We start from the raw sequence: 42958 nt of genomic DNA on the forward strand, positions 1-42958 counted from the left end.
CCAGATTCAGCGCCAATGGCCGCCGTGTGGCAGTCTTCGGTGACGACCGCACAGCGCGTATCTATGATCAAGAGGCTGATGGTTCATGGGAACGAAAAGCCGTTATTGTTCATGAGGCCCCTGTCTATTCAGCTACCTTCAGTCTCGATGGTTGTTATTTGGTAACCAGCTCTTGGAGAAGGGCGGGAATCTATGGCCTGGAGGCCGATGGTAAATGGAAAATAAAAGCCAGCATTCCCGATCAGCAAGGCTTGCATTCACCGATCATTAGCTCCGACGGTCGCAATATGGCGATCATCGGCAACAATCAGACAGTGCGAATCTTCGGTCTGGAGGACGATGGATCGTGGGAACCAAAAGCCATCATTCGGCACAACAGTTTAGTCAGGTTTGCTAGCTTCAGCCCAGATGCCCGCCTTGTGGTGACTGTCAGTGGTGATCGCAATGTGAAAGTCCATGGCCAGGAGATAGATGGATCATGGCAACAACAAGCCACCTTACACCATTATCACTCGGCTGCATCAGCCTGCTTCAGCCCCGATAGTCGGTACGTGGTGACTCGTGACGATTGGGTTGCGAATATCTATTGTCAAAGGGACGATGGATTATGGGAGGAAAAAGGCATCATTTTCCATAATCGTTCGATTCGATCACTTACCTTCAGTTCTGATAGCCGTCATATGGTGACCACCTGTGCTGATAAAACGGCGGAAATCTATGGACTGAAAGCCGATGGATCATGGGAAAAAAAAGAGACCGTTTTCCATGGAGATGGGGTTAGATTGGCGACCTTTAGCTCTGATGGCTGCCATGTGCTGACCGCCAGTTGTGATGGTAAGGCGAAGATCTACGGCCTGAAGGACGATGGGTCATGGGAGAAGAAAGTGACCATTTCTCATAGTAGCTGGGTCAATTCAGCGACCTTCAGCACTGATGGGCGACATGTGGTGACTGCCAGTAAAGACGGCACGGCGAAAATCTGTGGTCAGATGCTCGACGGAACCTGGTTCGTAAAAGCGACCATTTCCCATGCTGGTCCCGTCAGATCAGCCATTTTCAGCGCCGATGGCGACTATGTGATGACCGTCGCTGACAATGATCATAGTAATAATTGTGGTCAAACCGTGAAAATCACCGAACTTTGGGTGGAAGATGAACCCCTGCGTGAGGACATATGTCGCCTCTTTTGATCTATGACACTCTGGCTTCCACGCTGTGCAAGGTGGTCCTTCGACCCTGAGCAACATTTATCCGTTCTGTTTATCACTTGTTGTGGAGAAAACACTGAAAATGCATGGCGGCATTTTTGTTAGTTATTCTTAACAACATGTTATGAACTTTCATCCTTAAACCGACTTCACATTACCGAATTAATTTTGAATTTTCTTTCTAATCGAGAACAAATAATCACTTCGAAGATTCCGAACATGAATAGAGTAAATAATAACGGCACCGTTGGCAGTCCAGCTCCCCTGAGACCTCATCAATCTATATCGGAGCGAGCACCAGAGGGGGTCAGTGAGGGCAGAAATATCACTGTATCTGACGAGAGTAAACCTTCACTACTCAATTTATCCGTTGACACACATTTGAAAATTATTGGCTGTTTGAGGCTTAGAGATATTGTCCGTTTAAAACAGGTATCTACCTACTTTCGAGAAGTGATTCAAGAAGATAATGCGCTGGCAAAAGCGTGGTACCGCCGTTTTCCTTCATCACACCAGTTTCTGCTTAACACAATCGTCACTTCAAAAAATGATGATCAGCTCCGTTGTTGGATGGAGCGGTTTATAAACGATAAAGATTTAATCGAATCACTCATACAACGCCGAAGCAGTCCTCATTTACCTGCTCTGCTTCATTTCACTAATACCGAACGAAAGTCAAAATTTTGGAGATTTAACTTAGCTACAAAAGCCACTATTTCACACGATAGGCCTGTCAACTCAGCCAGTTTCAGTGCTGATGCCAGCCACATGGTGACTGCCGGTCAAGACGGCGTGGCGAGAGTCTTTGGCCTGGAGGCCGATGGATCGTGGATACCAAAAGTCCTCAGTCATCAAAGCCATCTAAGATGTTCAGCCAGATTCAGCGCCAATGGCCGCCGTGTGGCAGTCTCCGGTTACGACCGCACAGTGCGTATCTATGGTCAAGAGGCCGATGGTTCATGGGAACGAAAAGCCGTTCTTGTTCATGAGGACGCTGTCTATTCAGCTACCTTCAGTCCCGATGGTTGTTATTTGGTAACCAGCTCTAGGAGTGGGGCAAGAATCTATGGCCTGGAGACCGATGGTAAATGGAAAATAAAAGCCAGCATTCCCGATCAGCAAGGCTTGTATTCAACGATCATTAGCTCCGACGGTCGCAATGTGGCGATCATCAGTAACGATCAGACAGCGCGAATCTACGGTCTGGAGGACGATGGATCGTGGGAACCAAAAGCCATCATTCGGCACAATAGTTTAGTCGTGTCAACTAGCTTTAGCCCCAATGGCCGCCTTGTGTTGACTGTCAGTGGCGATCGCAATGCGAAAGTCCATGGCCAGGATATAGACGGATCATGGCAAGAACAAGCCACCCTGTACCATGATCTTTCGTATTCATCAATCCACTTCAGCCCCTTTGGTCGCTTCAGCCCCGATAGCCGCCACCTGGTCACTGCCAGACATAATTTTGCAAAAATCTATAGTCTGAAGGACGATGGATGGGAAGAAAAAGCCACCATTCCTCGTAAAAGTTTTCTATCAGTTATCTTCAGCGCTGATAGCCGCCATGTGCTGACTGCCAGTGCTTATAAAACGGCGAAAATCTATGGCCTGAAGGCCGATGGGTCATGGGAGAAAAAGGATACTATTTTCCATGATGATACGATAATATCGGCGACTTTCAGTTCTGATAGCCGCTATTTGGTGACTTTCGGTGGCGATAAGGCGAAGATCTATGGCCTGAAGGGCGATGGATCGTGGCAGGAGAAAGTGACCATTTCTCATAAGGGGAGGGTCAATTCAGCGTCCATCAGCACTGATGGCCGACATGTGGTGACTGCCAGTAAAGACGGCACGGCAAAAATCTGTGGTCAGATGCTCGATGGATCCTGGTTCGTAAAAGCGACCATTTCACATGCTGGTCGCGTCAGATCAGCCACCTTCAGCGCCGATGGCGAGTATGTGATGACCGTCGCTGACAATGATTGGGACAATCGTGCTAGTCAAACCGTGAAAATCACCAAGCTTTCTATGGAAGATGACATTCTTGAGGATATATGTCGCCTCCTTTGATCTATGACTCTAGCAGCCTGTCGGACTTAAGACTGTCCTACTGCGGTTGCAATAAATTGGTCTAAAAATCCCTGTTTCTTCGTCAAATAGCTCGCTATTCTCCTCGGAAACAGAGATTTTTATCCTCAATTTCTTGCAATCCTCGCTACGGACGCTTAAGTCCGACAGGCTGCTAGGAGCCTGACCGAGAATAGGCTTATCTGTTATGATAAGCCTTAAACCAACTCTGATTATGCCAAATGTCACCACCACCAAAGTTTAAGGACAGTCCTGTTGAGTTTGATCAGCATCTGCTGTTCCCAACCAACGTTTTCGATTTGCTTCCCAAAGATCATGATTGTTTTATTTATGAAAGCATTTTTCAGAACATTAATACGTCTGAAGTCGAAAAAAAATATCACCACCTTGGTCAGCACGCATACCCTCCAAAGCTCATTGTCGCTATTCTGATCTACGCGTACAGCCATGGTGTTTTCAGTTCCCGTGAGATTGAGCGACGGTGTCGACAAGACTTGGCGTTCATGTATATCTCACAAATGAACTGCCCGAATTTCAGGGTTCTTGGTGACTTTCGTAAGGATAATCTGTCGTTTTTCCATGACTGCTTCAAACAGTCAGTCAAACTGGCCATTGAACTCAAAATGGCATCACTGGGTCATATCAGCCTGGACGGCTCCAAGTTCAAAGCCAACAGCTCAAAACACAAGGCCATGAGCTACGGGAGGCTCAAAGCGAAAGAGGCAGAACTCAGTGCCGAAGTGGATGAGCTGATCAAAAAAGCCAGTCAGTGTGATCAGGAAGAAGATGACGCCTACAAAGCAACCAATGGTTACAGCATTCCTGAAGACCTCCAGTTTAAAGAAGAGCGCCTGAAAAAAATCAAAGAGGCCAAGAAAGCACTTGAAGAACGTGAAAAAGCTTTAAATCCAGACAAACCAATAGACGACAAAAAGCAGATCAGTTTTGCAGATCACGATGCCCGCGTGATGAGCAAGAAGGGGTATTGTGAGTACAGCTACAATGCTCAAATTACAGTTGATTCCGATAACCAGATCATTGTTGGCCAGCATGTCAGCCAACACGCCAACGATGTACAGGAAGTGGAGCCGGCGCTGAGGGCATTATCAGGAGCCACTGATGGCGCGGCTGTAGATAAGTGGAGTATGGATAATGGTTACTTTTCAGGGTCAAACTTACATACAGTCGAGCGACATGAGATTGATGCCTATATCGCAACCGACAAGGCGGAGAAGCCTGCCGCTGACGACCTTGAAAGCTCTGACAGGAAGTTTGTCAAAGCGGATTTTGCGTATGATTCCGAAGCTGATGTATTTATCTGTCCGGCAGGGGAAAAGCTGGTAACGAACCCGGCCAGCAAAAGCAAAAGAAAAAGCTACCGGGCAAACAAGACGGTATGCAGGGAATGCCCTTATCGTCGGAATTGCAGTGATTCAAAGAAAGAGGCTGGCAGGGTTATCCGTACCGATAAGTTTGAAAAAGCACGTCAGGCTATGAATAAGAAAATGGAGACAGCCGGTGCGAAAGCCATATATGAGCGTCGTAAAGTTATTGCGGAGCCACCATTTGGACAGATAAAAGAATCTGGTTTCCGAGGGTTCAGTCTCCGCGGCAAAGAAAAAGTTTCAGCGGAATTTTCACTGGTATGCACTGCGCATAATATCAAAAAATTTGTAAAAGCGGCTTCCACGAGGTCAATCCGTCTCGAAGATTTGAAAGAGGCTAAAAAGGCAGCATAGAGGCTGTGAGAAGGCATAAATATGCAAAAATGAGCAAAATCCCACTAATAATTGGATATTTTTTGCTCATTTTAAGATTTGGGAAAACTTCTGTTGGTCTGGTTGCGCTATTCTCGGTCAGGCTCCTAGGTTTCCCGCGCTGTGCACGGTTATCCATACCTCTGTTCAGGGTAATTGAACAAAAAATGTCTTCAGTATGTGTCATCCAGTCTGTTAATCATTTGTTGTGGAGAAAGACAAGGAAAATCCATGGGCTGGTAGCATTTTTGTTAGTTGTTCTTAACAACATGTTATGAACTTTTATCCTTAAAACGACTCTACATTATCGCATTAATTTTGAATTTTCTTTCTAATCGAGAACAAATACTCACTTCGAAGATCCGAGCATGAATAGACTGGAAAATAACGGCACAGTCGGCGGTTCACCTCCACCAGAACCCTATCACTCTATATCGGCGCAAGCTCCAACGGGAGTCAGTGAGGGCAGAATTATCACTGTATCTGACGAGAGTAAACCTTCACTACTCAATTTGTCCGTCGACACTCATTTGAAAATTATTGGCTGTTTGGGGCTTAGAGATATTGTCCGTTTAAAACAGGTATCTACCTACTTTCGAGAAGTGATTCAAGAAGATAATGCGCTGGCAAAGGCCTGGTATCGCCGTTTTCCTTCACCACACCAGTTTCTGCTTAACACAACCATCACTTCAAAAGATGACGATCAGCTCCGTTGTTGGATGGAGCGGTTTATAAACGATAAAGATTTAATCGAATCACTCATACAACACCGAAGCAGTCCTCATTTACCTGCTCTGCTTCATTTCACTAAAACCGAACGAAAGTCTCAATCTAGAACCTTCAAATTAGCTACAAAAGCCACTATTTCACATGATAGCCGCGTCAACTCGGCCAGTTTCACCGCTGATGCCAGCCACGCGGTGACTGCCAGTCAGGATGGCACGGCGAGAATCTTTGGCCTGGAGGCCGATGGATCATGGAAACCAAAAGTCGTCATTAATCAGGAGGATACATCATATGATGCCAGCTTGAGCGCCGATGGCCGCCGTGTGGTTATTTTCGATTACGACGGCACAGCACAAATCTATGGTCAAATGGCCGATGGTTCATGGGAACGAGAAGTCATTACTGTTCATGAGGACGCTGTCCATTCAGCCGCCTTCAGTCCTGATGGTTGCTATTTGGTAACCAACAGTCAAGATGGCATGGCGATAGTCAGCGGTCTGGAAGATGATGGTAAATGGGTAAAAAAAACCATGATTCCCAATCAGAAATGCTTTCATTCAGCGACCTTTAGTGCCCAGGGTCGCTATATGGTGACCATCGGTCGCGATCGTACAGCGCAAATCTCCGGCCTGGAGGACGATGGCTCATGGCAACCAAAAGCCATCATTCGGCACAATTATTCAATCAGTTCGGCCAGCTTCAGCGCCGATAGCCGCCTTCTGGTGACTGTCAGTAACGATAGCAATGCCAAAGTCCATGGCCTGGAGATTGACGGATCATGGCAACTAAAAACCAGCATCCGCCACAGGAGGTCAGTCAAGTTAGCCAGCTTCAGCCCCGATGGCCGCCACCTGGTCACTGCTGACGATTTATTTGCGAAAATCTCTAGTCAGAATGACGATGGATTATGGGAAGAAAAAGGCATCATTTCCTATCATGGGATTCTATCACTCATCATCAGCACTGATAGCCGTCATGTGTTGACTGCCAGTGATGATGGTATGGCGAAGATCTATGGCCTGAAGGACGATGGAGCATGGCAGGAGAAAATGACCATTTCTCATAAGAGCATGGTCTATTCAGCGACCTTCAGCGCTGATGGTCGGCATGTGGCGACTGCCAGTGGTGACGGCACGGCGAAAATCTATGGCTTGAAGGACGACGGAACATGGCAGGAGAAAATGACCGTTTCTCATAAGAGCAGGGTCTATTCAGCGACCTTCAGCACTGATGGTCGACATGTGGTGACTGCCAGTGATGACGGCACGGCGAAAATCTGTGGTCAGATGCCCGATGGATCCTGGTTAGTAAAAGCGATCATTTCCCATCACGGTCAAGTCTTGTCAGCCAGCTTCAGCGCTGATGGCGACTATGTGATGACCGTCTCTGATAATGATCAGGATGTTGGTGGTCAAACTGTGAAAATCACCGAACTTAGGGTGGAAGATGAACCCCTGCGTGAGGGTATATGCCGCCTCTTTTGATCTATGACACTCTGGCTTCCACGCTGTGCACGGTGGTCCCTCGACCCTGAGCAACATCCATCCGTTCTGTTTATCATTTGTTGCGGAGAAAACACTGAAAATGCATGGCGGCATTTTTGTTAGTTGTTCTTAACAACATGTTATGAACTTTCATCCTTAACCCAACTCTACATTACCGCATTAATTTTGAATTTTCTTTCTAATCAAGAACAAATACTGACTTTGAGGATTCCGAACATGAATGGACTAGAAAATAACGGCACCACCGGTGGTTTACCTCCACCAGAACGCTATCAGTCTATATTGGCGCAAGCTCCGACGGGTGTCAGTGAGGGCAGAAATATCAGTGTATCTGACGAGAGTAAACCTTCACTACTCGATTTGTCCGTCGACAAGCATTTGAAAATTATTGGCTGTTTGAGGCTTAGAGATATTGCCCGTTTAAAACAGGTATCTACCCACTTTCGAGAAGTGATTCAAGAAGATAATGCGCTGGCAAAGGGGTGGTATCGCCGTTTTCCTTCATCACACCAGCTTCAGCTTAAGACAATCATCACTTCAAAAGATGACGATCAGCTCCGTTGTTGGATGGAGCGGTTTATAAACGATAAAGATTTAATCGAATCACTGATACAACACCGAAGCGATCCTCATTTTCCTGCTCTGCTTCATTTCACTAATACCGAACGAAAGTCTCAATCCAGAACCTTCAAATTAGCTACAAAAGCCACTATTTCACATGATAGCCGCGTCAACTCGGCCAGTTTCACCGCTGATGCCAGCCACGCGGTGACTGCCAGTCAGGATGGCACGGCGAGAATCTTTGGCTTGGAGGCCGATGGATCATGGAAACCAAAAGTCGTCATTAATCAGGAGGATACATCATATGATGCCAGCCTCAGCGCCGATGGCCGCCGTGTGGTTATTTTCGATTACGACGGCAGAGCGCAAATCTATGGTCAAAAGGCCGATGGTTCATGGGAGCGAGAAGCCATTATTGTTCATGAGGACGCTATTCATTCAGCCGCCTTCAGTCCTGATGGTTGCTATTTGGTAACCAACAGTCAAGATGACATGGCGATAGTCAGCGGTCTGGAAGCCGATGGTACATGGGTAAAAAAAACCATGATTCCCAATCAGAATTTCTTTCATCCAGCGACCTTTAGCGCCCAGGGTCGCCATATGGTGACCATCGGTGGCGATCGTAATCAGACAGCGCAAATCTCCGGCCTGGAGGACGATGGCTCATGGCAACCAAAAGCCATCATTCGGCACAATTATTCAATCAGGTCGGCCAGCTTCAGCGCCGATAGCCGCCTTGTGGTGACTGCCAGTAAAGATCAAAATGTGAAAGTCCATGGCCTGGAGATTGACGGATCATGGCAACCAAAAGCCAGCATCCGCCACAGGAGGTCAGACAAGTTAGCCAGCTTTAGCCCCGATAGCCGCCACCTGGTCACTGCTGTCGATAATTTTGCGAAAATCTCTAGTCAGAATGACGATGGGTTATGGGAAGAAAAAGGCACCATTTCCCATGTTCACTCGATTCTATCACTTATCATCAGCACTGATAGCGGCCATGTGTTGACTGCCGGTTATGATGGTATGGCGAAGATCTATGGCCTGAAGGACGATGGAACATGGCAGGAGAAAGTGACCATTTCTCATAAGAGCAGGGTCTATTCAGCGATCTTCAGCATTGATGGTCGGCATGTGGCGACTGCCAGTGATGACGGCACGGCGAAAATCTATGGCCTGAAGGACGATGGAACATGGCAGGAGAAAATGACCATTTCTCATAAGAGCAGGGTCTATTCAGCGACCTTCAGCACTGATGGTCGACATGTGGTGACTGCCAGTGATGACGGCACGGCGAAAATCTGTGGTCAGATGCCCGATGGATCCTGGTTAGTAAAAGCGATCATTTCCCATCACGGTCAAGTCTTGTCAGCCAGCTTCAGCGCTGATGGCGACTATGTGATGACCGTCTCTGATAATGATCAGGATGTTGGTGGTCAAACTGTGAAAATCACCGAACTTAGGGTGGAAGATGAACCCCTGCGTGAGGGTATATGCCGCCTCTTTTGATCCGTGGTTCTGGCGTCCAGGCTGTGCATGGGTATCCACTCTCCTGTTCAGGCCATCTGAATAAAGATGTTTTTTATTGGACTCCTCAACAAGGCCAGGTACAGGTCTTCGATTGATGATTGGCCTTGAATCAATAAATGACAAACCTGTTGGTAATGCCTGAACTCCCGAAAGGCACCCTGATGGAAATAGAATATGATGGTCATTATTTCACTGAGCGACAGTTTTGATATATCACTTTTGCGCTATTGGCATCGCAGACGAGTTGCTTATGCTGCCCGGTTGCAAAACTCAGGCAGAAATCATCGACATCACGGAATACACTGGTCATAGACACGAAGCCTTTGGTAGTTGTCTATGGTTTGGTATCTTGACGTTAGCCAAGATGTCTGGAGGTTTTCTGCGTTGAACTCACCTTAACTCATGGATATAAGAAAAAAGCATTTCTCAATTGACGCGTTTGCTATTTAACTGATGATTACGACTGGATTCAGGTATCCATATTATGAATTCACCCTACTCTGCAGATAACTATCAAAGGCCTGTCCTGAAGTCTCCCAACGGCTCAAGGAGAATTTTATTGCATTCTTGTTGTGCACCTTGCGCCTGCGAAATCATTAGTGCCATTAAAGCCTCTGGTTTTGAGCAGACGGTATATTTTTATAATCCTAACATTCATCCTCTGGAAGAATATGAGTTAAGGAAAAAAGAGAACAAGCGTTACTGTGAAAAAAATGACATCAACTTTATTGATGCCGACTATGATACTGAAAACTGGTTTGATCGTGTTAAGGGTTACGAGGACGAGCCGGAGCGTGGAGAAAGATGTTCAATATGCTTTTCGATGCGTTTTGAGAGAACAGCGTTGTATGCTTTTGAACATGGGTTTAATCTCATCTCCAGTACATTGGGTATTTCTCGCTGGAAGAACCTTGAGCAAATCAATCGCTGCGGCGTTGAAGCTGCCGGACGGTATCCGGACCTGACGTACTGGACTGTTAATTGGCGCAAACAGGGTGGCGCCTCAAGAATGATTGAAATTTCCAAAGATGAGCATTTCTATCAACAGGAGTATTGTGGCTGTGTCTATAGCCTGAGAGATACTAATCGATGGCGAATGAGTCGGGGTCGCCCTAGAATTAAACGACTTATCAAGTTTTATGGTGAACGCTGAATGGTGCCTTCACAAGCTGACGGCATTTGTTTGATACACTGAGGTCTGATGATGAATATATTTGATGAACTTCTGCATCGTCTGGGTAGTAAAACCAGAATCCGTTCTCTCTTCAAGGATATGGGTATGGATGAGATGGAGCGCATCATTAACCGGTTGAATGAGGTGCTGGAAGAAAAAAATCAGGAAAAAGAAGCCGCTGATATAAAAAGAAAACAAAAGCTTCAGAGCGTAGAAGAGATCAAGAAAGTTATGGAGGCCAAAGGCCTCTCGATGTCTGACCTGAATCTTTTGCAAGAGGTAGGCAAGGAAGGCAAGCGTAAGAGAAACGTCTCCAAACATAACTTTGAGTTTCAGACAAACTCCGGAGACACGGTGCGCTGGTTCGGTTCAACAACAGGGCGCCTGCCCAAAGATTTTCAGGACTATCTGGATCGTACCGGTAAAAAGCGGATTGAATGTGTTGTTGAAAGTGAGTAGTTGTTGATGATGGTAATAGTGTCTGCCAGCGGGTTTTATCAGGCTTGCAGATGAGTTATCAGAGAACGCATCCATAAAGACAGATCACTGATGTCGTCCAGAATCAGAAACAGCAGGGCGACATCCACAGGGTCTATTTCGCTTTCCGTCAGGCAGGTTTGTTCACGAATCTCGTGACAGACCTTACTGAGCTCATCGACATCACAGGCCAGACTTTTCCTGTAGCAACCTTGAGATTTGTTGTGCTGCTTTCTGAATCCGCCCTTGCTGAGTTCATCTAATTCGATGGCGGCCTGCTTTAATTGATACGCCGTCTTGCCAAAGTGCCCGGTCAGGTTATTCAGCGGAACAATCATTTCGGCTGGCAATCGAAGGGGGCGGTAGCTCAGTCGTTCTGAAAGTCGAAAGATCTGATGGGCGAGCTGGCTCTGTGCCTGCAGTGTATCTGCGATTACTTCCCTGGGTTGAGCTGTCAGCGATGGTTTTTGCAGCCGGGACAGCACTTCTTGCTCCATGGCTTCAAGCTGATGTGGGAGTTCTTTGATCCAGGGCTTGCTGGAAGGGGTCGGCGTGTTTTCATACACAAAACCTTGAAGTTGTCGGTTGAGGTGCAAAAGTGCATTCAACACGGCATTACGATGTCGTAACAAGGGTTTGAACGGTGAGCCTGAGAAGAGGCTGGCAAAGGTTTCAAGATCCATAAGGCCGTTTATCGGCCAGGAGTCTGACGAACTTAACTGTCCCTTCATCGGCCTCACTTTCATCAGCGTCTTCTTCTAGGTGTGATAGCCGGGCTATGAGGTTGTTGGCTTTTTAGGCCTTTGTCTCCAGTTAAGATTTCCACTGCTATGGCGTTGGTCCTGGCATAATAATCGGCGACATCTCTTATCGTTGTATCGCCAATACCTAACCCTTGAATAGCGAGATCTGGCCAAGTTTCGGCCAGTTGTATCAGCTTGTCTGCTCCCCATAGCTCCGTTTGATGGCCAAATGCTGCCCACGGGTCTGTATCGGTAGCCGCTTTGCGAATATATTTTGAAAGGCTTTTTGCTAATGAATATCTGTCACCTGATGCAAAAGCAATGTGATTTCCAGTTTCTATAATAGTGGCCAAAGGTAATACAAACGTACTGCCTGCTTGTAACTCTTCTGACACTTTTTGTTCTATGCGTTCAAAGTACCAACGATCACCTTCCGGGCCACAAGTATCTTTTCCTGGCACCTGCAACCAGCAACATAGTACAGATTTATCAAAGATAATGACTTTACTGCTCATTACTGACCTATACCTCCGGACAATTGCTCCTGACGAAGCGCCTGTTCAAGCTTTCCCTGGCTTGAAAGAGTGCCAACAGGACCTATAGCAAGCAGTTTGGGGAGTTTCGATAAATCTTCCAGAAGAGTCAGACGACTGTGCCCTGTCTCACTATCACGATGACTTATCGTGATAAAAGGCGTCATTTCCTGTCCCAGGCTATCCAATAGTGCTGGATTGTGTGTGGTCACCAGGATATCGATATGACGTTGTTCTCCAATAGACCTCAAAACGCTCAAAAGGACATTGGATCTTGAAGGATGAAGACCATTATCAATTTCTTCTACTACCAGAAGGCTGTGCTCGGGGCGGGTGAGTAAGGCAACCAGTATGGCCAAAAACCTCAATGTACCATCTGACATACCTCTGGCATCAACGGAAATCTTCTTGTCGCCCCACAACTCATCACAATATAACATGGCATCGGATTTGAAACGGCCAACAGTTTCAGAGTATATCCGACCAATATTCTTTTCTGGCAATAAACTGACATGCTTTGTCAATGTCTCTTCAATGTGCTGTTTTTGTTGTACATCAAGAGCCGCAATGATTCCGGCCATGTTGGCTGCATCGCTATCGAGATCTTTTGACAAGGGGGCATAATTCCTCATGTGAGATGGGATAGGGTCAAGAATAAAAATACTTGTTAGTGCCCCGATAACGGCTTCAACCCCCTCGGTAATATCTTTACTCAGATTTTGAGAGAATGCTTCCGGGTGTAGCTGACTCAAAATAGTGGATTGTCGTGCCGAGGGTCTGGGTTTACCTTGTTTTCTGTTGTAGAGACGGGCTGTAATAGCAGGTGCATCCAGTCCGCAATCATCAGTTTTGAATAAAAATATATCTGAGGAGATGGCTTGGGCTCCTGGTCTGTACTTCACTCGTCTCAAGCTTTCTGAGGCAATTTGTGGTAAGCCCTCAATATTGACTTCAAGCCTGTAAATATAATCAATGAGTTCATTGCTTCCAGAGGCTTTTACTTCCAAGGCAAACTGTTTTGTACCCGAACGACATACCCAGTCTATGCTGCCACGCAATCCCGGGAAATTACTGTCTCCCTGAAGAATAACATTCAAAGGCACGCTTGATGCACTGAGGTTCAGAAATAGTAAGGCGTCCATTACATTGGACTTACCACTGGCATTGGTGCCGATGAGAACTGTGAGAGGGTCTATGTAAAGGGTCGAGCTTTCGAAGCTTTTCCAGTCTTCTACTCGGATTTCTTTTATCATAAAGCTACCGTTTGCTTGATCTGCCGGGAGAAAGGCTTTCTTGTCTTTTTCTTTTGACACTACTCCAGATAGTAAGTGTTGGAACGTTTGGAATGAATGGTGGATTGAGGGTTGACCAAACTGGTCCAAAATAGACAACTCAGTTACAGAGCAGTTGCAGGTTATATTAAATCGTAATGTATTTGAACGTAAGAAGAACATGAGGAGGAAAAGTGGGCCCGACAGAGCATCGGGCCGGAAAGAACTCAGGATCTTACTTGATCTTGTATTCTTTATATTCAACGTGCTTGCGTACAACCGGGTCGTACTTTTTGAACACCAGCTTGTCTGGAGTGTTACGCTTGTTTTTGGTCGTGGTGTAGTAGTGACCTGTGCCAGCCGATGAAACCAGCTTGATTTTTTCACGAATACCTTTAGCCATGACTTATTGCTCCCGCTATCTTAAACTTTTTGACCGTTAGCACGCATTTCGGACAGAACGGTGTCGATACCTTTCTTGTCGATGATGCGCATGCCTTTAGCAGATATACGCAGGCGAACGAAACGCTTCTCGCTCTCTACCCAGAAACGCTTGTGGTGCAGGTTTGGCACGAAACGACGCTTGGTCTTGTTGTGCGCATGGGAAACGTTGTTTCCGGTAACCGGGCGCTTGCCGGTAACCTGACAAACTTTGGACATAGTAGTGGCCTCTCAAACCAAAAAAACCCAGCCATGAGGCCGGAGGATTCCGTTATTCTTTTTCGGGCAGGTCTGCCCAATGTTAAGAGTCAGAACTCTCAGCAGCTACCCATATACAAAGACCGCGCTTTATACCAAAGTCAAGGCTTTGGTGCAAGTTGGGCGCTGTAAGCGTTTCCGCCTGTTGGCTCGAAAGCCTTCTCCTTACTGGCTCCTGAAAAACTGAAAGAGTCAGTTCTTCAAGGGTCGCGGTCTGAATTATCCACGGATTTGAACAGAATCTGTAGTGGTAAAAATCGATATTTGTGGTGTCAGGGTATCTGATTATCACGTATTTGTGTTGCAGGAAGTCTATTGGATCTCTTCAGCATTATACCCATCGTTATACCCATCGCTTGCCAGATTCACATAAGGCCTTGCTCGGCCAGAGAAGCCGATACGCCTTTGCCAATAATAATGTGGTCCAGTAGCCTGATATCCACCAGGGCCAGTGCTTTCTTAAGGGCTTCGGTAATTCTTATATCAGCCTGGCTGGGCTGCGGATCACCTGATGGGTGATTGTGGCTGGCTATAACCGCCGCCGCGTTGAGTTCAAGGGCTCTTTTTACCACCTCTCTGGGGTAGACAGGCGCTGCATCGAGTGTGCCCTGAAAGAGGGTTTCCAAAGCCAGAACCCGGTGACGGGTGTCCAGAAACAGGCAGGCAAACTCTTCTCTCTGACAGCCCCTGAAATGGAGCTGAAGGTATTGACGGGTGGCATCCGGGCAGTTGATCGTGCTCTGCTCAGACATTTTTTCTGAGAGTACTCTCTGGCAGATTTCGAGAATGGCACTGAGTTCAGTCGCCTTCGCTTTCCCAAGTCCTTTTAAAGCTTGTAATTGCGCAGGTGTTGCACAAAGCAAACCATCTAACGACTGAAAGCGCTGAATCAGCTGGTTAGCAAGAGTCAGCACATGAGTGCCTTTGTAGCCAGTACGCAGCAGAATGGCCAGTAGCTCGGCATCACTCAATACGGCAGGCCCCCGGGAGATCAACTTTTCCCTGGGGCGCTCCTCTACCGGAAGTGCTTTAATGGCTGTGTCCTGAGGTTGATGAGTCATAAGGTCTGAAGTATCGACTGTTAAGTTGGTGTTATTTCAGACACAAGAAAACCCGAAAAATTCCCTGATTTATCTCGTTCCCACACTTGGACCCACAGGGCCTAAAAGTATGGGAACGAGCCATTTCCGTTACCGTATCTCTGAAACCAGAGGGCTTTGTGGTCATTGGCTCACTCGCCCGCAAGATCCCACTTGACGGGGACAGCCGCTGCCGGTCAGTTCTGCGGTTATGCATTCAGCGCCATAAAATAATTATTTTTTCAACTTTAAAGTTCCGTCACCTAATAAAATTCTACCGTTGTAGTACGGAAGAGCATGGTTTGCCCAAGAATAATTTTTTATGAAACTTTCACCTATGACCACATTCATTGAGTTCACATAATGTGCATGTACTTGGCTATTTATGCTTGCAAGATCAGATCTTGCTGAAACAGCTAACACTCTACTAAATGGGGAAAAAAGGAATGCAGAGGCAATATTGTTCTTATCTGGAAATCCGCCGTAACAAGAATAAAGATCAATAAATCTGCTTTTAGAATGGGAGTTGTAAAGGATTTCTTCAGCTTTAATAATCTGATTATTTACAGAAATTAAATCCCTATTACCATGAACGTTAATTTCAGTTATGGTTGCGTTAGATTCATTCACAGCTTTCCAAAAATCATCCGTACTATAAACAACATTGGGTAAATAACTTCCCAAAGAATATAAAGCATGTATATAGTAATTAATTGTATCATGGTAAGACTCAATTGATGATATTGCATTGATATGGTTATTCCAATAATAGTTGCTTTTTCGATATTCATGGTTCCGCTTAAAGTAATTCTTAAGCAGCGCTACGTTATCTAGATTTGTTACCAGGCTAGGATCGATACGGCTCACCCAAAAATCTGGTTTTATCGAGAAAAAAAATGAATTAGCAAAAGTGCACTCACTACAACTAATTAAATGATCATCTTCATATGGGAAATTGCCAATTAAGACTACACCTTTCATTTTTTGTATTGAATGTTGTAAGACTAATTCTTTATGGAATTCACTATATGAATAATATTTTTTATCTTTAAAAAGAAAATTAACATTCCAACCTTCTGATTCAAGGTCATTTTTGTAAACCTCTAGTTCTTTTTCAAGTAAAGATGCATAACTAGTATCAGAAATAACTAAAACCATATCATTTTGGGCTAATGCAGAGTTCATCGTAATAAAAGTGATGAACAAAAAAAACAAACTTTTCATAATCAAACTATCCATAGTAATTTCCATATAAATACTTAGAGCTTCTTATGTGGAATAAGTTTCTATGATTTGTTAGTCAAGAAAACAGTATTGAAAGAATGCATAACAAAAAATTCCAGCAGATATCTTCGGTGCCGCTGAATCGAGTCTGGTCAGTCTTCCGTGCAAGTGAGCAGGGTTATTAAATTTCTGTCCCCAAAAAGATCTGGGCTCATCCTTCATCCAGCCCAATTTCATGTAAAAAAACGGGTTCCCATTTACATGTTTATCTAAGAATTCCAGTAACACTCTGCCAGTGTACGTCTCTAAGCACATCGCTTTTAACTCAGTGCGAATGCAACATAATAACAGCATTGTCTCGGACTCGCTGACGCTCACCCGACACCACCTTTGGCGGCTCGACTTAATCAGGCAGCATACTCTCAATAAAACCAGCTGTTATTGTGTTTCCGTCTTTGGCTCAATCTGAGTCTCTGTTGGCTCATTTAGAAAATCCGTGAGCTCTTCAAGACCTTTTTCAAATTTCGAATGATCGTCTTCGCTTAACTCTGATAAACGCTGAAAAAACAAAGTAGATAATTTTTGGTATAATTCTCTGCTGATATCGTCTCTTGCTGGGTAATGTTCTTGTGATTTTACGAATGGAGCTGCAAAAACTAAAAATTTCGGACTTGCCGGACCCCTTTGTAGTGCAACAATCATTGATGCCTGAGACTCTGGTCTGGTAAGTGCCTGTGACAGAGGTTCTTGCTCAATACAAGTTTTATGATCTGCTGAACTTGCACCATGATGTACTCGTGCTCGCCGCCTACAAACCGGGCATAATAGATCCTGATGAGTTGATCGTAATGTATCTATACAATCCTTATGAAAATCATGTCCGCAGCAAAGGCTGGTACTTTGCTGACTACTGTTAATTTCATGCAGACAAATTGGACATACGTCAGCGTATCCTGTACTGATTGTTAAACTAAAGTTGAAAACTAAAAAAATAAACCAGCGCATAAACAGCTACACCATTTTGATTTGAATCAAGAGAACAAGCATTAAAAAATTTCTTAAGGAATGCATCTACTTCACAGTCTCTGAATTTATTATTAAGTGCTACTTTCAGATTTGTGCACTACTTATAGTGGCCAGTGTCATGTTCGTCCAGATCAAATTTCATAAATGCAGAATCTTATGCTACTTCGGATAGGGCATACCTTTAATGTTCTGGAATTGATTCTGTTGTCGCCCAAGGCTTCAGCTCCCAAACGTTTTTTTCCACTGGCAGCAAAGCATAAGCGGGTCATGGTTCTCATGGTTCTCATGGTTCTCATGGGTCCACTTGAGAAACTGACTGGTGCTGTCTACCTGGTCGTCGTTAGGCGACAGAGGGAAGATGGTCAGCTTGATCGCATAGTTCGATAACCAGGGAGTCACTTCCGGTAAAAAACATGTCTGCTTCAAACAGGCTTGAAAGTTACCGCTGGCGACTCAGCTTGGCCACAAGAACACAAAAATGATCAATGAAGTTTACGCAAAATGGATGCCTTCAAAGTCTAAAGATGAGTCCAGAAGAATCTGGCAGACAATGACTGATCAAGGTCATCTATCTAATGCCTGCCTTATAAATTAAAATAGCCCGAAAATAGACCCAAAGGTTTAAAGGAATTGAGAAATCCCCTTTATTTATCGAACATAGGCCTACTATGCAACGTTTAAGAAATAAACGGATCTTGCTCGGTGTAACAGGTGGCATTGCTGCCTATAAGAGTGCTGAGCTGATTCGCATGCTTCGCAAATGGGATGCGGATGTCCGGGTGGTCATGACCAAAGCTGCCTGTGAATTCATCACGCCTCTGACGCTTCAGGCCCTTTCCCTCAATCCGGTCCACCTGGATCTGCTGGATGCCAGGGCTGAAGCCGGAATGGGTCATATTGAACTGGCCCGCTGGGCTGACGTAGTGCTGGTGGCTCCGGCCACAGCCGACTTCATTGCCCGACTCACAAGCGGTCAGGCCGATGACCTGCTGACTACACTGTGTCTGGCAACCAGTGCGCCTATCTGTCTGGCACCTGCCATGAATCAGGGCATGTGGCGTGACCAGAGCACACAGCAGAATATAGAACTGTTAAAAGAGCGCAGCGTTAGCATCTTCGGGCCTGACGATGGCAGTCAGGCCTGTGGTGATATTGGTCCGGGCCGAATGCTGGACCCCGAACTGATTGCCCGGCATACCGCTGAAATGTTTGAACATGATGTATTGAGTGGCCTGAATGTTCTGATTACCGCCGGACCTACCCGGGAAGCTCTGGACCCGGTGCGGTTTATTTCCAACTACAGCTCTGGAAAAATGGCATACTCTCTGGCGGCCGCAGCCGTGGAAGCCGGTGCATCGGTCAAACTGGTCAGTGGCCCGGTTGCCCTGGAAACACCCGACCGGGTTGAGCGCATTGATGTCATCAGTGCCAGAGATATGCAACAGGTTGTTCTGGATAACATCGAAGGGGTTGATATCTTTATTGGCTGTGCAGCGGTCTGTGATTATCGTCCTGTTGAAATCGAGAAAGACAAGATCAAGAAGAACCCTGACGATCCTTCTGAAACGCTGGAGATCAGGTTGGTCAAGAATCCGGATATCGTTGCATCGGTGGCCGATCTGGAAGAACCTCCTTTTGTTATCGGGTTTGCGGCAGAAACCCGAAATGTTCTGGGTTATGCAATAGATAAACTGCGTCGCAAGAAACTGAACCTGATTGTTGCCAACGACGTGTCAGATGATGAAATAGGTTTCAGTAGTGACAATAATGAAGTGACCATTCTGGGTGAAGATTTTGAAGAGCCCATACCAAGAGCTTCCAAGACCGTTCTGTCCAGAAAGATTCTGAAAATTGTCGCGCGTCGTTTTGGTAAATGGGAAAGAGAATACAAAAACACGTCAGGTGACCAATGAAAGCACTGAAAACCCGAATTCTTGATACACGACTGGGTTCTGAATTCCCTTTGCCAGCCTATGCAACGGATGGCTCTGCAGGGATTGATCTCAGAGCTATGCTGGAAAAGCCGTTAACACTGGAGCCGGGGCAGACCGAGCTGCTGCCTACCGGTATGGCCATTCATATTGAAGACGCTGCTCTGGCTGCCATGATCCTGCCTCGTTCCGGGCTGGGACATAAGCACGGTATTGTTCTGGGTAATCTGGTGGGCTTGATTGACTCTGATTATCAGGGGCAGCTGATGGTTTCCTGTTGGAACCGGAGTCGTTCGACTTTCACCATCGAGCCCGGTGAGCGCATTGCTCAGCTGGTGCTAGTGCCGGTGGTTCAGGCCAAACTGGATATTGTTAACAGCTTTGATGAAACTGATCGCGGTGTCGGTGGCTTTGGTCATTCTGGAACTCGATAAATCAGTGTCGGCAATGCGAGCCAGTGCCTGAGCCGGAAGTGTCATAAAGAGTCGAACTTTTGCTCTGGTATTTTTTCGGCTGATTGTGTTTTGTGAGGAGTATTGATGGATAAAGCAACCCAACTGCCATTGCATGATCGGGCCCGGGTGCTCACAGAGGCTCTGCCTTATTTACAGCGTTTTGCAGGTAAAACCATAGTCATCAAGTACGGTGGCAACGCTATGGAGAGTGAAGAGCTTAAAAATGCCTTCGCCCAGGGTGTCGTCATGCTGAAAGCTGTGGGCATCAATCCTGTTGTTGTTCATGGGGGCGGCCCTCAAATTGGGTCCATGCTGAAACGCCTGAATCTGGAAACCCGCTTCGTGCAGGGAATGAGAGTGACAGACTCCAGTACCATGGATGTTGTCCAGATGGTGCTCGGTGGTTTGGTCAACAAGGAAATAGTCACGCTGATAAATAACAACGGTGGTCGTGCAGTGGGTGTCACAGGTAAGGATGGTCGCTTCATCCGGGCACGTCGTCTGCAAGTGACTCATAAGACACCGGAAATGTCTGCACCGGAAATCATAGATATTGGCCATGTGGGTGAAGTGGAGTCCATCGATACCGGTATTGTTGAGATGCTACAGAACTCGGACTTCATTCCTGTAGTTGCACCTATCGGTGGTGATGATTCGGGTCTGTCTTATAATATCAATGCCGATCTGGTAGCGGGTCATCTTGCAGAAGCTCTGAATGCGGAAAAGTTGTTATTGCTGACCAATACTCCGGGGCTACTCAGTAAAGAAGGTGAATTGTTGACCGGACTGGATTCCGTGCAAGTTGAGAAGCTGATTGCTGATGGCACGATTTATGGCGGTATGCTGCCAAAAATCCAGTGTGCCCTGAGTGCAGTCAGTAATGGGGTAAACCGGGCTCATATCATTGATGGAAGAGTTCCCCATGCCCTGCTACTGGAACTTCTGACCGATCAGGGTGTGGGTACCCTGATTACTGGCGGTCATGCGTGAACAGCCTCTGAGAAAAGAGACAGTGATATTTACAGTCAGAGGTCAGCGGCATTTTCGGCTCAAGGCTGTTTGGAGGCTGAAAATTTTTTCACGGACATAGTAAGAGTGTGTCGAGAAGTAATGGATAAAACCAGAAAGTTTTCCCGAAAGGATCAAATTCTGCAGGCACTGGCTCATATGCTGGAAAATGCCCCCGGGGAGAGGATTACTACCTCGTCTCTGGCCAGAGAAGTGGGGGTGTCTGAAGCAGCGCTTTACCGCCACTTTCCCAGCAAGGCCAAGATGTTTGAAGGACTGATAGAGTTCATAGAAGATACTCTGTTCTCAAGGGTTAATTTGATAATGGAAGAAGAGCAGCAGGCTTTGCGGCGCTGCGGCATGATGCTGCAACTTCTGCTGGGTTTCTGTGAGAAAAACCCTGGTTTGACTCGTATTCTCACAGGCGATGCTCTGGCTGGAGAGCCTGATCGCCTTAGACAGAGAGTCTTCAAACTGTTTGACCGGTTGGAAACCCAGATCAAGCAGGTCCTGAGAGGTGCTGAATTAAGTGAGGGGCTGAGACCTCAAGCTACTCCGGGTGCTATGGCTAATATGTTGCTCTCCATTGCTGAAGGACGTATTTGTCAGTACGTGCGCAGTGAGTTCAAACGGAAGCCAACTGAGCAGTGGCTCGCACAATGGGAAGTGCTTGCAACCGTCGTCTTCAGATAAGCACGATGTGTCAGTGGGCGACTCAGTGATCGCCCTTGCTGCTTTGACAGCCGTCTGCGTTTAGACTGGCGCAAGAGACTGTCAGAGCAGCGAAACAGGCCGACATGATCGAAGAGAGCCGCTTATTTCTGATGCCAGAGATTGTTATGAGACTCCGTAACGTTCCCTGTATTCCCTGATGGCAGGGGCATGCATCTTTATATCTTTATTCTCTTCGGCGTACGACAAAAGGTCATTCAGTGTGACAATGCTGACCACAGGGATGGAAAAATCTCTCTCAACTTCCTGGATGGCTGACAGTTCGCCCTTGCCTTTTTCCTGACGGTCCAGAGCAACCATGACTCCCGCCGGACTGGCAGGGCTCTGATCAATAATTTCCATAACTTCACGAACAGCAGTACCTGCTGTGATCACGTCATCCACAATAATGACACGACCTTCAAGGGGGGCTCCGACGATATTGCCTCCCTCGCCGTGTTCTTTAACTTCCTTGCGGTTGAAACACAGGGGCGTATTGAGGTCGTGATGCTCAGATAATGCAACTGCAGTGGTAGTGGCCAGAGGGATGCCCTTGTAGGCCGGACCAAAAAGAATATCGTACTCAATACCAGAATTGACCAGGGCGTGAGCATAGAACTGCCCCATTTTGCTGATGGCTTCGCCAGTGTTGAAAAGGCCGGCATTAAAGAAGTAGGGCGATTTTCTGCCAGATTTGAGGGTAAACTCACCGAAGCGAATCACCTGTTCTTGCAGGGCGAAGTCTAGAAATTCTCTCTGATAATCGAGCATGATCTATCAAGTGCTTATTCGAAAAAAGGTAGCTTTATTTTACCGCGAAAATTCTTCTCATGCAGGCTCTGAAGCGATTTACATGATTCCGGTCAAATAAAGTTTGGGTCACTGGCGCCGCTTGCAGCAGGACGAACCGTCAACCTGTAGGAGGCTTTTATAAAACCCCATAAATTGGATCGGAAATGCTGAACGCTATTCTTACGACAGTGAGTTTGTAATTCTGTGTTTAGCCTTGAGTAAGAAGGTCAGTAAACTGTATGGGAACCCTCAATTTTGAAAATACCTTTGCCAACTATCCATGGGTGCAGCTATTCTCGAAAGTAGTGTCTTTAAATGAAAAAAAGCCAAAGTGATGTTTTGATGCCTGACGACAGTGCACTGCTCTGATATTTTGAGAAGCTGTTGCAGCATTTATGCGGATAAACATATCGGCGACAACCCTGTATCATTCTTCAGTTAAAATTCCCTCTTTTCCTGTACTCTGTGTAGTTGAACTTTTACCTTGGAAATGCAGCACTTTTAACTATTAAGTCATTTCCAGGGTTTAATCAGGGCTGTATAAGGCTGGTCCCGGATCCGGGAAGCAATGCTCTGGTTATGGAGAGAGACCTGTGACTATTCAGGTTATGAGTCGATTCCCAAGTCATTGGAGGCCGTCGCAAAGGTGCTGTGCCTGACTGATACTGCGTTAAAAGGTGATTCAAAATGCTCATTTACTCCTTGTAAACTTCGCTTTTTGCCACTTTTTTCCCTGTCTCAGCTTTGTCGCTGCTTTTGCAACACCCTCATTGGCCTGAGGCAGATGCAGGATTAAGCCTGTTTTAATGACTGTTGACTCAGGTCGACAGTTCAATCAGGTAGTTTGCTTTATGCCGGGCCAGGTCTGGTTCAGGTAAGGTGTAGTCAATAATGAGAGTTATCAGCTTTAATTGCGAAGGCATAAAAAACGCGCGTGAAAAAGGTCTGCTTGGCTGGTTGATGGACCAGGATGCCGATGTCATCTGTTTGCAGGACATTCGAGAAGATGAGTTTGCAATGGAAGAAGACCAGTATCAGCTCAATGGATATTTCTGTTATGCACACGGTGGTTATGACAGGAAAGATTGTGGCGGTGTAGCCATTTATACACGTCAGGCGCCCAAAGCTATTATCAGCGGGCTTGGTTTTTCCGAGGCGGACGAAACAGGGCGTTATATTCAGGCTGACTTTGACAAGATCAGTATTGCCAGCATGCATGTGCCTGAAGGTCATGATGCTGCCAGCCAGAACTTCAAGTATCGCTTTCTGGACAATTACTCCCATCATCTGAACAAACAGCGTCGCAAGCGCCGTGAATTCATTATGGCGGGTACCTGGAACATTGCTCATCGCAAGATTGATGTGGCCAACTGGCGCGATTCTGAAGAAGTTTCAGGTTTTCAGCCTGCTGAACGTGGCTGGATGGAAGGTCTGCTGGGTGATATGGGCTTCTTTGATGCTTATCGTGAAGTGGATCGTGAGTCTGGCAAATACAGCTGGTGGCAGGATGAGTTTCTGCGTCACGATAATCTGGGCATGCGTATTGATTATCAGATCATTACGGCCGGGATGCGTCACAGTGTCCTGAATGGCGGCATCTACAAAAACCAGGCTTTCTCCAGCCACGCGCCGGTCATCATCGATTTTGACTGGGAACTGGAGAGCTGATCTGTACCTTCTTAATAGCAGTTTGTGTCGATAATGTCAGACGGGTTGCCTGACAATGACAGTAACAGCAGTGTCGCAAAGAGTGGGTGTTTAATAATTCTATCCTTGCCTCCTGATCTACAGAGAGGAAGGATAGATCAAGAAAATAAGTGTGTTTTTTTGACTTTCTCATCAAAGGGCGGGTATCAGTTCAAGGGATGAGGTCATTATCCTGGTTCGCATCAACAGGCTTGCGTTTTCGATGAATTCTTTTGTGATTCGAAAGGGCTTTAGCATTCTGACCGACCCATCCGCATGGCCGTGGCTGGCGATCCTCCCCGATTACTGTCAGGTTACAGGTTTTTTGTCTGGTGTGGGTTCTTTTGTGATTCGACAGAGCTTTAGCATTCTGGCAGACCATTCCGCACGGCCTTGACGGGCCATCCTCGCTGACTAGTATTACGTCACAGGTTTTTTGCCCGGTGTGGTATTTGGTTTTGTGATACGACAGGGCTAGCTTATGCTTGTAGATCTTCCCGCACAGTCGCTGCTGGCCATCTTCCCCGGTAACGGTTGCACCACAGATTTGTTGCCTGGTGTGGGCGTATCTTTTGTGATTCGACAGGACTTGTGCATTCTGGCAGACCGTTCCGCATGGCCGAAGCTGGCCAAGTTCTCCGACGACTCTTACGCCACAGATTTTTTGCGTGGTGTGATATTGGGTTTTGTGGTTCGACAGGGCTTTAGCATTCTGGCAGACCATTCCGCATGGCCCAAGCTGACCATCCTCACCGACTAAAGTTAAGTCGCAGGTTTTTTGCCCGGTGTGGTATTTGCTTTTGTGAGAAATAAGTACTCTTTCATTCTTGAAGACCTTCCCGCATTGCCGCAGCTGGCCATCATCTCCCATCAGGATCACGTTGCAGGCTGCCTGTCCGACAGGGGGAGTTGTATCAGCTGTCTCTGAAACCATTGAGTTTGAGGCGACTCCGTTTACACTATTGGATGGGTCGGAAGATTGTCGGAATCGACAAACGTCGTCACAGGGATAGACAAAACAATTTAAACCCAAAGTATGGAGGGATTGTCCAGGGTCTTCATTACCGCCGCCAGTGTCAGAATACAGTAGGCCGCTGTAATAGCATGTAATATGAGTAGTGGCCTGTGAGGTATTCTGGCCCGGTGATTGTGATGACTGATATTGTGGTTGGTCCTGTTCAGTGCCAGGCATCATAGTGGTGATCGCAAACGGGGGATTTTGACCCGTCTCCTGTCCTTCAATTGGGTTAAACAGCGATGAGTCGGGGTTCCAATAGTTTTTTAAAAGCCAGCCGACAGTGATAACCGCTTCCAGAAGCAGCCATGAATAAGGGGTTGGGCACTGGGAGGTTTTTTTTATCCAGTAACTGTCAGGTTTGTGTCGTTTGTTATCAGTCTGTGAATCGGGTTCTGTATAGCCGTTTGTGTCGGCAATCTCAGACGGGTTGCCTGACAATGTTCGTCGGTCAAGCTTTATCAAAAAGTTCTGGTTTGAAAAATCTGCATTCCGTTCAAGCTCGATAACAAAGTGTTTTGTCAAGGGTTTAGCCTGGCAGATGGCAGACAACGTCAGTAACAGCAGTGCCAAAAAGAGTAAGTGTTTAATAGTTCTATCTTTGCCTTCTGGTTTACAGAGAGGAAGGATAGATCAAGAAAATAAGTGTGTTTTTTGTGTCTTCACTCATGAAAGGGCAGATGTCAGTCGCAGGGCTTGGGAAATCATCCCGGTTCACATCAAAAGGTCTTGCCCTTTCGATGTGCTCTTTTGTGATTCGACAGGATTTTTGCATTCTCGCAGACTGTCTCGCATTTAACAGATAGCTGCCAGGCTGTCGGTTATCAATATCCTTTCGTCCCATCGGGTTATGCCAGACCGGCAGGCGGTCTGGATCAAGCGGTTTATTCTGCCAGAGCCTCTTTCTGCAGGTTAATCAGGTCATTAATGCCTGCTTTAGCCAGAGCTAACATGGCTGTCATCTCGTTTTGACTGAACGGTGCTGCTTCAGCGGTACCCTGAATTTCAATGAAACCACCCTCTTCTGTCATGACAACGTTCATATCGGTTTCAGCGTTGGAGTCTTCCGGATAATCCAGATCAAGAACCGGGCTGCCTTTGTAAATACCTACAGAAACAGAAGCAATCAACTGAAGGAATGGATCATTCTTGATGATCTTTTTCCTTTGCATATGGCGGATCGCATCAACAAGAGCCACGCAGGCACCGGTAATAGAGGCTGTACGGGTACCACCGTCTGCCTGGATAACATCACAGTCGATGGTGATGGAATTCTCGCCCAGTTTTTTCAGGTCAACAGCAGCACGCAGTGAGCGGCCAATGAGACGCTGAATTTCCAGAGTGCGGCCACCCTGCTTGCCTCTGGCGGCTTCGCGGCCCATGCGATCTGTGGTTGATCGGGGCAGCATACCGTATTCGGCGGTCACCCAGCCTTGTCCGGAGCCTTTCAGAAATCGGGGGACTGACCTGTCGACAGACGCTGTGCAGATCACTTTGGTGTTGCCAAACTCAACCAGCACTGATCCTTCAGCGTGCATGGTGTACTCACGAGTGATTTTGATGTTGCGTAACTGATCCGCAGTTCTTCCACTAGGACGCCGCATTGTCTTACCTTCTACCGCCGGGAATATTAAAAGCGGAATTATAACCAACGCCGACGTTGGGCTCTATGTTTGCCATAAAATAACCATTAATGGCCGGAAGTTGATCGAGGCTTGATACTGCTTGCTGTTGATGTATCCTGCAACACCGGACCACAAACTTTCGCTCTGAAAAAGATTGGGTGGTTCCCGTTCTGCTTCCTGATCCGGGTTGATCAGGATTCCGACATCTTCAAAGGCGGCACTCGGGGCGGTTGCTTTTCAGTGCAGTAATTTATGCTCAGCCGATGTGGCTGACGGTTCTTTTAGCAGGGATACTTATGACTTCCAGTATGACGGCATTTGCCCGCACTCAGGTCCAGGAGGGCTGGGGCAGTCTGGTGTGGGAAATTCGTTCAGTCAATCATCGCTACCTGGAGCCTCATTTTCGTCTGCCAGAAGCTGTCAGGGAAGTAGAACCTGCATTGCGAGAAGCATTGAGAAAGCATCTGCACAGGGGTAAGGTCGAATGTTCATTAAAGCTGCAACTGGCAGAAGGTCAGCAGCAGATGAACGTCAATGAATCGGCCCTGGAAGCTCTGCAGTCAGTGGTCAACAAAGTTGAAACCTACTTCATCAATGCTTCCGGCGTAAATCCTCTGGAGGTCTTGCAATGGCCCGGCATTATGGACAATGAAGAGACCAATATGGCTCCGGTTCATGCGGCGGTTATCAAAGCCTTTGAAGAGGCTCTGATACAGCTGTCGGATTTCCGTCGCAGAGAAGGGGGCGAGTTGGAGAAGTTCATCCGTTTAAGGCTGCAAGGCGTGACCGAAGAAGTAGAGAGCGTGCGTTCTGTTCTCCCTGATTTGCTGGAGTCCCAAAGACAAAAAATCATGGATCGTCTGAAAGAAGCCAAGGCTGAACTGGACCCGGATCGACTGGAACAGGAATTAGTGTTTCTGGCTCAGAAAATGGACGTTGATGAAGAGCTGGATCGTTTGTCGACCCATGTTTCTGAAGTTAAACACACCCTGGGCAAGAAAGGAGCTATCGGGCGCCGACTTGACTTCCTGATGCAGGAACTCAACCGGGAAGCCAATACGCTGTCCTCAAAATCCATCAACGCAGGTCTGACACAAAGTGCCGTTAATCTTAAGGTGTTGATTGAGCAGATGCGGGAGCAGATTCAGAATATCGAATGATTTCACTATAGTGTCACACACTGTTAGAAAACATCCTAAAAGTCCTGAAAAAAGGGCTTTTTTTATAAATCCTGAATTTTTCTTGTACCAAAGTATTAGATTTAATGAGTCAGTATCCCGTTTGATTGGTGACATTAACCATACTTTAAGTGCAAAAGTATGTGATGGCCGCTTGTGGATACTGTTTTTCAGGTGAATTATGTTCCTGACAACTGCTTCCAGACTTTACGGTAATCATCCCCAGACATTGAAGCACCTTCAGGACGAAGCCTCGACCAATCTTCAGAGCTCAAAGCACTGACGTAGCCAGCGGCAAGAGTTGGTGCAGTTGCAGTATCAGTATCTTGATGCTGTCGTTTAAAGTCTGCACCCAAATTTTCAGCGATACTGCGGGGAACAGAGTTCATCCGCATCAAAACACCTTCTTCAGATTTGACGCCGTGATAAAGCATCGCTGGGAGGTTATTCAAGGTTCTCAGCTCATCGTCTGACAGGTTATCAAAGTCGATACCAGCCGTTGGCATCTTACTCAGGGCAGACAAGCCCCAAGCCCCATTGTTCGCGAGATCCCTATATACCGCTTTGCAAGCTTTAGATAGGTTGCTAGTCAGATCGCCCTCATCGAAGAATTGGTTGGCAATATCTTCAAGGGAAGAGCCATCAACCCACGCCTGAGTGATATCAGCAAGCCGTTGATGCCCTAAACCATCGCCACCGAGCTCAGTAAGACTCTTCTGGAGTTGCGGAACCCGCATCATGACTCCCATTAGATCTGATAAGGTCGAACGCCCCTTTTGGCTTCCGAAGAGGCTACTTGGTTTCCAGTCTTCTGCGGTTAGCTTGTTCTCAAGGTTCTTGAGTTCTAACAACGCAGTTCGCACACCTTCCGGTGAAAAGCCGGTTGAATCAGCCAGCGCTGCGTTCTCAGGATGTTTTGCAATCTGTCTAACGTATCCCCTTGTCGCTTCCAGCAAAGCGTTTGCCTGCTGCTGAGAGTGTGAATCTGACTTTGCCCGTAACGAGCTGAACCCATAGGTATTGCGCAGTAGTTGCTCGGCCTCAGCAATGACCTCATCAAGGTTTTTCTTCTCGTTCCACAGATGTGCAATATAGCTACGAAAATCAGCCCACTGTTCCTGGTGAATGACAGCGATAAGAGCATGTAGCTCACCGGCAGTATCTATCTCTTCGAGCATACTTACCAGGCGAGATAGAAGCTCACCGGTAGCATCACTAACAAACTGTCTGATTTCATTAGGGTTGGTTCCCGCTGCAATGCCAACCACGCCAACGCTATCATGGCCAATCCGTCCTGCTCGGCCAGCAAGGTTCCAAAACTCACGAGACGACATTTTTATCCCGTAAGGGTGTTTCGGGCTCGCCAGGAATACGGATGAGACTGGAAAGTTCAAACCTTGTGCAACCGTTGTCGTCGCACACATTACCTTGATATGGCCTTCTTCTGTAAGCCACTCAATAAGAGCCAGAGCTTCAGCTGGCAGGCCAGCATGATGTACTACAACCCCTTTTTTCAGCATTCCTATGAGTTCAAAATCTGGGCTGATCTCAGTACTCAAGAAGCGCTGCACCAGTTCAATCTCTTCCGGAATTCTGACCAGAGGCTCCAGCTCCTCGGCAATCAGTCTGGCCACACTCCATGCTGATGGAATATTTTGCGTTACAGCAATGCTGGTGCCACGCTTGGAAAACACTTTAGCCATAGCACCTGCCAGACTATTTATGCCGACTTTACTCATGCTCAATGAACTAATTGGTCGAATGCCATCCACATCATGCTTGCCATGCAGATGAATGGTTCGTTGAGAAGTTGTTAATGTTTCAAAGGTTAATTTCCAATCTCCACGCTTTCCATTCTCAGCTTTTTCGGCATCAAACAGACCAACAATTCTGTCGTTTGGTTGCCAGGCAGACGTGCTGAGGCTGATGCTCTTGCCTCGGCCTGAGCCAAGCCACTGCGCTAGCTCACTGGCATTTGGTACATATGGCATCAGCAATAAGAAGTTTGCTTTTGAAGCCTCCTGTTTAATGGTTGCCAACAGTAGTTCAATGCGCAGACCACGTTCCTTGTCTTCTATGTTGTGCGCCTCGTCCATTACTAACAATGCTAATGGTCGCTGAACCTTCTTGTTACGCATAACAAGCTGCAACTTCTCCGGCGTTGCGACTAACACCTGGAAGGCTTCTTGTTCGCCTAAAAGGGCATCTTCAAACGCATCAACTTCAATCGCCCCGGTAAGTTGCTCGACCTTGATACCGAGTGATCCAAAGTCAGAACGTAATCTTCTGGTGATCTGTGAGACAAGTGCTCTGGTCGGCGCAACATATGCGATCCAGCCACCATCGTCAGCAAATTGATTAAGTGCCTGAAGCATCCTGAATTGCGCCAGCTGCGTCTTGCCGCCAGATGTAGGCATGTCGATCACAATTGCGCGACTCGCTGGATCAAGCAGGTTTTGCTCTTGCAGCGCAGCTCTCTGCGGCGGTAACAACTCAAACATGCTCTTATGGCGAGTGACATGTTCAACAAACCGGGTCACTCTGGAGTTAACGCTATGAGCAACCCACCAAACCGAACCTTCAACCATTTTTCGGCTAGAGACATGCAGCCAAAGCAGCAACATTTCTAACTTTGTATCACAGGATATTTGAGCGGCTTTAAGTGCGGCCTCAAAGTGCTGATCAAGCTCTGATTCAATTGCCAAAGGTTCCCCTTGCAGCATGTATGTTGCAAGGCGCTCAGTCGCTTTCGCCCAGTGATACAGAGAGACCAAACGAATAGCCTCACTCTGTCTGGAGGTACCTTGAGCCTGATCCAGGAAGGCTTTTTCGTGGCTGGCCTGATCATGACGAAGGCCTACAATGATTTCTGCGATTTGATCTAAATCGTCCCAGGAGCGTTTGCGTAGCAAGCGGACCCAGGCATCAAACAAACGGTAAACTACACGTTTGTTCCAGGCAGCATCCGCAACAGAAGGAACCTTTAGCTCTTTTTCATGTTCTTCAAACCAGCGTCTTAAGTCTGTCCAGCGATCACCGGCGTAGGCTAATCCTGCCATGTGCAGTACATGGAACACTCGCTGATCTGTGTCTTCAGGTATTGGCAATGCTCGAATCAGCCCAAAGGCTTTATTCGCACCTGCAATGGCCAGATCTTTTGTTTGTTGCTCAGCAGACGAAGGGCTCAGTAATGTTGCAATACCTTCAATCGCTGCCAGTTCATAAGCCGATGCAACTTGCTCTATGGAAGCATAATCAACTTCAATATGCGTACCCGTTAACAAGCTACCCAATGCACTATGTACCAAGCCGTCTTTTGCTGCATCAAAAGCGTTTTTGCGAGTCGCAGGATCAATTGCTTTTACAGCCCAGTGGTTATCCGCTGATTGCAGTTGCTCAAATGATAAGGTCATGCTCCCCCCTCATCATTCATTGCTGACAGCGCGCGTGTTGGCAAGTTTTTGATTTCACCGGTAGGAATATGAACGGCGTGTAGCTCAATATCTGTTGCTTCTGGGCAATTCTCTGCAAGAGCCCGTGCTCTTCCACGGATGTCAGCTTCGCTGGGCGCAGTATCACGCACCAATACACCATATACAGCTATATCGGTTCCACTTGATCTAAAGTAACGCCTCGCTGCGCTCTGATACTTGCTAAGCCAAGGTTTGCCTATAGCGTGTCGCCCGAGGTACTTGACCAAGTCATTCTTAACGGCCTTGTCATCACGTAAACCAAAGAGCTGTTTACCAAGGCTCGTCATGACACTTGGCGGCGAATTTGGATCGTAGGATGTCTTAACCTCACCAAAGCTAAATCGGTAAGGCAGTTCTTGATCATCAAGCCTTTGAAGCCCGGTCAGGTCACAACCCGCAGGGCTTGCATTGGAATTTTTGAGGTCACGAGATGTTGGCCAAGGGTACTCGCATTTGCCACGATCTGCGACAAATGCCTCGGCGATAGCCTCGCCAACTAACCAATCTTTAAACTCGTGCTCTTCAGCAAGCACTTCAGCCAATTCGCTCTGCTCAAAATCTGTGGTTACAACGCCTGCTAGCAAGCCTGTGAGTTCTTCCTGCCCGGCAGCATCCTGCAAAATTGCCTTTACTGGCCCGGCCAGTATCTGGTCAAGCTGTTGATTGCTATAGGAAACTCCATGGGCAGTGACCGGCGGGGAAGTGACGTCGTATTCCAAAGTGGGAGCAGGCATGGTCATTAAACTAGCTCTCCCCTAAAGGCTTTATCTAGGATCGCAGGAAGCAGAGCATCAAGTTCAACTTCACTTGATTTATGAATGTTTTTGGCGGGTGACAGGTTATCCATTGTAGATCTAATTTTATGTTGCCATTCAATAGGCGGTAACCATATCTCTTCGGACAACAAGTCGCTTTCTTTTAACCGAATACGGCGATTTCCAGCTCCGCCACCGATACCTGTGACTTTTCTTTTTAGTGTTTCCCAAACAACTGGAGTAGAGAAATAAGCCAGTAGATACTCTGGTAAAACGCGCTCCAAATCACACTCAAAAGTCGGAAACTCATTTGAAACATGATGACCGTCATAGTCGTCGTTTATAATTGCAAAAGCTCCTTCATAAGCATTTAGTCGACCGTATATAAACTGCCCTTTTTTCACTTGATAAAGTTTTTTAGCCTTTATTTCGTCACCTAGCAATGGTGCTTTCTTGAACAAACCTTTAACAAAGCTGTAAATGCCGAAGTGAGGATATTCGCCATCTGGCTCTACTTCTATAGGGGTAGATACTTTTTTAAGCACATCGCTCAAAAGAACAGGACTCCAGCCTTGCTTATGCTTTTCTGAGTCACTGAGATCTGCCCTATGTGCCATTGCTACAGGCAGGTTATCAATCTCTTTTCTAACCTCTTCTCTTAAGGTTGTTACTTCACAGATCTTACCAACTACATCGTCTATTTTTGCAACAATTTGGCGTTGTCGATCAAGACTTGGAAGTGGAATGGTATACTCCAAAACATTCTTAGGTCTTATTGCTGCATAATTAGTCGTACCCTTTGCTTCAACTTGCTCACGAAATTGATGTGCTTTTACATAGTAACCGAGATAACTCTCATCAAGCATGGATGCGTTAATTGAGTAAAGGAAATAATGGCTACTTACGATAGCACCTTCCAACTCGGGAGGAACCATGCCAAACCCGCCAACTTTAGCATCGATTTCAGCTACCAAAAGCTCACCAGTTCTACATACCTGTTGACTTTTAGTTCGAATTGACGATCCATCAACCTCATCCCGTAATACAACACCTCTCGCCCGAACTTGTACACGACAGCGCTTGTAGCGTTGTTCATCGCTAATAGTAACAAACTCTTTGCGATGCTCAATTACTTCCCCAAGTGGAATAGGCTTATTAATCCACATCAATTGACACCTTTTTCCATCACCAAGTGAAGCTCTTCCATAATTTCGATAATTCGTCGCTCCTTGGACAGCATGCTCTTCACTAGATCTAACGGTGAACGGTGCTCTAACACCTCCAGACTATTAGGGTTTTTAATATCCAAGTTAGCTGAAATCAACTTTCCAGATTTGTCATACTTAAGCACATCGGCAGCTCTCACCAGCCATGCGTTAGTGTGCTCTTCACGCTGATTCCACCACTCTGCACATGGGGTAAACTCATCAAATTCCATAGGCTTCGTTTTACTGTATTTCTTACGCCCCGGAGGAGCTGGTAACTCGTAATACCAAATATCTCCTGTTGGACCACTTCTATCAAAGAACAGTAAATTGGCAGGAATGTCAGTATACGGGGCAAAAACACCTTCAGGTAGACGAACAACTGTATGTAAGTTGAAGTTCTTGAGCAGCTCTTCTTTAATCCGTGCACCAATGCCATCACTAAACAGTGTGCCATTAGGTACAACAACCGCAGCCCGACCGCCAGAATCTGAACCTTGCCCCGGCCTTTTTAGCTTGCGCATAATAAGTTGCAAAAACAAAAGCGCCGTTTCCGCCGTTTTCATATCATCTGGAAAGTTCCCCAATATCCCTTTCTCTTCCTCGCCACCAAACGGCGGGTTGGTCAGGATCACGTCAACGCGGTCTTTGTCACCGATCTCACGCAGTGGGAAGCGAAGGCTGTTACCTGAGTCAATCTGAGGGTATTCCATACCGTGTAACAACAGGTTCATCTGGACAAGCAGATAGGGGAGAGGTTTTGGTTCGCCACCAAACAGGCTTGAACCTTGCAGCATCGCGCGATCTTCCACTGTTGTGCACTGGCCTTCCAGATAAGACAGTGCTTCAACCAGAAACCCACCGGTACCACAGGCAGGGTCGAGCACGCTCTCGCCTAACTGCGGCTTGGTAACTTCGACCATGAAACGAACCACTGGCCGTGGTGTATAGAACTCACCAGAGTCACCTGCTGCATCACGCATTTCTCGCAACATGGTTTCATACAGACGACTAAGTGTGTGCATTTCCTCAGATGAATTGAAATGAATACCATTGACCTTATCAATCACATCACGTAACAGGTAGCCGTTAAGCATCCTGTTATGTAAGCCGCTGAACACTGTTGCAATCACATCACGGCGATCCATCTGGCCGTTTTCACCCTGAAGTTCTTTTAAGTAAGCGAACAGACCCCCACCCTCTGTACCATCCGGTCTAACGGAGATGTCATTGTTAACGAAGGAGATGAGTTCATCACCGGTGATCCCGCCTTCTTTTGCTGCCCAATCACGCCAACGGTAAGGCGCATCAATGGCTGCTTTGAACTCTTTACCTTCGACCAGCGCTTTCGTCTCTCTGAGGTTTTCCAAGTCGTCAAGGAACTTGAGGAACATTACCCAGGTAAGCACCGGCAATCTGTCGAGATCACCGTTAAGGCCTTTATCCTTGCGCATGATCTGACGCGCACTTTTCACAATAGAACCCAGCTGTTGGGCTGTTGTCATTGGCTTTTCAGCCTTCTTTTTAGCCATCAATTACTACCAGTATTTTTATGAGTGGTAGAGCAGAGATTGCATCTGCTCTACCGCACTTTTCATCTCTCTCGGCCCACCAAATCGACCCGCAATTTCTATCAAATTGCCGAAATCGGAAATGGGTGGTACGTCAACTACTTCTGCGAGGTTGAATTGTGTTGGTCCGTGTTCTCGGTACTTGTTCAAGAGTGCCTCAAGCACTTCTCTGGCCTGAGGGCCGTATCGGTCAAAGAAGTCGGGGTTCGACTTGCGCAGATATTCAGCACGCTCGCGTCTGGTTCTCAGTGGGGCATCGAACGCTAGATGACAAAGCAAGTCAAAGGGATCTGCATCCGGCTTACCTACTTCCTCGCTCACATGTCGGAAATCTATGCCCTTGTCAGCCAGCGACTTGATAACGTCTTCGCGTTTAACCGGGTCAGCCCAGCTATCACGAAGCTCGTCTGGCGAAGAAAACAGGGTTCTCACGCTTTCTGCCGTGTAGTCGGTAAACTGGACTGCATTTAGCTGTTTACCACTTCCATCAAACTCATAAACGACATGGGTAGAAATGCTTACACTGCCACCATCAACATAGTAACGTGCTGGTTCAGGCTCAGAGACACATCCTACAGAGCCAGTATCTTGTCCTTCTGGTGGTGTTTCACCCTCACCTTCACTACCGTCACTTTCGCCTGGTAAATCATCACCTTCTTGAGGCAGCTCGTTACCGTCTTCGTCAATTATGGTGTCATCTTCAATGTCAGGGAAACCATCAAAGGTCGGGTCGGCAAAGTTCTGAGTAGCTGATCCTGTATAATCCAGAATGCTGAACCAGAGCTTGCCGTAATCTTCGCGTAAACGGGTTCCTCGCCCTATGATCTGCTTGAACTCACTCATAGAGTTAACAACCCGAACTAAAACTACATTTTTGCATGTCGGAGCATCCACGCCAGTAGTCAATAATTGCGAAGTCGTTAATATAACCGGTGTCCTCGTTTCCAGTTCCTGGAATCGACTGAGGTGCCCTTTACCTATTTTCTTCTCATCTGACGTCACACGGGCAACGTAGTCCGGAAATTTTTTGACTAAATCGCTGTTCAGGTTATTCAGAGCCCGGCGCATTTCGTCGGCGTGAGATTGGTCTACACAGAAAACGATAGTCTTTGCAAACCTATCGGTTCGTTTCAGAAAGTCGGTGATATGTTTCGCAATTGTCTCAGTCCGTGCCTTGAGGACAACTTTGCGCTCAAAGTCTTTCGTACCATACTCCTCATCCGGGATTTCACGACCGTAGCGATCCAGCTCACCCTTAGTAGGCCTCCAGCCCGTAGCATCTACCTGAGTAATAACGCGATGAACTCGGTATGGCGCAAGAAAGCCATCTTCAATGCCTTGTGCAAGGCTGTAGGTGTAGAGTGGGTTTTCAAAGTACTTATATGTATCCCGGTTGTCCTTACGAAGCGGTGTTGCTGTCATTCCGACCTGATAAGCAGGCTCAAAGTACTCAAGGATGTCTCTCCAGTTACTATCATCTCTGGCACTGCCGCGATGGCACTCGTCGACGATGATCAAGTCAAAGAAGTCAGGAGAAAACTCCCTGTACAAACCAGGCCGATTCTTATCCTTAGCGATGGATTGATAAATCGCGAAGTACATCTCACGACTTTTCGTGATCTTACCGCCTTCGATCTTGTGTCGAGCATCGCCGAATGGGGAAAAAGTCTTATCTTTTGGGTCATCAATAAGCACATTTCGATCAGCCAGGAATAAGATCCTTGGCTTGCGGTACTCACCTGAAGTGTTCCACCGTGAGTGCCATAACTTCCAGCATATTTGAAAAGCGACCATCGTTTTTCCGGTACCAGTGGCCATTGTGATCAAATTACGCTTCTTTCCCTGCAAGATAGAAAGCACAGTTCGGTTGATAGCGAGCTGCTGATAGTATCTTGGTGAGAATCCTCCGGGTGCGTGATGGTAGGACGTTAAGAGCCTATCGAATGATTCCTTGTCTAAGCCTTCACCGCCTGTAAGACGAGCAATTAACTCCTCAGGCGTTGGGTATTTGTTGATGACTTGTTCAACCCCAGTCAGGAAATCAAACTCTAAAATCTCATGGCCGTTAGTGGCGTAGGCAAATTTGAGACCCAGAATTTCAGCATAAGCCTTAGCCTGCTGCATACCTTTGCCAACAGGTGCTGATTCCGGCTTCGCTTCAACCACCGCGACAGGGTAGTCCCGGTTGTAATTCAGCAGGTAATCAGCCCGATACTGCTCTCCACGAAAGGTTTTATCGCCTCTAACGGTAATGCGCCCGTCGGTAAGTTGGAACTGTTCCCTTATTTGGTGAGGAGCATTATCCCAGCCTGCTTCGACAAGTTTAGGTGTCACGAACTTACGGCAAGTATCTGCTTCATTGAGCTTTTCCTGTTGTGACTCAGCACTTTTGTCAGGCCAGTAGCTTTCCGGTGCTTGAGGTGCTGACTGCTTGTTGAGAGTTGTATAAAAATATGAGTAGCGAGAGAAAGTATTCCCGTGGCTGAGCTCCAAAACGGTTCGAGGCTTGGGCGGTTGAGGGCGACGAGGCAAGCTCGATACTTTAGGAGCTGTTGACTCTTCTTCATTATTTTTTTTGGTCATCCCTCATTTGCTCCTGGTTTGCCTGGCTCCATTTTAGTCGGCGATGCTAGCTCGGCGACAGGTGTCGAAATTTGGTGAACGACAATTGGCTTCCTGGGTGATGACGCGTCAAGGTCTGCAGCGATGAACAGCGTACTTGCCACAATAAAAAAGCCTACCGAAGGCAACGACCACTTGTAGAAACAGTGCATCTTGCTGAGGCGCTCCTCATTAACCTGACTGTTCTTCGATGATATTTTCGCAAAGCTAACCAGTAAGTAGTCCAGCATGTCACTTTCAATCGACCCGTTCTCGCTTGTCTCGGAATAGTGGCGCTCCAGATCTTGGCGATAGGACTCAACATCGGTCAGAAGTGGCAAATAATCATACTTATTACCCCAGAAAGCTCTACATAAGATCCACACTGAGTAACAAAACGGAACTAGTGCTAAACCAAGGCAACCCACAAAAAGCCAAACGAGATGGGCTGACTCCGAAAAGTCCAGCATCCTCAGCATGTAAGCCGATAGCGCTACGCCTGTTGCAATGAATGCGAAGCGCACTTGAGCTTGGCCGGTTATGCGATCCTTTCGTTCCAGCTCATGAAAATAGAGTTCCTTATAAAATTGGAGCAATTCCTTCTTGTTCAACGAAGTCTACCTCGTAGCTAACTAGCCTGACTCTCCAGAGCTTTATTAAGGGTTGGCCGACTAACCCCAAAATGCGCTGCCACTTCTGCTTTGGTCATGTTCGGATCTAACAACATGGCGTGTGCTTTCTTGACGTCAGAGGCACTAAGTTTCGCTTTGCGACCACCTTTTCTGCCTCGCGCACGAGCCGCGCTTAACCCGGCTTTCGCGCGCTCTGAAATCAGACGTCGTTCGAACTGGGCGATGGCATCAATTATGTGAAACGCAAGCTCGCCAGTTGCCATTGTTGTATCGATATTTTCCGTCAGAGAAATGAAGTTAACTCCGCGCTGATTGAAGTCATCCAGCAGCTTGATCAAATCTTTGAGGCTGTGCCCAAGGCGATCCAGGCGCTGTACAATGACGACATCGCCATCGCGAAGGCTATCAAGCATTCTACTCAGCTCTGGTCGCTGTTTTGACTTGCCCTTTATGCTTTCTTGATAGATGCGGTCGCAGTTCGCCAGGATAAGTGCATCCATCTGAGATGCAGTCTCTTGGCCCTCTGTACTGACCTTTGCATAGCCAATACGCATCACTTCCCTCAGGTAAAACAAACCCACTTTAGTTTTCAATTGAAAAGTTTACGGGATTGTTTACGTAAATCAAAATGCAAAAAGAACTATTTTTTGTGACAGATCGGGTTGTAAATACAAAGGTAATTCAGATTGCGCTCGTTTGGCCAACAGAATAGGTACAGCTATTACCGCGACAATGTGTATCGTTTTCGACCCCCCCCCACTGTGTCTGCAGGAAGTCATCTTTCATATCAGCGCAGCGGAAAAGCTTGATAAAATTGGCTCTTATACAGTGCAGTAGGGTTTCGTTGCCAGCTCATGTAGTGGGAATGCGCTAATGATTTTCGCCTTATGCTCAGCATTCGCGAGAACTACAGGGAATTGCCAACGCTATTCTGCGATCAGACTCGGGATATAGAGTAAATAGACTTGGTATCAGTTTTGCGTTCTCTTTGCGTAAACGCTTTCGTCGTTTACTCACTCAGACGACATCTTTTTAATTTTATCCATCGATATCGATTGCCAGTACGGGCAACCGGTGTATCGCCAGTTTTGAATGACGCCTTTGGAAGAAGTAGTAAACGACTGTCGACAAGTGCTCATCAGGTAGGCTGAGCCCCAGTTAGAGACCCAGCTATAAACTTTATTACCATTCTTCAGTTCCAGCATGGAACTGGGGGCTCCCCAGTTACTGATGGCTTCTTCTACGTGGTGGCCGTGCCAGGAATCCATGACCTCCTGAGTGGTGCTACAGCCTGTCAGAAGGAAGATGAATGGCAGTACATATTGCAAACAATGGTTGCTGAACACTTTATTGCCCCTGCTTCGATCTTCAGGGTTGAATCGAAGAAAGTATAGAAGCGATCAGTACTGATCTTCCAGCAGCCGAAATTTGAACTGTCTATAGCCTGGTGAACTGGAGATGCATTCCAGCAGTTGACCTTTTCGGATTTTGTCTCCCTGAAGCAGAGTGAATTTCAGTCCACTTTTGAATGAGACCCTGGGCGTTATCAGGGTGGGCATATCATTCACGGCTGGCATGACCGGTAGAAGGAAAGCTCTCTGATAGTGACTGGTGTCCATGTTTTTTTTCAGAGGCGTAAGCGCACAGGGTTTTGTTGAGGCAGACAGAAGTTCCAAACCTATGAGCAGATCTTTTTGATTATTCACCTGAACCCAACGGACTGCGGCCAGTAACCAGTTTTTCTGGCCGGTTTCCCTGACGGCCAGAAGCTCCCCGGTTCGCAGTTGGCGTTCAAGATCACCACTGGTGCTCAGGCAGTAACCCCCTGCGCAGGTATTGATGATCGAGCAATCATAGACGGGATAGAGAGAGCCCTGATTGCCTGAGCGGGTAAATTGAATGGATGAAGTGCTCGTGGACATCTTTGTATCTTCATCCGTATGGGTGTCATGGGCTTCGGACCAGGCATCACTACTGTCATTGGAAGAGAAGCTACTCATACCGGATTGGTTATGGGCTATATGTCTGGAAACCATTTCATCAAACGACTGCTGGCCGTGCAGGAAATAATGAACAGCGCTGAAGCCAAAGCAGATTTCACAGCTGTCTGAGCTTGTCTGACGTTGGTGTTTTCGTTGCCCGGGAAGGCTCCATGCAGCTGCCAGATGATCAATGACCCGTTTTGTCAGAGCTCCGGGTTTTTCTTCCGAGACCGATTCGCTCAGCTTTTTGAGGTGCGCGGTCAGCAGCCTGGAATCCAGAGCCATAAGGTGATCATTTTTTTCTCCTTCCAATAGAGAGCTGTAGAGCAGCCCTTCATCGGAATCCAGATTGACCACAAAGTGCGACCGGCTGTTTTCAACCGGCTCGAGTTTGCTGTGCGGTGCCCAGAGACAGAGGGCCTTGAAAATCTGTCGGATTTCCTGAGGTCTCAGCTGGTTGGATCGGGAGCGACTGAGTAGCAATGCACGCTTATACAGATCTGAAAGAGACAGTTTTCTGGCCTTGGTAGTGATGGCATCCTCTAGGCTGAAAGTGTCCAGATTTTGTGTGCGGGCAGTAAAGTACAGGGTGTGCATTTCCAGCCACACCCGCTCGGGAGCAGGTCGATAATACTCACAGGTAAAGAGCAGAATGGAGGCACTTTCAGTCAGTGAGCGATGCAATGCGGCGCCCAGAGGGCTGGAAGCATCCTCCTGGTTCTGGCTGCTGCGCACAATCACTTTGTAGACTCTCAGCAGTCTGAGCAGCAGTTTCAGACAATTATCGTATTCTACCTGCTGAGCATCGTTAAAAGTGATGATATCTTTCAGAACCTGATTCTGACTCTGATGAACCAGAAAATAAACGACGGGTCTGAATTGCTCAACCAGAGACCACTGAAGAGAAGGCTGTACTTTGAGGCGAGCCAGCTCTTCCAGTGCCTGCCCTATTGATTTAAACGACAAAGATCTATCAATTTTAGGCAGCTCACTGAGCCATTGATGAACTCCGTGCACATCGGTCTGGCTGAACGATAAAGTGTTCAGGCTCTGAGACGGGAGCTGCAGCGGAATCCTTTCGTTCTGCGCGTCCATGAAATCATCCTGATTGTCTGCCTGTTAAAAATCCTTTAGGACCATTTCTTATATTAAGATCACGGGCTTAAAGAATCCAGCGTGACAGACAGGCTAATTAACCGGTATGGGGGTTTTGCTGGCTTCTCCTGCTACTTCTTTGACCAGCCTGGGGACCAGGTAACCCGGACATTTCTGCATCAGCTCCTTAACGAGCACTTTGGCTCTTTCTTCCGTTACGTCAAAGTGGGCGGCACCCTGAACCCGGTCCAGAAGATGCAGGTAATAGGGTAGAACTCCGGCATTGAACAGGGTGTGACTCAGATCGGCCAGTGATCCGGAGTCATCATTGATGCCTTTAAGCAGCACCGTCTGGTTCAATACTATTGCACCCGCTTGTCTCAGCTTTTGCAGCGCTCGTTCAACCTGTTCATCGATCTCATTGGCGTGGTTGCAGTGAATCACCATAACGGGTTTCAGCCTTCCGCTACAAAACCAATGAAGCATTTCTTTGGTGACTCTCTGGGGAATAACAATAGGCAGTCGGGTATGAATTCGAAGCGTTTTCACATGGGGTATATCGGACAGTGCCTCTACCATACGAGCAAGGCGACTATCCGTGGTAGCCAGTGGATCTCCGCCACTTAATATGACCTCATGAATACTGTTCTGAGTGCGAATGTATTCTATCGCCTGCATCCAGTTGTCTCCGCCCAGCCGGTTGTCCTCATAAGGGAAATGTCGCCGAAAGCAGAAGCGGCAGTTTATGGCACAGGCTCCGCTGATAATCAGAAGCAGTCTTCCCTGATATTTATGAATAATGCCCTCGGTCGGGTTCTGAGACTGTTCTGCCAGAGGGTCGAGACTGAACCCACTGACTTCCTCACACTCTTCACCCAGAGGCAGAACCTGTCTGAGCAGCGGATCGTACTGGTCACCCCGGGTCATCCGATCTATAAAAGGACGTGGAATCCGCATACGAAAAGACTTGTCGCTTTTGATGGCCCCCGGCAACAAAGTGTCTGGAAGATTCAGAATGTTGAGCAATACTTCAGGGTCGGTGACTGAATCAGCCAGCACTTTTTTCCAGTTGTCTGGTTGCTCTTCAGGAAGCATAAAACGGGTTGATAGCTTGTCAGTATGCACACCGTCCTCGTAACGGGTTATCATAGGGGTTTTCATTTTGCTGGTAGTGTCCGATGGCTAGTTATAGTACCAACGAATTTCGTTCAGGTCTCAAAGTGATGCTGGAAGGTGATCCCTGCGTCATCATTGAAAACGAGTTTGTAAAACCGGGTAAAGGTCAGGCCTTTAACCGCGTCAAGTTCCGCAACCTGATGAGCAACCGTGTCTGGGAGCGTACCTTCAAGTCTGGTGAAAGCATCGAAGCGGCAGACGTGATGGACTATGACATGGAGTACCTCTACACCGACGGTGAATTCTGGCACTTCATGATGACTGACGGTTCTTTCGAGCAGCACGCTGCCAGCAAGGAAGCCGTGGGGGATACTCTCGATTGGCTCAAGGAGCAGGAAGTATACTCCGTAACCCTTTACAACGGATCTCCTCTTTCTGTGAGCGCACCTAATTTCGTAGAACTGGAAGTCATTGAAACCGATCCGGGCCTGAAAGGTGATACTGCCCAGGGCGGCTCCAAGCCAGCCAA

The 42958-nt window shown here is 47.1% G+C and carries 36 protein-coding genes (2 of these 36 cut by a window edge); 15 read left to right on the top strand and 21 right to left on the bottom strand.

The annotated features are described in order from the left end of the window. From ACOJUN_RS08300 to ACOJUN_RS08330, 7 genes are all read left to right on the top strand, one after another. A protein-coding gene (locus tag ACOJUN_RS08300; protein WP_422136184.1) for a hypothetical protein crosses the window boundary here: on the top strand, positions 1–1190 show its 3' portion. The gene continues 652 nt to the left of window position 1, outside the view; only the last 1190 of its 1842 coding nucleotides appear in the window; the start codon falls outside the window, past its left edge; its stop codon occupies positions 1188–1190. Between the two features lie 237 nt (positions 1191–1427). Beyond that, positions 1428–3278, top strand: coding sequence for an F-box/WD repeat-containing protein (locus ACOJUN_RS08305; RefSeq protein WP_422136185.1), 1851 nt, complete (start codon positions 1428–1430; stop codon positions 3276–3278). A 239-nt stretch (positions 3279–3517) separates the two neighbouring features. Continuing rightward, a complete protein-coding gene (locus tag ACOJUN_RS08310) occupies positions 3518–5035 on the top strand; it encodes an IS1182 family transposase (RefSeq protein WP_422132798.1) in 1518 nt (505 codons plus the stop codon). 386 nt (positions 5036–5421) lie between these two features. Beyond that, on the top strand, positions 5422–7263 hold the full coding sequence (locus ACOJUN_RS08315) for an F-box/WD repeat-containing protein (RefSeq protein ID WP_422136186.1): 1842 nt from the start codon (positions 5422–5424) through the stop codon (positions 7261–7263). A gap of 237 nt (positions 7264–7500) precedes the next feature. Beyond that, complete coding sequence (locus tag ACOJUN_RS08320) at positions 7501–9351, top strand: F-box/WD repeat-containing protein (RefSeq protein ID WP_422136187.1); 1851 nt, start codon at positions 7501–7503, stop codon at positions 9349–9351. A gap of 505 nt (positions 9352–9856) precedes the next feature. Further along, a complete protein-coding gene (locus ACOJUN_RS08325) occupies positions 9857–10525 on the top strand; it encodes an epoxyqueuosine reductase QueH (RefSeq protein WP_422136188.1) in 669 nt (222 codons plus the stop codon). A 48-nt stretch (positions 10526–10573) separates the two neighbouring features. Continuing rightward, positions 10574–11005 (top strand): hypothetical protein, encoded by a 432-nt coding sequence (locus ACOJUN_RS08330; protein WP_422136189.1) that lies wholly within the window; start codon positions 10574–10576, stop codon positions 11003–11005. Between the two features lie 38 nt (positions 11006–11043). Here ACOJUN_RS08330 and ACOJUN_RS08335 read toward each other — a convergent pair whose 3' ends face one another. The 8 genes from ACOJUN_RS08335 to ACOJUN_RS08370 all read right to left on the bottom strand — a co-directional run bounded on the left by ACOJUN_RS08335 (position 11044) and on the right by ACOJUN_RS08370 (position 17577). After that, positions 11044–11754, bottom strand: a complete 711-nt coding sequence (locus ACOJUN_RS08335) for a DUF47 family protein (protein ID WP_422136190.1) — start codon at positions 11752–11754, stop codon at positions 11044–11046. A gap of 14 nt (positions 11755–11768) precedes the next feature. Next, complete coding sequence (locus ACOJUN_RS08340; protein ID WP_422136191.1) at positions 11769–12281, bottom strand: hypothetical protein; 513 nt, start codon at positions 12279–12281, stop codon at positions 11769–11771. Beyond that, a complete protein-coding gene (locus ACOJUN_RS08345) occupies positions 12281–13753 on the bottom strand; it encodes an AAA family ATPase (protein ID WP_422136192.1) in 1473 nt (490 codons plus the stop codon). Before ACOJUN_RS08345 ends, ACOJUN_RS08340 begins: the two co-directional genes overlap by 1 nt. A gap of 52 nt (positions 13754–13805) precedes the next feature. Continuing rightward, the gene (gene rpmG / locus ACOJUN_RS08350; RefSeq protein ID WP_034834535.1) at positions 13806–13973 is read right to left on the bottom strand and encodes a 50S ribosomal protein L33; all 168 of its coding nucleotides are present in this window, start codon (positions 13971–13973) and stop codon (positions 13806–13808) included. Positions 13974–13993: 20 nt separating this feature from the next. After that, a complete protein-coding gene (rpmB, locus tag ACOJUN_RS08355) occupies positions 13994–14230 on the bottom strand; it encodes a 50S ribosomal protein L28 (RefSeq protein WP_422136193.1) in 237 nt (78 codons plus the stop codon). Between the two features lie 404 nt (positions 14231–14634). Then, positions 14635–15330, bottom strand: coding sequence for a RadC family protein (radC, locus tag ACOJUN_RS08360; RefSeq protein ID WP_422136194.1), 696 nt, complete (start codon positions 15328–15330; stop codon positions 14635–14637). Positions 15331–15582: 252 nt separating this feature from the next. Next, complete coding sequence (locus tag ACOJUN_RS08365) at positions 15583–16587, bottom strand: hypothetical protein (RefSeq protein ID WP_422136195.1); 1005 nt, start codon at positions 16585–16587, stop codon at positions 15583–15585. 423 nt (positions 16588–17010) lie between these two features. Continuing rightward, positions 17011–17577, bottom strand: a complete 567-nt coding sequence (locus tag ACOJUN_RS08370) for an RING finger protein (protein WP_422136196.1) — start codon at positions 17575–17577, stop codon at positions 17011–17013. A gap of 177 nt (positions 17578–17754) precedes the next feature. Between ACOJUN_RS08370 and ACOJUN_RS08375 the strand changes: the two genes are divergently transcribed. The 5 genes from ACOJUN_RS08375 to slmA all read left to right on the top strand — a co-directional run bounded on the left by ACOJUN_RS08375 (position 17755) and on the right by slmA (position 21685). Continuing rightward, positions 17755–17985 carry a hypothetical protein gene (locus ACOJUN_RS08375; RefSeq protein ID WP_422136197.1) on the top strand — a complete coding sequence of 77 codons (231 nt, stop codon included), beginning with the start codon at positions 17755–17757 and terminating at the stop codon, positions 17983–17985. Positions 17986–18266: 281 nt separating this feature from the next. Beyond that, complete coding sequence (gene coaBC / locus ACOJUN_RS08380) at positions 18267–19511, top strand: bifunctional phosphopantothenoylcysteine decarboxylase/phosphopantothenate--cysteine ligase CoaBC (RefSeq protein WP_422136198.1); 1245 nt, start codon at positions 18267–18269, stop codon at positions 19509–19511. Continuing rightward, on the top strand, positions 19508–19963 hold the full coding sequence (gene dut / locus ACOJUN_RS08385) for a dUTP diphosphatase (RefSeq protein WP_422136199.1): 456 nt from the start codon (positions 19508–19510) through the stop codon (positions 19961–19963). Before coaBC ends, dut begins: the two co-directional genes overlap by 4 nt. A 105-nt stretch (positions 19964–20068) precedes the next feature. Further along, positions 20069–20974 carry an acetylglutamate kinase gene (gene argB / locus ACOJUN_RS08390; protein WP_422136200.1) on the top strand — a complete coding sequence of 302 codons (906 nt, stop codon included), beginning with the start codon at positions 20069–20071 and terminating at the stop codon, positions 20972–20974. Between the two features lie 120 nt (positions 20975–21094). Further along, a complete protein-coding gene (slmA, locus tag ACOJUN_RS08395; RefSeq protein WP_422136201.1) occupies positions 21095–21685 on the top strand; it encodes a nucleoid occlusion factor SlmA in 591 nt (196 codons plus the stop codon). Positions 21686–21829: 144 nt separating this feature from the next. Here slmA and pyrE read toward each other — a convergent pair whose 3' ends face one another. After that, complete coding sequence (gene pyrE, locus ACOJUN_RS08400; RefSeq protein ID WP_422136202.1) at positions 21830–22474, bottom strand: orotate phosphoribosyltransferase; 645 nt, start codon at positions 22472–22474, stop codon at positions 21830–21832. Positions 22475–23386: 912 nt separating this feature from the next. Here pyrE and ACOJUN_RS08405 point away from each other — a divergent pair. After that, positions 23387–24163: an exodeoxyribonuclease III gene (locus tag ACOJUN_RS08405; RefSeq protein ID WP_422136203.1), complete on the top strand. Its 777-nt coding sequence runs from the start codon at positions 23387–23389 to the stop codon at positions 24161–24163. Positions 24164–24353: 190 nt separating this feature from the next. Here ACOJUN_RS08405 and ACOJUN_RS08410 read toward each other — a convergent pair whose 3' ends face one another. Next, complete coding sequence (locus ACOJUN_RS08410) at positions 24354–25769, bottom strand: hypothetical protein (RefSeq protein ID WP_422136204.1); 1416 nt, start codon at positions 25767–25769, stop codon at positions 24354–24356. Positions 25770–26080: 311 nt separating this feature from the next. Next, positions 26081–26800 (bottom strand): ribonuclease PH, encoded by a 720-nt coding sequence (rph, locus tag ACOJUN_RS08415; protein ID WP_422136205.1) that lies wholly within the window; start codon positions 26798–26800, stop codon positions 26081–26083. Positions 26801–27117: 317 nt separating this feature from the next. On the opposite strand from rph, the gene ACOJUN_RS08420 reads away from it, so the two are divergent. Next, positions 27118–27981 carry a YicC/YloC family endoribonuclease gene (locus ACOJUN_RS08420; RefSeq protein ID WP_422136206.1) on the top strand — a complete coding sequence of 288 codons (864 nt, stop codon included), beginning with the start codon at positions 27118–27120 and terminating at the stop codon, positions 27979–27981. A gap of 197 nt (positions 27982–28178) precedes the next feature. Here the strand turns inward: ACOJUN_RS08420 and ACOJUN_RS08425 are convergent, their stop codons facing one another. The 10 genes from ACOJUN_RS08425 to epmB all read right to left on the bottom strand — a co-directional run bounded on the left by ACOJUN_RS08425 (position 28179) and on the right by epmB (position 42462). Next, complete coding sequence (locus ACOJUN_RS08425) at positions 28179–31412, bottom strand: DEAD/DEAH box helicase (RefSeq protein WP_422136207.1); 3234 nt, start codon at positions 31410–31412, stop codon at positions 28179–28181. Next, on the bottom strand, positions 31409–32212 hold the full coding sequence (locus ACOJUN_RS08430; RefSeq protein WP_422136208.1) for a hypothetical protein: 804 nt from the start codon (positions 32210–32212) through the stop codon (positions 31409–31411). Before ACOJUN_RS08430 ends, ACOJUN_RS08425 begins: the two co-directional genes overlap by 4 nt. Continuing rightward, positions 32212–33393: a restriction endonuclease subunit S gene (locus ACOJUN_RS08435; RefSeq protein WP_422136209.1), complete on the bottom strand. Its 1182-nt coding sequence runs from the start codon at positions 33391–33393 to the stop codon at positions 32212–32214. The genes ACOJUN_RS08430 and ACOJUN_RS08435 overlap by 1 nt, the downstream gene beginning before the upstream one ends. Continuing rightward, positions 33393–34964 carry an N-6 DNA methylase gene (locus ACOJUN_RS08440; protein ID WP_422136210.1) on the bottom strand — a complete coding sequence of 524 codons (1572 nt, stop codon included), beginning with the start codon at positions 34962–34964 and terminating at the stop codon, positions 33393–33395. The genes ACOJUN_RS08435 and ACOJUN_RS08440 overlap by 1 nt, the downstream gene beginning before the upstream one ends. A gap of 18 nt (positions 34965–34982) precedes the next feature. Further along, positions 34983–37586 carry an EcoAI/FtnUII family type I restriction enzme subunit R gene (gene hsdR, locus ACOJUN_RS08445; protein WP_422136211.1) on the bottom strand — a complete coding sequence of 868 codons (2604 nt, stop codon included), beginning with the start codon at positions 37584–37586 and terminating at the stop codon, positions 34983–34985. Further along, entirely contained in the window at positions 37583–38215 is a 633-nt protein-coding gene (locus ACOJUN_RS08450; protein ID WP_422136212.1) for a hypothetical protein, read from the bottom strand. Before ACOJUN_RS08450 ends, hsdR begins: the two co-directional genes overlap by 4 nt. A 17-nt stretch (positions 38216–38232) precedes the next feature. Further along, positions 38233–38790: a recombinase family protein gene (locus ACOJUN_RS08455; protein WP_422137056.1), complete on the bottom strand. Its 558-nt coding sequence runs from the start codon at positions 38788–38790 to the stop codon at positions 38233–38235. Positions 38791–39249: 459 nt separating this feature from the next. Further along, positions 39250–39504 (bottom strand): hypothetical protein, encoded by a 255-nt coding sequence (locus tag ACOJUN_RS08460; protein ID WP_317144109.1) that lies wholly within the window; start codon positions 39502–39504, stop codon positions 39250–39252. Between the two features lie 132 nt (positions 39505–39636). Beyond that, a complete protein-coding gene (locus ACOJUN_RS08465) occupies positions 39637–41313 on the bottom strand; it encodes a hypothetical protein (protein ID WP_422136213.1) in 1677 nt (558 codons plus the stop codon). Between the two features lie 93 nt (positions 41314–41406). Beyond that, positions 41407–42462: an EF-P beta-lysylation protein EpmB gene (gene epmB / locus ACOJUN_RS08470; protein ID WP_422136214.1), complete on the bottom strand. Its 1056-nt coding sequence runs from the start codon at positions 42460–42462 to the stop codon at positions 41407–41409. A gap of 29 nt (positions 42463–42491) precedes the next feature. Between epmB and efp the strand changes: the two genes are divergently transcribed. Further along, positions 42492–42958, top strand: the 5' portion of a protein-coding gene (gene efp / locus ACOJUN_RS08475) for an elongation factor P (RefSeq protein ID WP_252177617.1). 103 nt of this gene lie beyond the right edge of the window; only the first 467 of its 570 coding nucleotides appear in the window; its start codon is at positions 42492–42494; its stop codon lies off the right edge, out of view.

Origin of the sequence: Endozoicomonas sp. ALD040 (genome assembly GCF_049275945.1) — a bacterium.
Taxonomy (GTDB): Bacteria; Pseudomonadota; Gammaproteobacteria; order Pseudomonadales; family Endozoicomonadaceae; genus Endozoicomonas_A.

Excerpts from the sequence above, each read along its gene's own strand:
- ACOJUN_RS08305 (WP_422136185.1), top strand. The coding sequence starts at position 1,428 with ATGAATAGAGTAAATAATAACGGCACCGTTGGCAGTCCAGCTCCCCTG.
- ACOJUN_RS08310 (WP_422132798.1), top strand. The coding sequence starts at position 3,518 with ATGTCACCACCACCAAAGTTTAAGGACAGTCCTGTTGAGTTTGATCAG.
- ACOJUN_RS08315 (WP_422136186.1), top strand. The coding sequence starts at position 5,422 with ATGAATAGACTGGAAAATAACGGCACAGTCGGCGGTTCACCTCCACCA.
- ACOJUN_RS08320 (WP_422136187.1), top strand. The coding sequence starts at position 7,501 with ATGAATGGACTAGAAAATAACGGCACCACCGGTGGTTTACCTCCACCA.
- ACOJUN_RS08325 (WP_422136188.1), top strand. The coding sequence starts at position 9,857 with ATGAATTCACCCTACTCTGCAGATAACTATCAAAGGCCTGTCCTGAAG.
- ACOJUN_RS08330 (WP_422136189.1), top strand. The coding sequence starts at position 10,574 with ATGATGAATATATTTGATGAACTTCTGCATCGTCTGGGTAGTAAAACC.
- ACOJUN_RS08335 (WP_422136190.1), bottom strand. The coding sequence starts at position 11,754 with ATGAAGGGACAGTTAAGTTCGTCAGACTCCTGGCCGATAAACGGCCTT.
- ACOJUN_RS08340 (WP_422136191.1), bottom strand. The coding sequence starts at position 12,281 with ATGAGCAGTAAAGTCATTATCTTTGATAAATCTGTACTATGTTGCTGG.
- ACOJUN_RS08345 (WP_422136192.1), bottom strand. The coding sequence starts at position 13,753 with ATGTTCTTCTTACGTTCAAATACATTACGATTTAATATAACCTGCAAC.
- rpmG (WP_034834535.1), bottom strand. The coding sequence starts at position 13,973 with ATGGCTAAAGGTATTCGTGAAAAAATCAAGCTGGTTTCATCGGCTGGC.
- rpmB (WP_422136193.1), bottom strand. The coding sequence starts at position 14,230 with ATGTCCAAAGTTTGTCAGGTTACCGGCAAGCGCCCGGTTACCGGAAAC.
- radC (WP_422136194.1), bottom strand. The coding sequence starts at position 15,330 with ATGACTCATCAACCTCAGGACACAGCCATTAAAGCACTTCCGGTAGAG.
- ACOJUN_RS08365 (WP_422136195.1), bottom strand. The coding sequence starts at position 16,587 with ATGGATAGTTTGATTATGAAAAGTTTGTTTTTTTTGTTCATCACTTTT.
- ACOJUN_RS08370 (WP_422136196.1), bottom strand. The coding sequence starts at position 17,577 with ATGCGCTGGTTTATTTTTTTAGTTTTCAACTTTAGTTTAACAATCAGT.
- ACOJUN_RS08375 (WP_422136197.1), top strand. The coding sequence starts at position 17,755 with ATGCTACTTCGGATAGGGCATACCTTTAATGTTCTGGAATTGATTCTG.
- coaBC (WP_422136198.1), top strand. The coding sequence starts at position 18,267 with ATGCAACGTTTAAGAAATAAACGGATCTTGCTCGGTGTAACAGGTGGC.
- dut (WP_422136199.1), top strand. The coding sequence starts at position 19,508 with ATGAAAGCACTGAAAACCCGAATTCTTGATACACGACTGGGTTCTGAA.
- argB (WP_422136200.1), top strand. The coding sequence starts at position 20,069 with ATGGATAAAGCAACCCAACTGCCATTGCATGATCGGGCCCGGGTGCTC.
- slmA (WP_422136201.1), top strand. The coding sequence starts at position 21,095 with ATGGATAAAACCAGAAAGTTTTCCCGAAAGGATCAAATTCTGCAGGCA.
- pyrE (WP_422136202.1), bottom strand. The coding sequence starts at position 22,474 with ATGCTCGATTATCAGAGAGAATTTCTAGACTTCGCCCTGCAAGAACAG.
- ACOJUN_RS08405 (WP_422136203.1), top strand. The coding sequence starts at position 23,387 with ATGAGAGTTATCAGCTTTAATTGCGAAGGCATAAAAAACGCGCGTGAA.
- rph (WP_422136205.1), bottom strand. The coding sequence starts at position 26,800 with ATGCGGCGTCCTAGTGGAAGAACTGCGGATCAGTTACGCAACATCAAA.
- ACOJUN_RS08420 (WP_422136206.1), top strand. The coding sequence starts at position 27,118 with ATGACTTCCAGTATGACGGCATTTGCCCGCACTCAGGTCCAGGAGGGC.
- ACOJUN_RS08425 (WP_422136207.1), bottom strand. The coding sequence starts at position 31,412 with ATGACCTTATCATTTGAGCAACTGCAATCAGCGGATAACCACTGGGCT.
- ACOJUN_RS08430 (WP_422136208.1), bottom strand. The coding sequence starts at position 32,212 with ATGACCATGCCTGCTCCCACTTTGGAATACGACGTCACTTCCCCGCCG.
- ACOJUN_RS08435 (WP_422136209.1), bottom strand. The coding sequence starts at position 33,393 with ATGTGGATTAATAAGCCTATTCCACTTGGGGAAGTAATTGAGCATCGC.
- ACOJUN_RS08440 (WP_422136210.1), bottom strand. The coding sequence starts at position 34,964 with ATGGCTAAAAAGAAGGCTGAAAAGCCAATGACAACAGCCCAACAGCTG.
- hsdR (WP_422136211.1), bottom strand. The coding sequence starts at position 37,586 with ATGACCAAAAAAAATAATGAAGAAGAGTCAACAGCTCCTAAAGTATCG.
- ACOJUN_RS08455 (WP_422137056.1), bottom strand. The coding sequence starts at position 38,790 with ATGCGTATTGGCTATGCAAAGGTCAGTACAGAGGGCCAAGAGACTGCA.
- ACOJUN_RS08460 (WP_317144109.1), bottom strand. The coding sequence starts at position 39,504 with ATGGATTCCTGGCACGGCCACCACGTAGAAGAAGCCATCAGTAACTGG.
- ACOJUN_RS08465 (WP_422136213.1), bottom strand. The coding sequence starts at position 41,313 with ATGGACGCGCAGAACGAAAGGATTCCGCTGCAGCTCCCGTCTCAGAGC.
- epmB (WP_422136214.1), bottom strand. The coding sequence starts at position 42,462 with ATGATAACCCGTTACGAGGACGGTGTGCATACTGACAAGCTATCAACC.